The 57,671-nt window shown below is 50.4% G+C and carries 44 protein-coding genes, 2 tRNA genes and 6 pseudogenes (1 of these 52 running past the window's edge); 43 read left to right on the top strand and 9 right to left on the bottom strand.

The genetic code is table 11. The annotated features are described in order from the left end of the window. The 5 genes and pseudogenes from DWX76_RS08855 to DWX76_RS08840 form a co-directional block, all read left to right on the top strand. A protein-coding gene (locus DWX76_RS08855) for a hypothetical protein (RefSeq protein ID WP_118493670.1) crosses the window boundary here: on the top strand, positions 1 to 163 show its end. It extends 203 nt beyond the left edge of the window; the window shows 163 of its 366 coding nt (coding positions 204-366); its start codon lies beyond the left edge, outside the window; its stop codon occupies positions 161 to 163. A 21-nt stretch (positions 164 to 184) separates the two neighbouring features. Further along, positions 185 to 1,605: pseudogene (locus DWX76_RS08850) on the top strand (undecaprenyl-phosphate glucose phosphotransferase). Positions 1,606 to 1,618: 13 nt separating this feature from the next. Further along, positions 1,619 to 2,461: an LCP family protein gene (locus tag DWX76_RS15075; protein ID WP_412694030.1), complete on the top strand. Its 843-nt coding sequence runs from the start codon at positions 1,619 to 1,621 to the stop codon at positions 2,459 to 2,461. Then, positions 2,458 to 3,318 (top strand): LCP family protein, encoded by an 861-nt coding sequence (locus DWX76_RS08845; RefSeq protein WP_412694029.1) that lies wholly within the window; start codon positions 2,458 to 2,460, stop codon positions 3,316 to 3,318. The genes DWX76_RS15075 and DWX76_RS08845 overlap by 4 nt, the downstream gene beginning before the upstream one ends. A 28-nt stretch (positions 3,319 to 3,346) precedes the next feature. After that, positions 3,347 to 4,261 carry an AEC family transporter gene (locus DWX76_RS08840; protein WP_182429762.1) on the top strand — a complete coding sequence of 305 codons (915 nt, stop codon included), beginning with the start codon at positions 3,347 to 3,349 and terminating at the stop codon, positions 4,259 to 4,261. A 291-nt stretch (positions 4,262 to 4,552) separates the two neighbouring features. On the opposite strand, the gene DWX76_RS08835 is transcribed toward DWX76_RS08840, so the two are convergent. Beyond that, complete coding sequence (locus tag DWX76_RS08835) at positions 4,553 to 5,761, bottom strand: class I SAM-dependent rRNA methyltransferase (protein ID WP_118522682.1); 1,209 nt, start codon at positions 5,759 to 5,761, stop codon at positions 4,553 to 4,555. Positions 5,762 to 6,051: 290 nt separating this feature from the next. On the opposite strand from DWX76_RS08835, the gene DWX76_RS08830 reads away from it, so the two are divergent. Continuing rightward, entirely contained in the window at positions 6,052 to 7,581 is a 1,530-nt protein-coding gene (locus DWX76_RS08830; protein WP_118522673.1) for a S1C family serine protease, read from the top strand. Between the two features lie 291 nt (positions 7,582 to 7,872). Then, a complete protein-coding gene (gene clpX, locus DWX76_RS08825) occupies positions 7,873 to 9,360 on the top strand; it encodes an ATP-dependent Clp protease ATP-binding subunit ClpX (RefSeq protein ID WP_118522674.1) in 1,488 nt (495 codons plus the stop codon). Between the two features lie 211 nt (positions 9,361 to 9,571). On the opposite strand, the gene DWX76_RS08820 is transcribed toward clpX, so the two are convergent. Continuing rightward, complete coding sequence (locus tag DWX76_RS08820) at positions 9,572 to 11,161, bottom strand: S8 family peptidase (RefSeq protein WP_243021988.1); 1,590 nt, start codon at positions 11,159 to 11,161, stop codon at positions 9,572 to 9,574. Positions 11,162 to 11,298: 137 nt separating this feature from the next. Here DWX76_RS08820 and DWX76_RS08815 point away from each other — a divergent pair, with 137 nt between their 5' ends. Continuing rightward, positions 11,299 to 11,838 (top strand): signal peptidase II, encoded by a 540-nt coding sequence (locus tag DWX76_RS08815; RefSeq protein ID WP_107001463.1) that lies wholly within the window; start codon positions 11,299 to 11,301, stop codon positions 11,836 to 11,838. Beyond that, positions 11,825 to 12,067 (top strand): hypothetical protein, encoded by a 243-nt coding sequence (locus DWX76_RS14440; protein WP_243022508.1) that lies wholly within the window; start codon positions 11,825 to 11,827, stop codon positions 12,065 to 12,067. Before DWX76_RS08815 ends, DWX76_RS14440 begins: the two co-directional genes overlap by 14 nt. On the opposite strand, the gene DWX76_RS14435 is transcribed toward DWX76_RS14440, so the two are convergent. Then, the gene (locus DWX76_RS14435; RefSeq protein WP_243022507.1) at positions 12,064 to 12,609 is read right to left on the bottom strand and encodes a BadF/BadG/BcrA/BcrD ATPase family protein; all 546 of its coding nucleotides are present in this window, start codon (positions 12,607 to 12,609) and stop codon (positions 12,064 to 12,066) included. The genes DWX76_RS14440 and DWX76_RS14435 overlap by 4 nt on opposite strands. Before the next feature lie 644 nt (positions 12,610 to 13,253). Here DWX76_RS14435 and DWX76_RS08800 point away from each other — a divergent pair. Beyond that, positions 13,254 to 14,582 carry an HlyC/CorC family transporter gene (locus tag DWX76_RS08800; protein WP_107001466.1) on the top strand — a complete coding sequence of 443 codons (1,329 nt, stop codon included), beginning with the start codon at positions 13,254 to 13,256 and terminating at the stop codon, positions 14,580 to 14,582. Here the strand turns inward: DWX76_RS08800 and DWX76_RS08795 are convergent. Further along, positions 14,517 to 14,876: a TIGR04086 family membrane protein gene (locus tag DWX76_RS08795; RefSeq protein WP_107001467.1), complete on the bottom strand. Its 360-nt coding sequence runs from the start codon at positions 14,874 to 14,876 to the stop codon at positions 14,517 to 14,519. The two genes, DWX76_RS08800 and DWX76_RS08795, sit on opposite strands and share 66 nt — an antisense overlap. Positions 14,877 to 15,211: 335 nt before the next feature. Between DWX76_RS08795 and scfA the strand changes: the two genes are divergently transcribed. The 10 genes and pseudogenes from scfA to DWX76_RS08745 all read left to right on the top strand — a co-directional run bounded on the left by scfA (position 15,212) and on the right by DWX76_RS08745 (position 28,151). Then, positions 15,212 to 15,358 carry a six-cysteine ranthipeptide SCIFF gene (scfA, locus tag DWX76_RS08790; protein ID WP_022359867.1) on the top strand — a complete coding sequence of 49 codons (147 nt, stop codon included), beginning with the start codon at positions 15,212 to 15,214 and terminating at the stop codon, positions 15,356 to 15,358. Positions 15,359 to 15,543: 185 nt separating this feature from the next. Next, positions 15,544 to 16,947, top strand: a complete 1,404-nt coding sequence (gene scfB, locus DWX76_RS08785) for a thioether cross-link-forming SCIFF peptide maturase (RefSeq protein ID WP_107001519.1) — start codon at positions 15,544 to 15,546, stop codon at positions 16,945 to 16,947. A gap of 19 nt (positions 16,948 to 16,966) precedes the next feature. After that, positions 16,967 to 19,127 (top strand): annotated as a pseudogene (gene secD, locus DWX76_RS08780) (protein translocase subunit SecD). 17 nt (positions 19,128 to 19,144) lie between these two features. Next, a complete protein-coding gene (tgt, locus tag DWX76_RS08775; protein WP_022359869.1) occupies positions 19,145 to 20,281 on the top strand; it encodes a tRNA guanosine(34) transglycosylase Tgt in 1,137 nt (378 codons plus the stop codon). A 17-nt stretch (positions 20,282 to 20,298) separates the two neighbouring features. After that, positions 20,299 to 20,574, top strand: a complete 276-nt coding sequence (gene yajC, locus DWX76_RS08770) for a preprotein translocase subunit YajC (protein WP_022359870.1) — start codon at positions 20,299 to 20,301, stop codon at positions 20,572 to 20,574. Positions 20,575 to 20,916: 342 nt separating this feature from the next. Further along, a complete protein-coding gene (leuB, locus tag DWX76_RS08765; RefSeq protein WP_117796026.1) occupies positions 20,917 to 22,002 on the top strand; it encodes a 3-isopropylmalate dehydrogenase in 1,086 nt (361 codons plus the stop codon). A gap of 107 nt (positions 22,003 to 22,109) precedes the next feature. Further along, the gene (gene ilvD / locus DWX76_RS08760) at positions 22,110 to 23,786 is read left to right on the top strand and encodes a dihydroxy-acid dehydratase (RefSeq protein WP_107001470.1); all 1,677 of its coding nucleotides are present in this window, start codon (positions 22,110 to 22,112) and stop codon (positions 23,784 to 23,786) included. A 239-nt stretch (positions 23,787 to 24,025) separates the two neighbouring features. Further along, positions 24,026 to 25,708, top strand: coding sequence for a biosynthetic-type acetolactate synthase large subunit (gene ilvB / locus DWX76_RS08755; protein WP_118482351.1), 1,683 nt, complete (start codon positions 24,026 to 24,028; stop codon positions 25,706 to 25,708). A 54-nt stretch (positions 25,709 to 25,762) separates the two neighbouring features. Next, a complete protein-coding gene (gene serC / locus DWX76_RS08750) occupies positions 25,763 to 26,848 on the top strand; it encodes a 3-phosphoserine/phosphohydroxythreonine transaminase (protein WP_107001472.1) in 1,086 nt (361 codons plus the stop codon). 140 nt (positions 26,849 to 26,988) lie between these two features. Beyond that, positions 26,989 to 28,151 (top strand): annotated as a pseudogene (locus DWX76_RS08745) (phosphoglycerate dehydrogenase). A 199-nt stretch (positions 28,152 to 28,350) separates the two neighbouring features. Here DWX76_RS08745 and DWX76_RS14430 read toward each other — a convergent pair. Beyond that, positions 28,351 to 29,691 (bottom strand): M23 family metallopeptidase, encoded by a 1,341-nt coding sequence (locus DWX76_RS14430; protein ID WP_412694028.1) that lies wholly within the window; start codon positions 29,689 to 29,691, stop codon positions 28,351 to 28,353. A 277-nt stretch (positions 29,692 to 29,968) separates the two neighbouring features. Here DWX76_RS14430 and DWX76_RS08730 point away from each other — a divergent pair, with 277 nt between their 5' ends. Beyond that, on the top strand, positions 29,969 to 30,418 hold the full coding sequence (locus DWX76_RS08730; protein WP_182427328.1) for a PaaI family thioesterase: 450 nt from the start codon (positions 29,969 to 29,971) through the stop codon (positions 30,416 to 30,418). A 15-nt stretch (positions 30,419 to 30,433) separates the two neighbouring features. Here the strand turns inward: DWX76_RS08730 and DWX76_RS08725 are convergent. Continuing rightward, positions 30,434 to 31,245 (bottom strand): annotated as a pseudogene (locus DWX76_RS08725) (MBL fold metallo-hydrolase). Between the two features lie 369 nt (positions 31,246 to 31,614). On the opposite strand from DWX76_RS08725, the gene DWX76_RS08720 reads away from it, so the two are divergent. After that, positions 31,615 to 33,552 (top strand): fructose-bisphosphatase class III, encoded by a 1,938-nt coding sequence (locus DWX76_RS08720; RefSeq protein ID WP_022359879.1) that lies wholly within the window; start codon positions 31,615 to 31,617, stop codon positions 33,550 to 33,552. A 90-nt stretch (positions 33,553 to 33,642) separates the two neighbouring features. Next, positions 33,643 to 34,143 (top strand): HAAS signaling domain-containing protein, encoded by a 501-nt coding sequence (locus tag DWX76_RS08715; RefSeq protein ID WP_118522678.1) that lies wholly within the window; start codon positions 33,643 to 33,645, stop codon positions 34,141 to 34,143. 182 nt (positions 34,144 to 34,325) lie between these two features. Here DWX76_RS08715 and DWX76_RS08710 read toward each other — a convergent pair. Beyond that, a tRNA-Gln gene (locus DWX76_RS08710) sits at positions 34,326 to 34,398 on the bottom strand. Positions 34,399 to 34,679: 281 nt separating this feature from the next. On the opposite strand from DWX76_RS08710, the gene DWX76_RS08705 reads away from it, so the two are divergent. From DWX76_RS08705 to DWX76_RS08625, 18 genes and pseudogenes are all read left to right on the top strand, one after another. Next, entirely contained in the window at positions 34,680 to 35,396 is a 717-nt protein-coding gene (locus DWX76_RS08705) for an acyl-[acyl-carrier-protein] thioesterase (RefSeq protein ID WP_117796136.1), read from the top strand. Positions 35,397 to 35,530: 134 nt separating this feature from the next. Then, complete coding sequence (locus DWX76_RS08700) at positions 35,531 to 36,364, top strand: S1 RNA-binding domain-containing protein (protein WP_022359882.1); 834 nt, start codon at positions 35,531 to 35,533, stop codon at positions 36,362 to 36,364. A gap of 21 nt (positions 36,365 to 36,385) precedes the next feature. Continuing rightward, positions 36,386 to 36,760, top strand: a complete 375-nt coding sequence (locus DWX76_RS08695) for a RidA family protein (RefSeq protein ID WP_118293414.1) — start codon at positions 36,386 to 36,388, stop codon at positions 36,758 to 36,760. 295 nt (positions 36,761 to 37,055) lie between these two features. Next, positions 37,056 to 38,144, top strand: a complete 1,089-nt coding sequence (locus DWX76_RS08690; protein ID WP_107001479.1) for a PucR family transcriptional regulator — start codon at positions 37,056 to 37,058, stop codon at positions 38,142 to 38,144. Positions 38,145 to 38,223: 79 nt separating this feature from the next. After that, entirely contained in the window at positions 38,224 to 38,907 is a 684-nt protein-coding gene (gene ftsE, locus DWX76_RS08685; RefSeq protein ID WP_118469420.1) for a cell division ATP-binding protein FtsE, read from the top strand. Continuing rightward, on the top strand, positions 38,897 to 39,805 hold the full coding sequence (ftsX, locus tag DWX76_RS08680; RefSeq protein ID WP_022359886.1) for a permease-like cell division protein FtsX: 909 nt from the start codon (positions 38,897 to 38,899) through the stop codon (positions 39,803 to 39,805). The genes ftsE and ftsX overlap by 11 nt, the downstream gene beginning before the upstream one ends. Before the next feature lie 57 nt (positions 39,806 to 39,862). Next, a complete protein-coding gene (locus DWX76_RS15070; RefSeq protein WP_412694027.1) occupies positions 39,863 to 40,309 on the top strand; it encodes a hypothetical protein in 447 nt (148 codons plus the stop codon). A 44-nt stretch (positions 40,310 to 40,353) separates the two neighbouring features. Next, on the top strand, positions 40,354 to 41,139 hold the full coding sequence (locus DWX76_RS15065; protein WP_412694026.1) for a peptidoglycan DD-metalloendopeptidase family protein: 786 nt from the start codon (positions 40,354 to 40,356) through the stop codon (positions 41,137 to 41,139). Between the two features lie 212 nt (positions 41,140 to 41,351). After that, the gene (locus tag DWX76_RS08670) at positions 41,352 to 42,620 is read left to right on the top strand and encodes a S41 family peptidase (protein WP_022359888.1); all 1,269 of its coding nucleotides are present in this window, start codon (positions 41,352 to 41,354) and stop codon (positions 42,618 to 42,620) included. A 238-nt stretch (positions 42,621 to 42,858) separates the two neighbouring features. Then, the gene (gene pth / locus DWX76_RS08665; RefSeq protein ID WP_022359889.1) at positions 42,859 to 43,488 is read left to right on the top strand and encodes an aminoacyl-tRNA hydrolase; all 630 of its coding nucleotides are present in this window, start codon (positions 42,859 to 42,861) and stop codon (positions 43,486 to 43,488) included. Next, positions 43,485 to 47,015, top strand: coding sequence for a transcription-repair coupling factor (mfd, locus tag DWX76_RS08660; protein ID WP_118523807.1), 3,531 nt, complete (start codon positions 43,485 to 43,487; stop codon positions 47,013 to 47,015). The genes pth and mfd overlap by 4 nt, the downstream gene beginning before the upstream one ends. A 408-nt stretch (positions 47,016 to 47,423) precedes the next feature. Continuing rightward, positions 47,424 to 48,646 (top strand): annotated as a pseudogene (gene tyrS / locus DWX76_RS08655) (tyrosine--tRNA ligase). A gap of 323 nt (positions 48,647 to 48,969) precedes the next feature. Then, on the top strand, positions 48,970 to 49,887 hold the full coding sequence (locus tag DWX76_RS08650; RefSeq protein ID WP_118523810.1) for a phosphate ABC transporter substrate-binding protein: 918 nt from the start codon (positions 48,970 to 48,972) through the stop codon (positions 49,885 to 49,887). 197 nt (positions 49,888 to 50,084) lie between these two features. Beyond that, positions 50,085 to 51,023 carry a phosphate ABC transporter permease subunit PstC gene (gene pstC / locus DWX76_RS08645; RefSeq protein WP_118523821.1) on the top strand — a complete coding sequence of 313 codons (939 nt, stop codon included), beginning with the start codon at positions 50,085 to 50,087 and terminating at the stop codon, positions 51,021 to 51,023. Beyond that, a complete protein-coding gene (gene pstA / locus DWX76_RS08640; protein WP_118523811.1) occupies positions 51,013 to 51,888 on the top strand; it encodes a phosphate ABC transporter permease PstA in 876 nt (291 codons plus the stop codon). The genes pstC and pstA overlap by 11 nt, the downstream gene beginning before the upstream one ends. Positions 51,889 to 51,909: 21 nt before the next feature. Further along, the gene (pstB, locus tag DWX76_RS08635) at positions 51,910 to 52,665 is read left to right on the top strand and encodes a phosphate ABC transporter ATP-binding protein PstB (RefSeq protein WP_118570505.1); all 756 of its coding nucleotides are present in this window, start codon (positions 51,910 to 51,912) and stop codon (positions 52,663 to 52,665) included. Positions 52,666 to 52,769: 104 nt separating this feature from the next. After that, positions 52,770 to 53,432: a phosphate signaling complex protein PhoU gene (gene phoU / locus DWX76_RS08630; protein WP_118523813.1), complete on the top strand. Its 663-nt coding sequence runs from the start codon at positions 52,770 to 52,772 to the stop codon at positions 53,430 to 53,432. Positions 53,433 to 53,539: 107 nt separating this feature from the next. Further along, positions 53,540 to 54,142, top strand: a complete 603-nt coding sequence (locus tag DWX76_RS08625) for a DedA family protein (protein ID WP_022359897.1) — start codon at positions 53,540 to 53,542, stop codon at positions 54,140 to 54,142. Between the two features lie 76 nt (positions 54,143 to 54,218). On the opposite strand, the gene DWX76_RS08620 is transcribed toward DWX76_RS08625, so the two are convergent. Both DWX76_RS08620 and DWX76_RS08615 read right to left on the bottom strand, forming a co-directional pair. After that, positions 54,219 to 55,118, bottom strand: a complete 900-nt coding sequence (locus DWX76_RS08620) for an MBL fold metallo-hydrolase (RefSeq protein WP_182429132.1) — start codon at positions 55,116 to 55,118, stop codon at positions 54,219 to 54,221. 75 nt (positions 55,119 to 55,193) lie between these two features. Further along, positions 55,194 to 55,265, bottom strand: a tRNA-Arg gene (locus DWX76_RS08615). Positions 55,266 to 55,385: 120 nt separating this feature from the next. On the opposite strand from DWX76_RS08615, the gene DWX76_RS08610 reads away from it, so the two are divergent. Together DWX76_RS08610 and queA are read left to right on the top strand one after the other, a co-directional pair. Further along, a complete protein-coding gene (locus tag DWX76_RS08610) occupies positions 55,386 to 56,171 on the top strand; it encodes a hypothetical protein (RefSeq protein ID WP_118523815.1) in 786 nt (261 codons plus the stop codon). A gap of 170 nt (positions 56,172 to 56,341) precedes the next feature. Next, a pseudogene (queA, locus tag DWX76_RS08605) lies at positions 56,342 to 57,366 on the top strand (tRNA preQ1(34) S-adenosylmethionine ribosyltransferase-isomerase QueA). Positions 57,367 to 57,671 lie beyond the last annotated feature (305 nt).

Here is a 57,671-nt window from a genome sequence, read left to right as displayed (position 1 = left end):
AACCACGACAGCGGCAGAGACATCGGCATCCAGTGAAAAGACTTCTCCGGGTGCGTCGGATAATTCCGGTGTGAAAAGTCCGGTCACAGAGATTCAGGAACCGGGGGATTCCGGAAACAGCGATGCAGCAGGCCCCGGCGGTCCGGCAGGTCCGGGAGCTTAATCTGAATTCAGGTGATATACTATGATAAAAGATAACCAGAAACGGCTGAACCATTTCCACGTAGTGCTGGACGCATGTGTCATTGCATGCGCCTACGCACTTGCGTGGTTTATCGTCAATGGAACGTCGTGGTTTAATGTAACAGGGCATAATAAGAGCGCAATGGCAGTCGTCTATCTGGCGGCTGGCGTTCTTATTGTACCGTTTTATTTGATTTTATACGCATTTTTTCATCTTTACACGCCCAAACGGGTTCAGGGAAGACGGGTGGAGTTAGCCAATATTTTTAAGGCGAACATCATCGGTCTTTTGGTGATCTCACTGATGCTTTACCTGGGCGGTAAAAATGAGTATTTCCACAACTTCTCCCGTCCGATGGTATTTTTGTTTTTTGGCATCAATCTCTTTGCTGAGATTCTGATGCGGAATATCCTGCGGATAGCGCTCCGGTCGATGCGGTCGAAGGGATATAACCAGAAGCATCTGCTTCTGGTCGGTTACAGCCGGGCAGCGGAAGGATTTATTGACCGTGTGAATGTCAACCCGGAGTGGGGCTATAAAATCCGCGGTATTCTGGATGACCATGAGGAGTGGGGCAAAGAATATAAGGGAGTGCGCGTGATCGGCAAAATTGACGATCTGGATATGATTCTGGCGCTCAATACGCTGGATGAGATCGCGATCACCCTGAGCATCCAGGAGTATGGAAAACTGGAAAAAATCGTGGCAGGCTGTGAAAAATCGGGTGTGCATACGAAATTTATTCCGGATTATTATAACTTTATCCCGACCCGTCCGTTTATGGAGGATCTGCAGGGACTTCCGGTGATCCACATCCGCCATGTGCCGCTCACGAATCTGCTCAACGCAACGATGAAGCGGACGATGGATCTGGTCGGCGGCATGATGGCGCTCATCCTGTTTTCACCGGTGATGCTGGTGACGGCGATTCTTATAAAGGCGACTTCGCCGGGACCGGTCATTTTCTGTCAGGAGCGGGTGGGACTTCACAATAAGCCGTTTAAGATGTATAAGTTCCGCTCGATGGCGGTACAGTCGGCGGCAAAGGAGAAAAGCCAGTGGACGACGCCGGGAGACCCGCGTGTGACTCCGATTGGAAGATTTATCCGGAAGACGAGCATTGACGAGCTTCCGCAGCTGTTTAATGTTCTGAAGGGCGATATGAGCCTGGTTGGACCGCGCCCGGAACGCCCGTTTTTCGTTGAAAAATTCAAGGAAGAGATTCCGCGTTATATGATCAAACACCAGGTGCGTCCGGGAATGACCGGATGGGCACAGGTCAATGGTTACCGGGGCGATACCTCGATCACGAAGCGGATTGAGCATGATCTGTATTACATCGAGAACTGGACGCTGGGATTTGATTTTAAAATCATGTTTTGACGGTTTTTAAGGGCTTTATAAATAAAAACGCGTATTGATGAGGAAAACCACATGGGATATGAAGAAGAAAGAGATAGGTCAGGACACCGCCGGAGCCGACGGGCAAAACCGTCGGAGATGGAAGACGATGGTCTGACACTGATCACGGATTCATTTACGGAACGCCGGGAGGACGGATCCCACCGGAGCGGAGATAGAAGCCGAAGTGGTCAGAAAGCGGCAAAGAGGGGACAGACGCAGCCTGGCAGCAGCCGGGAGAGCCGGAATCAGGAGAAAACCCGGACCATGAACCGGTCGGATATTTACGCCGACCCGGTTAAATTGAAAGCGCGCCGGAAAAAGAAGCGGAAGATATGGTTTATTCTTCTGGAGAGCGTGATGCTGATCGGGATTCTCTGCTTTGCGGGATATTCGTATATCAGCAGCCGTCTGGATCTGATGCAGCGGCTTCCGTGGAACCCGGATGAGATCAAAAACGTCGAGATTTCGGAGGAGAAGCAGGAGCAGATGAGCGGTTACTGGACGATCGCGGTTTTCGGCGTGGATAGCCGTAACTTATCGGTCGGAAAGGGCAATAACTCGGATGTCAATATTCTCTGCAACATCGATCAGGGAACCGGTGAGATACGTCTGGTTTCGGTGTACCGGGATTCATATTTAAATATCAGCGACAAGAATACCTACAACAAAATCAACGCCGCTTATATGCAGGGCGGACCGGAGCAGGTTGTCAAGGCGCTCAATAGGAACCTGGATATCGATATTGACGATTATGCGACCTTTAACTGGAAAGCCGTTGCAGATGCGATCAACATTCTGGGCGGCATTGACGTGGAGATCACGAAATCAGAGTTTTATTATATCAATGCGTTCATTTCTGAGACGGTCAAGTGACCGGCGTCGCTTCGACCCAGCTTAAATCAGCGGGCATGAACCATCTGGACGGTGTGCAGGCGGTTGCATATGGGCGTCTCCGTCTGATGGATACGGACTATGCCCGTACCGAACGGCAGAGAAAGGTTATTTCCCTCGCGTTTGAGAAGATGAAAAAAGCAGATTGGGCGACGATCAACAATATTGTGCAGACGGTATTTCCACAGGTGGCGACCAGCATCGAGATCAATGATCTGTTGAAGATAGGACGAAATATTACGCGTTACCATCTGACCGAGACGACCGGTTTCCCGTCGGAGCTGAGGGAAAAGAAGATGGGACGCAAGGGCGCCTGCGTCATCCCGCAGACGCTGGAGAGCAATGTCATCGAGCTGCATCATTTCTTGTTTGGCGATGAGGAATACACGCCGACTGAGACGGTCCGGACGATCAGTCAGAAAATTGTATCAGATACAGGCGTTCATGGCACGAAACAGGCAGAAACGAAGGAATTGCCGAAGACGACCGAGGCGACGACAATTTCCATCCTGGATCCGACGCAGGAGAGCGGCGCGGACGAAAGCCAGGAAGCCGGGAGCGGCATCGATGAGTCGGAGAAAGAGAACGGTAATGCTTCGGAAACACAGGAGAATGGCGTTTCTGAGCAGGAAAGCCGTCCGGACGGTACGCATGCATCAAAGGAAAATGCGCGGGAGAGCAGTGAGGCAGAGTCTGGCGGTTCTTCGTCGGCATTTCCGGGCGGAAATTCTGGCACCGGCGAGACGGAGAATGGCAGAGAAAAACCTTCCGGCAGCGGTTCCCCGAATGGAAGCAGTGCACCGGGAAGTAAGACGGATGTGGGAATCATCATTGAGTGATGAGAGAGTGTGAAACGGAGGAAATGCTTTGAATTTAGATGGTTTGTACCGGATGCAGGGAATGTTATTTTCCCTGATGATTCTGGGTGCATTCTTAAAGAAGAAGGGAATTATTACGGATGAGGGAAAAAGGGTCATTGCGGATCTGGTCATCTTTGTGACACTTCCCTGCAGTATCATCGAGTCATTTGAAGTAGAACTGAGCATGGATATCTTAAAGAGCAGCGCACAGGCGCTGCTCGTCTCATGTATGGTTCAGGTGGCTTGTTATATCTTAAATATGGTACTGTACCCGGGTGTGGGAGAGGAAAAGAAGAAGGTCCTCAAATACGCGACGATGGCGTCCAATGCCGGGATTCTGGGAAATCCGGTGGCGGAGGGCATCTTCGGCTCGATGGGGCTTTTCTACGCCTCTTTTTACCTGATTCCGCAGAGAACTGCGATGTGGTCTCTGGGAATGACGTATTTTACGAAGGCGCCGGATCGGAAGACGCTGATTAAAAAGATATGCACGCATCCGTGTATTGTCTCCGTATTCATCGGCTTTGTGCTGATGCTTTTACAGATGCAGATTCCGGGATTCCTGGGAGATACGGTACATAGCTTAAACAAGGCAAACACGGCAGTCTCCATGATTTTCGTCGGAACCGTTCTGGCAGAGGCAGATATGAAGACGATGATCACGCCGCTCAGCTGCTACTATGCCGCCGTGCGCCTGATCCTGATCCCGGCGCTTGTGTGGGCCGGCTGTCTGCTGTTCCATATCGACACGCTGGTGATGGGGATTTCCGTGGTGCTGGCAGCGATGCCGGCAGCAAGCACGACGGCGATTCTTGCTGCGAAATATGGCGGGGATGAAGTCTTTGCGACGAAGTGCGTGGTATTTACGACGCTGCTTTCGATGGTGTCGGCACCGGTTTGGTGTATGGTGCTGCAGCGGTAATCCCTTATGAGTTCGTATTTCTATAAAGGGGGTTTCGCTTGCATTGGATGAAAAGATATGTTATATTAGGGATAGAAAAAAGGAAAAGCCAGAGGAGCGGTTTACCTGAATAAATTAAACAACTGTTTTATTAACAGCCGTCATTATTGCAGTAATGGCGGCTATTTTCGTTTTCCCTTGAAAATTGTATAACACAAATCCCCTCAGATTGCTCTGAGAGGATTTGCAGATTCATGATTTATAATAGCAGTTCATATTGCTTGGTTATAGTCCTACAAACATTCTGTAATTTTACTTTTCATCCACCACCTGGAAAATGTAGAACTTCAGATAATAGGACGTCTCATCCCCCGCCCACAGAATCGGATGGTCGGCTGCCTGGGTGCGGTATTCGATCTGGCGCAGGCGGCGGTGGGCGCTGCGGGCTGCCTCCTGAATCGCCTTTGTGAAGAGCTCCGGCGTCATGAAATGGGAGCAGGAGCAGGTAGCGAAGTAGCCGCCGTCCTTTACCAGACGCAGACCGCGAATATTGATCTCGCGGTAGCCCTTGATGGCATTTTTGACCGAGCTGCGGGATTTTGTGAAGGCAGGCGGATCGAGGATCACAACGTCAAATTGCTCACCTTTTGCCTCTAATTCCGGAAGCAGGTCAAAGACATCCGCGCACTGAAAGGTGGTAGTGCCGGAAACACCGTTTAACTCTGCATTTTCACGCGCCTGTGCGACGGCAAGTTCGGACGCATCCACGCCGATGACCTCTTTGGCGCCGGAGACGGCTGCATTTAAGGCAAAGGAGCCGGTGTGGGTAAAACAGTCCAGAATGCGTTTGCCCGGGCAGAGACGCTGGATTGCCAGACGGTTGTATTTCTGGTCGAGGAAAAAGCCAGTTTTCTGCCCGTCCTTGACATCTACCAGATAGCGGACACCATTTTCAACGATCTCTACTTTTGTATCAAATGGTTCCCCGATAAAGCCCTTATAGCGCTCCATGCCCTCCTGTAAGCGGACCTTAGCGTCGCTGCGCTCGTAAATACCGCGGATATGAATGCCGTCTTCCTCAAGCACCTTGACGAGCTTTTCCAGAATCAGCGGTTTCAGACGGTCGATACCGAGCGCCAGGGATTCAACGACCAGCACATCGGAAAATTTGTCGATCACGATGCCCGGAAGGAAATCTGCTTCGCCGAAAATCAGGCGGCAGCTGCTGGTATCAACTGTCTGACGGCGGTATTCCCAGGCATTGCGGACGCGCATTTCGATAAAAGCATCGTCGATGACAGTATCCTTTTTGCGGGAAAGCATCCGCACGGTAAGCTTGGAGCGGGTGTTGATAAAACCACATCCGAGCGGATAACCGTCAAAATCTTCGACACGAAGGATATCGCCATTTTCAAAGTCGCCCTCAATTCGTTCAATTTCATTATCATAGATCCACATACCGCCGGCTTTCAGGGAACGAGCCTCGCCTTTGCGGATATGGACAACTGCCTGTGTATTCATCATGGATGTAACAGTCCTTTCATATAAAATGTAAAATTCGTTTCTTTCATTAAGTATACAAGAGGAGAGAAGGACTGACAAGTGAAAACCGAGAGATGTTTTTAAGCTTCACAGATTTATGATTTTATTTTCACAATTACATCACAAATAACTGATAGACTATCTCATGTAAACAGAGAGAGGGCAGAAAGCCTGAGATAGAATATAAGAGTATGAACAATCCGCTGCGGGAAGGTTCGCAAAATGGACAGTACGCAGCTGTGATTCCTGAGAACAGGAGGTATGAATATATGTATGACGAGAATGAAAGAAATGAGAGACACGATCAGGATGTAGATTATACGGAGGGCGCTTATTCGGACAGCGCTTATGAGGAAAAGAATAACGATACTGCTAAAAAAGAAGAAACTTCCGATTATGGCGGTTATCATGATTCCCGTTACCGGGGCAGTCTCGATGGAGAACCGGAGGCAGCAGCCGGAGCAGATCCGAAAGAGAATGCAGAGAAGCAGCCAGAACGCAGCTATATTCCGGAAGAACGGAGTGGCCGGGGACATGGCTCTAAGAATACTGGTAAGAAAATTGCGGCACTTGTGATGTCGGGCATTTTGTTTGGCTGTGTGGCAGGCGGAACCATGGTCGGCGTGAATGCACTTTCAAACCGGCTTCTTCCGGGTGAGACCGCACAGGAAACGATCGGTCAGGTTTCCCAGGAGACACAGGCAGATGCGGGCACTAAAACGCAGGCCTCCATTGGCAACGATGTTTCTTCGATTGTAGAGAAAGCGATGCCGTCCGTTGTAGCGATCAACAACAAGATGATTTATACACAGGACAACTGGCTGTTTGGTCAGCAGCAGTACGAGGTGCCGAGCAGCGGTTCCGGAATCATTGCCGGACAGAATGACACGGAACTTCTGATTATTACCAATAACCATGTCGTTGAAGATTCCGAGGAACTTTCGGTTACCTTTATTGATAACCAGAGCGTTAAGGCAGCGGTCAAAGGTACTGATTCCGATTCGGATCTGGCAGTCATTGCCGTACAGCTTTCGGATATACCGGAAGAAACGAGAAAACAGATTAAGGCAGCCGATCTGGGCGATTCTGATTCCCTGAAGCTGGGACAGGGGGTTGTGGCAATCGGTAACGCACTGGGACAGGGGCAGTCGGTTACCGTCGGTTATGTCAGCGCTTTAAATAAAAAGCTAACCATCAACGACGTAGAGCGGACACTTCTGCAGGTCGATGCGGCGATCAACCCAGGCAACAGCGGCGGCGCACTTTTAAATATGAACGGTGAAGTTATCGGCATCAATGCGGCGAAGTATTCGGACACCAGTGTTGAGGGCATCGGCTATGCGATCCCGATTTCACAGGCAAAGGATATTATCAGCGACCTGATGACGAAGACGACGAAGGTAGCTGTCGATGAGAATGAGCAGGGATATCTGGGAATCCAGCTTCAGAATATCGACAGCCAGATGGCGCAGGCGTATGGCATGCCGGAAGGTATCTATGTATACAAGATTGTTGCGGGCGGCGCGGCATCCAAGTCGGATCTGCGGGAGCGTGATATTATCACCAAGTTTGACGGTGAAAAGGTAAAGAATGGTGATGATCTCAAGAAACTGCTGACTTACTATAAGGCAGGTTCCACCGTTACCATGACGGTACAGAGTCTGGAAAATGGCAAATATGTCGAGAGAAACGTACAGATTACACTGGGCTCCAAGAGCGATATGCCGCAGAGCCAGGATAGCCAGAACGAGAGTCGGAGTGAATCACAGGCAAGTCCGCAGAGAAAACTGGGAAGATAGAAAATATCCCATCAGCGAAGTGGGCTGGAATGGATATTTGCCCGTAACGGTGAAGATACGGAACTGTTGCGAAGCGGAAATGAATAAAATCAGGAAGATATAGAAAAGAAGGCAGGTGAACCGCCGGTAGATCCTCTTGTAATCAGAGAGGGCGGTGATTCATCTGTCTTTTTGTTTCATAGGAAATTTTTTTATTTTTAAAACGAAATGACGGCTGCTGTTATGATTTACGTTTTTCACAAGCTATGATAAAATGAAAAGGTGCTTTCAGATTGGAGGAGATATAAAAATATGAGTGATAACCAGAATATAGATACGACAACCAATATAAACGAAACAGATACAAATAAAACCAGTACAGATCATTCGGATGATTACGAGAAAATCTGCTACGTCTGCCGCCGCCCGGAGAGCAAGGCGGGAGAGATGATCACGATGCCGGGTGGGATGAATTTCTGCCATGAGTGTATGCAGAAAGCATTTGACTCGATTTCCAAGTCGGGCATGGACTTTTCCAAGCTTCAAAATATGCCGTTTATGAACATGAATCTCAATGATTTTGCGGGCATGCAGATGCCGAATACAGAGATTCCAGAGAAAAATAAGATCAAGAAAAAGAGCAAGGCAAAAGACGCGGAGAAATTTCTGACGATGAAGGATGTTCCGGCACCGCACCAGATCAAGGCGCAGCTGGATGCGTATGTGATCGGGCAGGAGCGGGCGAAACGGGCAGTTTCAGTGGCAGTCTACAACCATTATAAGCGCGTGATTCTCCGGCAGCAGGACGAGCTTCGGGCAAATGAAAATACGGAAGAAAAGGCGGAAAACGCGGCGGCACAGGGAATGCAGATGCAGGGCGGCGAGCCGGAGATTGAGAAATCCAACATCCTGATGCTGGGACCGACCGGAAGCGGAAAAACGTACCTGGTCAAGACACTGGCGAAGCTTTTGGATGTGCCGCTGGCGATCGCGGATGCGACGGCGCTCACGGAAGCTGGATATATCGGAGATGATATAGAAAGCGTAGTCTCCAAGCTTCTGGCAGCGGCTGGAAATGATGTGGAGAAAGCTGAGCACGGCATCATTTTCATCGATGAGATCGATAAAATTGCGAAAAAGAAAAATACGATGAGCCGCGATGTCAGCGGTGAGTCGGTACAGCAGGAGCTTTTAAAACTTCTGGAAGGCAGCCAGGTAGAGGTGCCGGTCGGCTCAAACCAGAAGAATGCGCTCACGCCGATGGCGACTGTGGATACGAACAACATCCTGTTTATCTGTGGCGGCGCGTTTCCAGGATTGGATGATATCATCAAGGAGCGCCTGAAAAAGCGTTCCACGATGGGTTTCAACTCCCATTTGAAGGATGAATTTGACAATGATCCGGATATTTTGAGCCAGGTGACAACGGAAGATCTGCGGAATTTTGGCATGATTCCAGAGTTTCTCGGACGTCTGCCGGTGCTTGTGAGCCTGCAGGGGCTGACAAAGGAATTACTGATGCGGATTCTGAAAGAACCGAAAAATGCGATCCTCAAGCAGTATGAGCGCCTGCTGGCGCTGGATGAGGTCAAACTTGTGTTTGAGGACGATGCACTGGAGTGGATCGCTGAGCGGGCGCTGGAAAAAGATACGGGTGCCCGTGCGCTGCGTGCAATTTTAGAGGATTTTATGATGGATATCATGTATGAGATCCCGAAAGATCCGAATATCGGATCCGTTGTGATCACGCGCCCGTATCTGGAGAAGAAGGGCGGTCCGCGGATAGAGATGCGGGGGTAATAGCTTTTCAGGAACATGATCGGTGAACGGTGTCATGGATGTGGTGAAAGTTAGCGATGTAAGGATCCGGAAAAGCAATTTGTGTGTGAAGAGAAAACAGCAGAAGTTAATTAACTTCTCATGGATAAAAAAGAGTTATATAGGTTTAACGTCCCATACCCCCACTCCCGGCTGGGATATTCGATGGAATTTCGGCGGTCAGCCCCGCGGATCAGAAACGCTTGGCAATCGAGGTGTTGATCCGCGGGGCTGATGGCGTATAGGCAGACCAGGAGAGCAGGATCGCGGCGGCTCCGGCGGTCATGGCGGCGGCAAATGAGGTTCCGGTTACCTCCTGATAATCGGGAAGCGGGAGCCGGACGCCGGGGGCGGCAAGGTCGGGCTTGATAGCTCCGGTGCGGGTAAAACCGCGGCTGGAATGCAGATAGATCCCGCCCGTCTGGTGGCTGTAGGCGGCGGTGGTGATGATGGCTGCTGTATTGCCCGGATCGGTGATGATTGTGTCCGGATCCGGGCGCAGAAAGAAGGTTTCATCCGAGATAAAGCCGTGCACCGGCAGCCACATATGGTATTCACCCTGAATCGAGAGCGTGTGGTAGACGCGGATTTTCCAGATTCCGGCGGCGGGGGCATCAAAGCGCATCAGGATCAGTTCGCTTCCGGTCGCCAGCTCGGAGCTGGTATAGTTGAGGTGAATGGTCGTTCCTTCCAGAAGAAAGGGAATCCGGCGTTCTTCGTCGCCGGAGAGCCGGATGCGTCCCGTTTCGTCGCCGGAGGGGGATAAAAATCCGACACTGTAAAGCTCCGATTCACGCGCCCACAGTTCCAGCGTAAATCCCCGTTCGCTGGGACCGACCCGCAGTTCCACATCCTCATAGGAGGTGGAAGCAGGAAATACACTGCGAAAATGGTGCCCGCGCCCGGTTTCATTGCCTCCGGCGGCGACCAGAATCTGCCCGCTGGCGCGCGACAGGCTGTTCAGATATAGACCAAGCGGCGAAGTGCCGCTGTGGCTTCCGGTATTGGTGCCAAGACCCAGCAGGATCACAAGGGGCTTTTTCTCCTGCCTGGCAATATAAAGAAGGAACTTGATTCCGAGCATGATGTCGTCCTCCTGAAAGGCGATGGCATCCTCGCGGATCAGAAAAAAATCGCGAAGATAGGTTCTGGCTGGTTTCAAGCGGACAACGACCAGTTCCGATTCCGGCGCCGCCCCGGAGAAAAAAGCATCGGCATCTTCGGAACCGGCGGCGATCAGCGCCATCTGCGTGCCGTGGCGGAGAGGATCCGAGGTGGGGACGATGGAATGCGGATCTTCCGAGCGCAGCGCCTCGTTGATGTGGGAACGCTGGTAGACACTTCCGTAGTGCAGCGCATCGATCGGATCCGGCGTGCTAAGCCCCGCGCCCGGAACCGTCTGATCCCAGATGGCGGCGATGCGCGTGCTTCCATCCGGATCGCGTAACAAGGGATTTGTATAATCGATCCCCGTATCCACAATCCCAATCAGCGTCCCGCGCCCCTTGTTTCCCAGGAATGGCTGTTCTGCGGTCCGGGAAATTCCTGCGCTGTCCAGGCTGGATGTATCTAATATGGTATAAAGATTCGGGATCGAGTCATAGCCATACTGCTGGACTGAGAGCGGCAGCGCCTCCGCCAGAGACCGGTGCCAGATCACATACTCATGATTGACAAAATCATAGCAGCCGGAATCATTTTCCAAAATCTGGTTATAGGTAAAAGGAAAAAAACGTTCGATAAAATCGGCGGTTTGGTTGTCTGGAAGAGAAGAGCAATTCATAGCGTTTTCCATAGAGATTTTTTAGAATTTAAGATAAGATATGCGGTAAAATACGAAAGCTTCCCTATACTCTGTCGGAAAAACTTGTTATAATAAATATAAGTTAGATAATGACATTTATATGAGGAGGTGCCCTTATGAAAAAATACCTGTATATGATAGCTGCCCTGTTCGGCATCGATTATTTCTGCAAGGAAAACATAGAAGCCCAGAAACCGGAAGATTTTCCGCGCGACATGGAAAAAAGCCATGGAAAGATCCGCCTGTACCGCAATCACAACGACGGTTTCTGTTTTGGAGTAAAAAAAGAAAAGAAAGAACTGGTCCGCATGGTGCCGGTTGTCTTTACCTCGGCGGCAGCGGGCATTCTGACATGGTTATTGTGCCGGGACGAAGGCAGAAAAGCCGATCGGATCGGTTTTGCCCTCATCACGGCGGGTGGTTTAAGTAACCTGTATGACCGCCTCAAACGCGGTTATGTGGTAGATTATTTCAGCATCCGGTGTAAATACCTGGAAAAGGTCGTCTTTAATCTGGGAGACTTTTTTATCTTCGCAGGAAGCGCCCTGATCGCAGCCTCCGATCTGCTGGGAGCCGTCCGTGATCTTAGTTCTCCGGCAGAGGCTCACATAAAAGCGCTCCGACTGCCGTGGCGAAAGACGGATGAGGCGGAATGATATAGTCGATTCCAAAGACATCGTGCATCTGATTGAAAATGTCAAAGGTCTTTGCAGCAGGTGCAAGGCTGGCGAGAGAACCGGTCAGGACGACATTCCGGGTGGTGTCCTGGCTGAGCGCCAGGGACGCCATCACACCCACATTTTCATAAATCATATTGAAAAGAGCGGCAGCCAGGTCAGCATCCGAGGCGCCGCTTTTGATTCGCCCAAAATTGGCAGCGGTTAAGTCGGCGGCAAGTCCCGGGACATCTTCCTCCTGCACGTCGGCGATGCGGAGATCTGCCATGGCCTTATTGCCGCGCAGCGCCATCTCTGAGAGGCAAAAATGTCGGTGACGCCGAGAAAGCGCTCCGCCATGCCGGCAAGTGTCCCACCGCCGACACCGCTTCCGCCCAGATGACGGAAGCCGTTTGTCTTGGAAGCGCGGATAAAGGCAGAGCCGGTTCCAAGGCTGACCACCAGCGCTTCATCAAGCCCGGACAGGTATAAGCCGCCGCGTCCGATGGCATCCAGCTCCAGGGCATGGATGGTCGGGATGCCGAAGATATTTTCATGGAAATACGTCGAACCGAGCCCGGTCAGGACGATTTTTTCAACATCGTCAAACGAAGCGCCCTGCTGATCCAGGAAACGCCCGAGAACACCGTAAGCCGAGGTGCGCGGGTCATCCGCGTGAACCTGAAGCGTACCAAGCAGAGTGCCATGCTCATCCAGCGCCGCCGCCTTGGTGCTGGAACTGCCGATGTCGATTCCGAGGGATAAATTCATTTGCTTATCTCCTTTATGATATTCCTGCTGCCACCGCGTTTCCTTACGGCACTTTCGGTTCCAAAAGTGCCTATCCGTGAACAGTAACGCTGGTTTGTATCTTTTATGACTGTAAGAATTGGATTGTTTTTATAAACATTATAGGGTAAAGTAAAATAAAGTGCAATGGAAGAATGTGGTCCGAATGTTCTTAAAATGATATTTCAAATGGATAACATAAAGATTTATATGTCACGCCCAAGCTTTGTTGAGATTCCGGTAGAGACTGAAATATGCTTTAATGATAAGGAAATAGTGACCGAAAATACGGGATATCAGGCATGGTGGAGCAGAGAGTATGAGGTCCATGTTTAATAAGGAGTTCTTTAAGTGTTCCCAGTTTACGCACATTAACAGATGTACTTTTTCCCTCGTTATTAATATAGCTTTTTGCAATATAAAAAGACTCCGAATTTTTTTGACACAAAAAAAAGCAGGTTCTATGCGGCCTGCAAGGTATTTTTCTATTATTCAACGGTCAAACTCCCGGAGACGGCAGAAGTATGGAAATGCAAGCCTGTATTTATTGACAGAACCTATGAAATACGGTAGAATCAACCTTAAAAAAGAGTAATCCCCTACATGGGAGATAGGAGTTGAGTTTTTTGAGTTCTGGTGATGGGATACAGCTATTGATTTTGATACTTCTGCTTTTGATGTCGGCTTTCTTTTCTTCGACGGAGACGGCGCTGACGACGGTCAACAAGATCCGGGTGCGGACGCTGGCTGAGAATGGCGATAAGCAGGCAGAGTATGTATTGAAGATCATAGAGGATCCGAGCAAAATGCTGAGTGCGATTCTGATCGGCAACAATGTGGTAAACCTGTATGCGTCTTCTCTTGCGACGGTTCTTGCCACCCACATCTGGGGTAACAAGATCGTAGGGATTGCGACGGGCATTCTGACGCTTTTAATCCTGATTTTCGGCGAGATCACGCCGAAGACGGTTGCGACTATACAGGCTGAGCGGATTGCATTTCGGTTCGCTAAAATCATTTATTATATCATGACGGTGCTGACACCGGTCATTTTTGTGGTCAACCAGCTCTCGTTTTTAGTGTTGAAGCTGCTTCGCGTGGATGTGAAGGCAAAGGGCGAGTCCATCACGGAGGATGAGCTGCGGACGATCGTGGAGGTCAGCCACGAAGAGGGCGTCATCGAGTCCGAAGAGAAGAAGATGATCAACAATGTGTTTGATTTTGGGGACGCCGTGGCGCGCGATGTCATGCTTCCGAAGGTCAACATGACGTTTGTGGACGTGGATGCGACGTATGACGAGCTGATGGAGGTATTCCGCAGTGAGAAATACACGCGTTACCCGGTCTATGAGGAGACGACGGACAATGTCATCGGTGTTCTGAACATCAAGGATATTTTCTTAAAAGGCGGGGAAGAGGGCTTTTCTGTCCGGAAATATCTGCGGAAACCTCTCTATACATATGAGTTTAAGAAGGTTGCTGAGCTGATGCGCGAGATGCGGAAAGCAGCGATCAGCATCGTGATCGTGCTCGACGAGTACGGTTCGACGGTCGGTCTTATCACGCTGGAAGATATGCTGGAGGAGATTGTCGGAGATATCCGGGACGAGTACGATGGAGACGAGGAAAAGTCCATACAGCGCATCGCCCCGCGGGAATACATGGTAGACGGTTCGGTCAAACTTGACGATCTGGATGAACGCCTGAATCTGGAACTCCAGTCAGACGAATATGATTCCATTGGCGGACTGGTGATCGGACTTTTGAACCATCTTCCACAGGAAAAAGAAGAGGTTGTGGTGGAAAACGTCCGCCTCGTCGTCGAATGTGTGGATAAGAACCGGATCGATAAGATTCATCTGTACCTGTTAAGCCCGTCGGAGGCGGCGTTAGCTAAACATACCGCCGATGGTGCCGCTTCCGGCGCAGAGGGCGAAGGAAAGCAGCAGGGATGAGGCAGTCTCCTTGAGGGACTGTCGGATCGCAAAAGACAGGGCTAGAAAAATAAGAAAATAAAGGGCGCCGGCACAGAATCCCCAGAGGAACCGGCGCCTTTTTGCTTTCTTTCCGGCGACGAGTCCTGCCAGAAAGCAGGCGAGAATGTAGATGCCGCGCACTCCTAGCGTGATTTCCTTTTCACCCCACTGAAACCGGTACATCCCAAACGCGAGCAGAAGCAGAAAGACAGCGGTTGCCGCGTAGGAGAAGAGGGAAGAACGGAGCAGAATCTGGATAGCTGATTTTTCCATGATAAAATACCTGTGTGCATTCTTTTTCTATTCGTATGAACAAAGAAGGACAAATATGCCTGCAGAATGAAACATTGTTACAAACAAGCGTTACTGTTCACGCATACGTGCCCAGTAACGGAATTTGCCGTGGCTTCGCATCTCAATACGGCAAATTCCTGCTGCCACCACGTTTTCTACGGCACTTTCGGTTCCAAAAGTGCCTACCCGTGAACAGTTCCAAAAAAGCCGGAATCTGTGAGAAACACGGTAAATTGAAATGCTTGCACAAGCGGGCAACATATGATATAATCTGTAGGACTTTATATACTAAAAAAATGAAGGAGGACATAGAGATGAAACACGTAAAGACACTGAGCGCAAGCACACTGAAGAACAGCATGAAGAAAGGCGGCTGCGGCGAGTGCCAGACATCCTGCCAGTCTGCATGTAAGACATCCTGTACTGTAGGTAACCAGAGCTGCGAGAACCAGAACCGCTAATTGGCAGTACAAAACAAATGAGGCGTTTTCTGATAAATCAGAGCTTTTCATGAGTGGGAGAGCTGGAGTCTGAGAAAACGCAGAGTTGACACAGGGAGGCAGACAAGACGGAGCGCGGTCCGAGGAGAGGACTGCATATGTTCCGGGTTGTCTGCCTGCCTATGTCTTATAGAAGGAGAAAGACAGTGATTCATCAGTATATAAATAATGGATATTATATCGTACTGGATGTCAACAGTGGCTCCGTCCATTCGGTCGATCCGCTTCTGTACGATGTGATTTCCTTTTTATCGGAGCGGATTCCGGATAGCGAGAAGCCGTTTCAGATTGCCCAGTCCCTGAAAGACGAGACGGCGGCAGCATTAAAAGAGAAATACAGCCAGGAAGAGATCAGAGAGGCGTTTGAGGACATTCAGGAGCTCATCGATCAGGAAGAACTCTTTACCGCTGACATTTACAAAAACTTCGTTATGGATTTCAAGAAGCGCCAGACGGTTGTCAAGGCACTCTGCCTGCATATCGCGCATGACTGCAACCTTGCCTGTCAGTACTGCTTTGCAGAAGAGGGCGAGTATCATGGACGCAGAGCGCTGATGACATTTGAGGTCGGCAAGAAAGCGCTGGATTTCCTGATTGCCAATTCTGGAAACCGCCGGAACCTGGAAGTCGATTTCTTCGGCGGCGAGCCGCTGATGAACTGGCAGGTGGTTAAACAGTTAGTCGAGTACGGACGTTCCCAGGAAGAGGCGCACAACAAGAAATTCCGTTTCACACTGACCACCAACGGCGTTCTGTTAAACGATGAAATTATGGAATTCTGCAACCGCGAGATGTCAAACGTCGTGCTCAGTCTGGATGGACGAAAAGAGGTCAACGACAAGATGCGCCCATTCCGCAACGGAACCGGAAGCTACGACCTGATCGTGCCGAAGTTCCAGAAATTTGCAGAGAAGCGCGGAGACCGCGATTATTTCGTGCGTGGTACCTTCACACACAACAACCTGGATTTTGGCAAAGATGTTCTGCATTTTGCCGATCTTGGATTCAAGAAAATGTCGGTTGAGCCGGTCGTAGCACCGGATGAAGAGCCTTACGCGATCAAAGAGGCGGATCTTCCGCAGATTCTCGAGGAATATGACCGTCTGGCAGCAGAGTATGTCAAGAGACACAAAGAGGGACGCGGCTTCACGTTCTTCCACTTTATGCTTGATCTGACACAGGGACCGTGCGTGGCAAAACGTCTGTCCGGATGCGGTTCAGGAACTGAGTATCTGGCAGTTACCCCGTGGGGCGACCTCTATCCGTGCCATCAGTTTGTAGGAAACGAAGATTTCCTGCTCGGCAACGTGGATACGGGCGTGACCAACACGGCAGTCCGCGACGAGTTCAAGCTCTGCAATGTCTATGCGAAAGACAAATGTCGGGATTGCTTTGCCAGATTTTACTGCAGTGGCGGCTGTGCGGCCAATTCCTACAACTTCCACGGTTCCATCACGGATGCGTATGATATCGGGTGCGAGATGCAGAAAAAACGTATCGAGTGCGCGATCATGATAAAAGCTGCTCTTGCAGACGGCTCTGACGAGTAGAGAACAAGGAGAGAGAGGAATGAAGAACAAAAAAGGAAAAAGCTTCCTGGGGATGCTGCTCCTTCTGATTGCCATCGGCGTATTCGGCTATTTCGGCTATTCGACGATGAATCAGATCAAGCTGGGTCTTGACCTGGCTGGCGGTGTCAGCATTACCTATCAGGCGAAAGAAGAAAATCCGTCTTCCGAGGATATGGCGGATACGATCTACAAGCTCCAGCAGCGTGTACAGAATTACAGTACCGAGGCGGAGGTTTACCAGGAGGGTAATAACCGTATCAACGTAGATATTCCGGGTGTATCGGATGCCAACGCGATTCTGGAAGAGTTAGGAAAACCGGGTTCCCTGATTTTCGTGGACTCTGAAGGAAATCAGATCCTTGATGGTAAACAGGTTGCCAGCGCGAAAGCCGGCATGACCGAGGATAAGGCGACCGGTTCCAAGGCGTATGTCGTTTCTCTGACCTTTACCGAGGAAGGTAAACAGGCATTTGCTGAGGCGACCACGAATGGCGTCGGAAAACCAATTTATATCATTTATGATAACCAGATTATTCTGCTCCGACCGTCCGTGAGGCGATCACAGGCGGACAGTGCCAGATCGACGGCATGGCGGATTATGAAGAGGCAAATAATCTTGCGTCCACGATCCGTATCGGTTCCCTGTCCCTGGAGCTGGAAGAGCTGCGTTCCAACGTAGTTGGCGCGAAGCTGGGCCAGGAGGCGATCTCCACCAGCTTAAAGGCAGGTCTGATCGGATTTGCCATTGTCATTGTATTTATGATTGCCGTATATCTGCTTCCGGGTCTGGCTGCATCTCTGGCTCTGTGCCTGTATGTCGGTCTGATCCTGATCCTGTTAGTTGCATTTGAGGTGACTCTGACGCTTCCGGGCGTGGCTGGTATCATCCTGTCGATTGGTATGGCGGTGGATGCGAACGTTATCATTTTCACCCGTATCAAAGAGGAGATCGGTCTGGGAACATCCGTCAAGAATGCGATCAAGGCAGGTTTCGCCAAGGCACTTTCCGCGATCATCGACGGAAACGTAACCACCCTGATTGCGGCAGCGGTTCTGTTCTGGAGAGGTTCCGGTACCGTCAAGGGCTTTGCGGCGACGCTGGCAATCGGTATCGTGCTTTCTATGTTCACGGCGCTGTTTGTAACCAAATTTGCCTGAACTGCTTCTATGAGATGGGCTTTGAGGATGCGAAATTCTACGGATGCCGCAAGGATATGAAGACGCGTCCGTTCCTGAAATTCCGCAAGCTTTACTTTGCTCTGTCGCTCGTGATCATTCTGGCAGGCGTCGGTAGCATGGTTCACAATCAGTCTTCGATGGGTGTGCCGCTCAACTACAGCATGGAGTTCAGAGGCGGTACTTCTACAAACGTTACCTTTAACGAGGATATGTCTCTGGAAGATATTTCCTCCCAGGTGGTTCCGGTGGTAGAAAAGATTACCGGCGAAGCTGGCACACAGACCCAGAAGGTAGCCGGAAGCAACGAGGTTATCATCAAGACACGTACCCTGAACATGGACGAGCGCGAAGAGTTAAACCAGGCGCTGGCGGATCAGTTTGGTGTGGATAAAGAGAAGATCACAGCCGATAGTATCTCCGGTGCAGTCAGCCAGGAGATGAAGCGCGATGCGATTGTGGCGGTTACGATTGCGACGATCTGCATGTTGATCTACATCTGGTTCCGTTTCAGCAATATCACGTTCGCGGCGGGCGCGGTTCTTGCCCTGATGCACGATGTACTGGTTGTCCTGACCTGCTATGCGATGCTGCGCTGGTCGGTTGGTTCGACGTTCATCGCCTGCATGCTGACGATTGTCGGTTACTCAATCAACGCGACGATCGTTATCTTCGACCGTATCCGTGAGAATATGAAGCTTCTGGGCAATAAAGAGTCCGCTGAGACGATCGTCAACACCAGTATCAGCCAGACCCTGACGCGAAGCATCAACACGACGCTGACGACCTTCGTCATGGTCCTGATTCTTTACATCCTGGGTGTATCTTCCATCCGTGAGTTTGCTCTTCCGCTGATGGTAGGTCTGATCTGCGGTACGTATTCGTCCGTATGCCTGTCCGGCTCTGTCTGGTATGTGCTGAATAAAAAGCGCATGGAGAAGAATGCCAAACCGGCTGGCAAGAAGGCAAAGGCAGAGAAGTAAAAAGTATAGGAAAAAAGATGGAATACAAGATTTTATACAAAGATGGCCGCGCAAAACGCGCGGAAATGAAAACGGTCCACGGAACCATCCAGACGCCTGTTTTCATGAATGTCGGCACGGTGGCGGCGATCAAGGGCGCGGTTTCGACCGATGATCTCCGCACGATCGGCACGCAGGTGGAACTTTCCAATACCTACCACCTCCATGTCCGTACCGGCGACAAGCTGATCCGACAGTTTGGCGGTCTGCACAAATTTATGAACTGGGATCGCCCGATCCTCACGGATTCCGGCGGATTTCAGGTGTTTTCCCTGGCGGGACTGCGGAAGATTAAAGAAGAGGGCGTTTATTTTAACTCCCACATCGATGGTCACAAGATTTTCATGGGACCGGAGGAAAGTATGCAGATTCAGTCCAACTTAGGTTCGACGATCGCGATGGCATTTGATGAGTGCCCGCCGAGTCTTGCCGATCGGGACTATGTACAGAAATCAGTGGAGCGCACGACGCGCTGGCTGGCGCGCTGCAAGGATGAGATGGCACGCCTCAATGCACTGCCGGATACGGTCAACCGGGAACAGCTCCTGTTTGGTATCAATCAGGGTGCGATTTACGAGGATATCCGTATCGAACACGCGAAGGAAATCAGCAAAATGAACCTCGATGGCTATGCGGTCGGAGGTCTGGCAGTTGGCGAGAGCCATGAGGAAATGTATCGGATTCTGGATGCAGTCGTTCCGCACCTGCCGGAGGACAAGCCGACTTATCTTATGGGCGTTGGAACACCGGCAAACATCCTGGAAGCGGTAGACCGGGGCGTCGATTTCTTTGACTGTGTGTACCCGTCCCGGAATGGACGCCACAGCCATGTATACACGAACCATGGCAAATTAAATCTCCTGAACAGCAAATATGAGCTGGATCCGCGCCCAATCGAGGAAGGCTGCGGCTGCCCGGCATGCCGTTCTTACTCCCGCGCATATATCCGCCACCTGTTTAAGGCGAAGGAAATGCTGGGGATGAGATTATGCGTCTTGCATAATTTGTATTTTTATAATAAAATGATGGAAGAGATTCGCGACGCGATCGAACATCACTGTTATGCTGAGTATAAAGCAAAGAAACTTGCAGGCATGATGGGTGAATCGAACTAAAGGAGGAAATATACCACATGAGCAGCACAAGCGGAATGATCGTTTACCTTGTATTTATCATTGCCATCTTCTATTTTATGGCAATCCGTCCACAGTCCAAGGAAAAGAAAAAACAGGCAGAACTGATGGCAACCGTAGCAGTAGGCGACAGCGTTCTGACATCCAGCGGCTTCTACGGCGTGATTATCGATATGACCGATGATACTGTAATCGTAGAGTTCGGAAGCAACAAGAACTGCCGCATCCCGATGCGTAAGGATGCAATCGTTCAGGTTGAGAAACCGGAAGTCTAAGAAGAACGGTAAGAAAGTGAGAGGATCGCAGCTCCCGATGGGGGCGGCGGTCCTTTTTTTGTGTAACAGGAAATTCCTTGGAATTCCCTATTACACAAAAAGGCACTAACGTGCCAATGATGCGCACTCGCGCGAAGCAGAAACATGTCGCAAGCGACCGCGCTCGGCGCGAGAATGTGCCAAGGCACATTCTTTTTTATTTTACAGATAACCCCAGGTTATAGAATAAATTCCAAATTACTATATGGGGAATACCGGTTTTCCTTCGTCAGAAGATTGCAAAATAGGACGGAATCCGATATGATAAAAAGTAACCGTTTGAAACAAGGGAGGTATTTTATTATGAATTGCAATATTACTGTGATTCCGGGTGACGGAATCGGACCGGAGATTGTGAGAGAGGCATGCGGCGTGCTGGACAAGGTGGGCGCTGTCTACGGTCATACATTTAATTATACAAAAATCCTGATGGGCGGCTGTTCCATCGACGAGTACGGCGTACCGCTGACCGATGAGGCACTGGAGACCGCGAAAAAGAGTGATTCCGTCCTGCTCGGTGCAGTCGGCGGCAACGTGGGAAATTCCCGCTGGTACGATGTAGCTCCGAACCTGCGTCCGGAGGCCGGTCTTCTTGCCATCCGTAAAGGTCTGGGACTGTTCGCGAATATCCGCCCGGCATACCTCTACAAAGAGCTGGCAGATGCCTGCCCGTTAAAGAAAGAGATCATCGGCGACGGCTTCGATATGGTTATCATGCGTGAGCTGACCGGCGGTCTGTACTTCGGCGACCGTTACACGAAGGAGATTGATGGCGTGACGACCGCGGTAGATACCCTGACCTACAATGAAAATGAGATCCGCCGGATCGCAATCAAGGCATTCGATATCGCGATGAAGCGCCGCAAGAGCGTTATTAGCGTCGATAAGGCAAACGTACTGGATTCCTCCCGCCTGTGGAGAAAGGTAGTCGAGGAAGTTGCTAAAGATTATCCGGAAGTTACCCTGACCCATATGCTGGTTGATAACTGCGCGATGCAGCTTGTCATGAATCCGGGACAGTTCGACGTGATCCTGACTGAGAACATGTTTGGCGATATCCTTTCTGACGAGGCAAGCATGATTACCGGCTCCATCGGTATGCTGTCTTCGGCCAGCTTAAACGAGGGCAAATTTGGTCTCTACGAGCCGAGCCACGGTTCCGCACCGGACATCGCGGGCAAGGACATCGCAAACCCGATCGCAACTATTCTTTCCGCAGCGATGATGCTCCGCTATTCCTTCGATCTGGATAAGGAAGCAAAAGCCATCGAGGATGCCGTACAGCAGGTACTGACCGAGGGCTACCGTACCGTGGATATCATGGCGGATGGCTGCAAGCAGGTTGGAACCGTTGAGATGGGCAGGCTGATCTGTGAGAGAATTAAATAGAAAGATTGCAAAAATTTCATAAATGCGATAAAATCAAAGATAAACGTAAAAACCGCCCCTGTCACCAGGGGCGGAGGTCGTCGAAAGAGATAGAAGGAGACGAAAAGATGAAAAGTGATGCAGTAAGAAAAGGGATGCAGCAGGCACCTCACCGTTCTTTGTTTAATGCACTCGGTATGACGGAAGAGGAGATGAACAAACCTCTTGTCGGTATCGTAAGTTCTTATAATGAGATTGTTCCGGGACACATGAACCTGGACAAGATTGTAAATGCCGTGAAGCTGGGAGTAGCGATGGCTGGCGGCACACCGGTTGTATTTCCGGCGATCGCAGTCTGTGATGGTATCGCTATGGGACATGTCGGCATGAAATATTCCCTGGTTACCCGTGATCTGATCGCAGATTCCACCGAATGTATGGCGCTGGCACATCAGTTCGATGCGCTGGTTATGGTTCCAAACTGTGATAAAAACGTACCGGGACTTCTGATGGCAGCAGCCCGCGTCAATGTACCGACTGTATTTGTCAGCGGCGGTCCGATGTTAGCCGGTCATGTAAAGGGACAGAAGAGAAGTCTTTCCAGCATGTTCGAGGCAGTTGGTTCCTACGCAGCAGGCACCATGACGGAAGAAGATGTGAAAGAATTCGAATGTAAGGTCTGCCCGACCTGCGGTTCCTGTTCCGGTATGTACACCGCCAACAGCATGAACTGCTTAACAGAGGTACTCGGCATGGGCCTTCAGGGCAACGGTACGATCCCGGCAGTTTACTCCGAGCGAATCAAACTGGCAAAACACGCTGGTATGAAGGTTATGGAGATGTATGAGAAAAACATCCGTCCGAGAGATATTATGACAGAAAAGGCATTTTTAAATGCACTGACCGTGGATATGGCACTCGGATGTTCTACCAACAGTATGCTGCATCTTCCGGCGATTGCACATGAGGCAGGCGTAGACCTGAACATGGAGCTGGTCAATGAGATGAGCAAGCGCACCCCGAACCTGTGCCATCTGGCACCGGCAGGTCCGACCTATATGGAGGATCTGAACGAGGCAGGCGGCGTGTATGCGGTTATGAATGAGCTGTCCAAGAAGAACCTTCTGAATCTGGACTGCATGACCGTAACCGGCAAGACCGTTGGCGAGAATATCAAGGGCTGTGTCAACAAGAATCCGGAGGTTATCCGACCGATCGACAATCCGTACAGCCAGACTGGCGGTATTGCGATCCTGAAAGGAAACCTGGCACCGGATACAGGCGTTGTAAAACGTTCTGCCGTTGCACCGGAGATGCTGGTACATCAGGGACCAGCGCGTGTATTTGACTGTGAGGAAGACGCGATTGCAGCGATCAAGGGCGGCAAGATCGTGGCTGGCGATGTTGTTGTCATCCGTTACGAGGGACCGAAGGGTGGTCCGGGCATGCGTGAGATGCTGAACCCGACTTCTGCCATCGCAGGTATGGGACTTGGTTCCAGCGTAGCTCTGATCACAGACGGACGTTTCTCCGGCGCATCCAGAGGTGCATCCATCGGACACGTTTCTCCGGAGGCGGCAGTCGGCGGACCGATCGCGCTGGTTGAGGAAGGCGATATTATTTCCATCGATATCAACAATAACTCCCTGAACGTACTCGTATCCGACGAGGAGCTGGCAGAGAGAAGAAAGAAATGGCAGCCGAGAGAACCGAAGGTTACGACCGGATACCTGGCACGTTACGCAGCGCTTGTAACGAGCGGAAACCGGGGCGCAATCCTGGAGGTTCCGAAGACACAGAAGTAATCATTGCGGGCTTCAGACAGGTGCTTTTGAGACGGAAAGTACTGCTTGATGCCAAAAGGCAGTGGATGGGACGATTTATCAGGCTGCCCCTACGGAGAACTTGACAGCGCGACAGACGCTTTCGGAAGCTTTGCGGGGATATGTACTCTCGGAGTTTTTCAGCCCCGCTTTTGCGGTTGATGAAAGCCCGGGAGTATATGCATTTAAAATGGTTTAAGGAAGGAAAGCAGGTTAGACAGATGAAGACATTGACAGGAGCAGAGATTGTCATTGAATGCTTGAAAGAGCAGGGGGTAGACACGGTGTTCGGTTATCCGGGCGGCGCGATCCTCAACATTTATGATGCACTTTATAAACACAAGGATGAAATCACCCATATTTTGACCTCTCATGAACAGGGAGCGTCCCACGCGGCAGACGGCTACGCGAGAGCAACCGGTAAGGTCGGTGTGTGTATGGCGACATCCGGTCCGGGAGCTACAAACCTGGTTACGGGTATTGCAACAGCTAACCTGGATTCCATTCCGATGGTAGCCATCACCTGTAATGTAACGACAGGGCTTCTTGGAAAAGACAGCTTCCAGGAGATCGACATTTTGGGTGTTACCATGCCGATCACGAAATATAATTTTATCGTAAAGGATGTCACGAAGCTGGCAGATGTGATCCGTCGTGCGTTCGTGATTGCTAAGAGTGGCCGTCCGGGTCCGGTTTTGGTGGATATCACCAAGGATGTGACGGCAGCGGCCTGCGAGTACGAGCCGAAGGAACCGCAGCCGATCGAGCGCGAGACAGAGCTGATCCGTGAGGAAGACATGGAAAAGGCGATCGAGATGATCAAGGCAGCGAGAAAACCGTTTATTTTCGTCGGCGGCGGTGCAGTGGCATCGGATGCTGCCAATGAATTAAGTGCATTTGCACATAAAATTCAGGCGCCGGTGGGTGACAGTCTGATGGGTAAAGGTGCATTTGACGGAACCGATGTCCTTTATACCGGTATGATCGGTATGCACGGAACCAAGACATCCAACCTCGGTGTGGCAGAGTGCGATCTGCTGATCGTTGTAGGCGCGCGTTTCAGTGACCGTGTTGTGGGAGATCCGAACCATTTCGCAGCCAATGCAAAGATTTTACACATAGATATCGATCCGGCGGAGATTAACAAAAACATCCAGACCGATGCGAGTATTATTGGCGATGTCAAGATTATCCTGCGTAAGTTAAACGCACGTCTGGATCCGATGAACCATGACGAGTGGCTGAGCCACATTGAGCGCCTGAAAGATATGTACCCGCTCCGCTACAACAAGGAAGTTCTGACCGGTCCGTATATCATGGAAGAGATCTACAAGGTAACCGGCGGCGATGCGATCATCTGTACCGATGTCGGACAGCATCAGATGTGGGCGGCACAGTATTATAAATACAAACGTCCGAGACAGCTTCTGACCTCCGGCGGTCTGGGCACGATGGGTTACGGTCTGGGTGCAGCGATTGGTGCGAAGATGGGCTGCAAGGATAAGACGGTTATCAATATTGCCGGAGACGGCTGTTTCCGTATGAACATGAACGAGATTGCGACGGCAACTCGCTACAATATTCCGGTTATCGAGGTTGTATTTAACAACCATGTTCTGGGTATGGTGCGCCAGTGGCAGACCCTGTTCTATGGAAAACGCTATTCCCAGACGGAGCTTTACGATCAGATGGATTTCGTCAAGGTGGCAGAGGGCATGGGCGCGAAAGCATACCGTATCACGAAGAAAGAGGATGTGGAGCCGGTGCTGCGCGAGGCGATCAGCTTAAATATCCCGGTTATGATCGAGTGCCAGATCGGCAGCGATGACAAGGTATTCCCGATGGTTCCGGCTGGAAAACCGATCGAGGAAGCGTTTGATGAGATTGACTTACGCATCGAATAGTTGTAAAATGGGGGCTATTATCACATTTTTGTGTAAGACAGGAGGAGATTTATTATGAGCAGAGTCTATAACTTTTCGGCAGGTCCGGCAGTGCTTCCGGAGGAGGTACTGAGAGAGGCAGCGGCAGAGATGCTGGATTACCAGGGCAGCGGTATGTCCGTCATGGAGATGAGCCACCGCTCCAAGGATTTCCAGGCCATCATTGATGATGCAGAGAAGGATCTGCGCGAACTGATGCAGATTCCGGACAATTACAAAGTATTATTCGTACAGGGCGGCGGCAATATGCAGTTCGCCATGGTTCCGATGAACCTGTTCAAAAATAAGGTGGGGGATTACATCATCACCGGACAGTGGGCAAAGAAAGCATATCAGGAGGCAAAGATGTTTGGTACTGCCAACGCGATTGCATCCAGCGCTGACAAGACCTTTTCCTACATCCCGGATTGTTCGGACCTTCCAGTGGATGAGGACGCAGATTACGTGTATATCTGCTTAAATAACACTATTTACGGAACCGTATACCATGAGCTTCCGAACACCAAGGGCAAGACACTGGTAGCAGACATCTCCTCCTGTTTCCTGTCAGAGCCGCTCGATGTGAGTAAGTTTGGTATTCTCTGGGGTGGTGTCCAGAAGAACGTAGGTCCGGCTGGTATGGCGATCGTCATCATCCGCGAGGATCTGATCACCGAGGATGTTCTTCCGGGAACACCAACCATGCTGCGCTACAAAACATACGCAGACAATGACTCTCTGTACAACACACCGCCTACATACACCATCTATATGTGCGGCAAGGTATTTAAATGGCTCAAGAAAATGGGCGGTTTAAGTGCCATGAAGGAGCGCAACGAGAAGAAGGCGAAGATCCTTTACGATTTCCTCGATGAGAGCAAGCTCTTCAAGGGTACCGTTGAGAAAAAGGACCGTTCCCTGATGAACGTACCGTTCGTCACCGGCGATGCAGATCTGGATGCCCTGTTTGTCAAGGAAGCCAAAGAGGCAGGTTTTGTGAACTTAAAAGGTCACCGTACCGTCGGCGGTATGCGTGCCAGCATCTACAACGCAATGCCGATCGAGGGCGTTGAGAAATTAGTTGCTTTCATGCGTGAATTTGAGAAAAAACATACAAATTAGTTAATTTTAAAATTTATGCCATTGCTGCGGCGAAAGGGAGGGGGAATCCGTTCCTTTCTGCTGCAGCAGTGGACTTTTTAAAACAAAAACAGCCCGCGTATGGGAAGATTTGAAATTTTGAAAGAAAAGAGAGTTAAAAAATGAGAAAAATCCATTGCCTGAACCCGATTTCCAAGCTGGGAACCGGTTTACTGACCGAAAATTATGAGATGACTGACAACCTGGCGGAGGCAGAGGGCATTCTGGTCCGCAGTGCTGCCATGCATGATCTGGAACTTCCGAAGGGACTGCGTGCTGTTGCACGTGCCGGAGCGGGCGTCAACAACATTCCGCTTGACAAGTGTGCGGAGCTGGTGTTGTCGTATTCAATACACCGGGCGCCAATGCAAACGGTGTCAAAGAGCTGGTGCTGGCTGGCATGCTGCTGGGAGCCAGAGACGTAGTCGGCGGCATCGACTGGTGCAAGGAGCAGAAGGACAATGAAAATATCTCCAAAGATATGGAGAAGGCGAAAAAGAAATTTGCCGGTCATGAGATCCGCGGCAAAAAGCTTGGTGTTATCGGACTGGGCGCCATCGGCGCAGAGGTTGCAAACGCAGCTGCAGCGCTCGGCATGGAAGTATACGGCTATGATCCGTTTATTTCTGTCAAGGCAGCGTGGATGCTTTCCAGAGACGTAAAGCACATCACATCGGTTGATACGATCTATCAGGAATGCGATTACATCACCGTTCATGTACCGCTGCTTGACAGCACCCGCCAGATGATCAACAAAGACAGCCTGGGACAGATGAAGGACGGCGTGGTTATCTTAAACTTTGCGCGTGACCTTCTGGTAAATGACGACGATATGGCAGAGGCGCTGGCTTCCGGTCGTGTAAAACGCTATATCACCGATTTCCCGAATGCAAAAGTAATGCAGATGCTGAACGTCATCGCAACCCCACATCTGGGCGCATCCACAGAAGAATCCGAGGATAATTGTGCCGTGATGGCAGTCAAAGAGCTGATGGATTACCTGGACAATGGTAATATCAAGAATTCCGTCAACTTCCCGAATTGCGATATGGGCGTGTGCACAACCGTAGGTCGTCTTGCACTTCTTCATAAGAATGTGCCGAACATGATCGGACAGATTTCCTCGATCCTGGCATCGACTGACATGAACATCGCAAACATGACGAACAAGAGCCGTGATAAATACGCTTATACGCTGGTTGATCTGGAGACCAAGGCAGACGCGGCGACGATTGAGAAGCTGAAAGCTATTCAGGGTATGATGCGCGTGCGCGTGATCAAATAATAAGTTTTATTGAAAACAGCCGGAGAAAGTGCGGTTTTGGGTGCACCTTTTCCGGCTGTATTTTTATGGATTGCAGAATGTTTTTATTGAAGAATCTCTGCATGGCTTTTTAACGTGATAATTATATGTATATATTGGTGAGAAACTGTCAGTGGCGGGTTATATTAAGCGACAGGATTGACTTGGTAAGAAAACTTTGTCATGGGGTGAAAAATTGATCGATACTAGGATCTTTCATTTCATAAACACGCGTCCACTCCTTAGTGCCATCTTTTTTGACAGTTTCGGAGCGGTTTATCGCCAGAAAACGGATCAGTTCATAGCAGTCAATCCAGATTTCGTTGTTTCCTTCTTTCTGGGATTCGTCAAAAATGAGCTGCAATCCGAAATGCAGGTGCGGTTCAGCGATGTTGTTGGTGTTTTCAGTGCTGCTGTAGCCGGTGTGCCCGAGATAACCGATCACGTCCCCGGCGGTGACGAGACTGCCCTCTTTCAGGTTTGACTGGTAGGGGTAGTCTTTGCGTAAATGTGCATAATAGTAGTATCGTTTCCCGTCAAAGCTGCGGATGCCGATGCGCCAGCCGCCGTACTGGTTCCAGCCGAGCGCCTCGACGCGCCCGGATTCCACAGCAATCACAGGCGTTCCCGTCTGCCCCATCATATCATGCCCGAGATGCCGTCTCCGGTAACCGTAGCTGCGGGAGACACCGAAATCGTCATAGTGGCTGTAGGGAAAGTTTTTCGCCAGTGGGAGAAACGCTTTCAGACCATATTTGGTAACCCAGACTTTTTCCTCACCGGAGGGAGTCAGGGGGACAGCGTCGGGATCGGAGAGAGTGGGGGCTGGGGTTTCGAGAGAAGTTTGTGTGTTGGATGAGGCTGAAGTTTCTGGTGAAGCTTGACTGGCTGAGTCGATTGTGTCTGTACCAGTTGTGGTTGCTGTTGTGGTTGCTGTTGTGGTTGCTGTTGTTGTTGTTGTTGTTGTTGGTGTCGTTGCGTAGGAAGTATTGGCAGCCGGATCCCCTTCCTGTATCTGCGCGTCCGCCAGTGCAAAAGCCGGTGCTTCCGATTTCGGAATCTCAATTTCATACAGTCCGACCATTCCATCCAGAACCGCGCCGTAAGCCTCACGATAATAGGCAAAAGAGGTCATATTTTTCGTCAATTCTTCCACTGTAACGCCATTTTGGAGCTGTTCGGCAGCTTCCGTCATATCGGACGCCTGATAATGTGAAAAATCGCCCCCGTAGCGCGCCCCCAGGTAGGCGAGCAGATCGACCCAGTTCAGGTGGAGATCCTGCTGGCAGGTATCAACATCATAGCGGAACGCCTGTGTCATGGCGTCGGCGGTTACATCGAAATCCACCCAGCGGATAAAATGTTCCGACGCATTCCCGACCGTGACCTGACGGCTGTTCGGACGCTGGAAGGACCAGCTGACAAAGAGCGCCGCAATGGCGCAGATTTCCAGTGCAATGATAACAGAACTTCGTTTCAAGACAGATCCCTCCTGTGCGATAGTATTTAAATGCGAAGCCACGGCAAATTCCGTTACTGGGCACGTATGCGTGAACAATAACATTTTTGCAATCTGATAAGATTGTATGAGAGGATGGGAGAAAGTATGAGTCCATCTTTGGAAAAATATGAGAAAAAGCGTTTGAGGCGAGGAAAAAGGATGGGCTGATTCAGGCAAACAGATTATACAAACAGATTATATCAGAGAGAAAAGTGATAGAAAAAATAGAAGAAAATAATAGATGACCTGCAGAGAAATAAAAAAGAGAGTAAATCATATATACAAGGAGGTACATGAAATGGAAAAGAAGGAAGAAAAGAAAAAGCCGTCCGGCTCATTCTCAGAAGTCTGGGACAAGCGCGGACAGGAGACGGATGCAGCCAATGATTTCCGGAAGAAAATCGAGATGGAGATCACCGAGGCACGCCCGGGCTATGCAGTTGGAGAGATTGTATTGAAACCGTGGCATATGAATATCTTAGGTATCGTGCACGGCGGCGTCCTGTATTCACTGGCGGATACCGTGGGCGGCACCGCAGCGATGACCGGGCGCGACTACGCAGTCCCGACCGTGGATGGCACGATCCATTATCTGAAAGCTGGAAAAAACACATCCAAAATCATCGCCCGGGCGCAGGAAATACAGAATGGTTATGCATTTTCGGTGTGCGAATGCAAGATTTATGATGATAAGGAGACGCTGCTGGCATCGGCGACGATGACGTATTATCATTTGAGGAGGAGGTAGAGCTGCAAGATACAATCACAGCTCTATCACACTCCCATCCTCCGGTACCAGCAAATCCCCGTGATAATAGGCTTCCCCTTCAGCGCGGTACAAAGCAGCGCGTTCCGGATAAGTCTTATCTTCAGTGTGCCACAGAATCAAATGCCGCGCATCGAGGCGTTCGGCGAGTTCGCAGGCATCTTTGACGGTGCTGTGGTGTTTTTCATAAGGGGAGAAGATTTCCCGGTCACGGTAGAGGCAGAAGGCTTCGTGGAAGAGCCAGTCGGCGCCTTTGGCAAATTCTTCGCAGAGCGGGTTCAGCGGTTCGTCGCCCGGGCAGCAGACGATCTTGCCGTCCGGCAGCACAGCGCGGAAGCCGAACTGGCGCGCCTTGGTCGAATGAATGTCAAAGAAGGTGACCTCCATATCGAGAATCTGCCGAGTTTCGCGGTCAGAAACCGGGATGAGCTGGATCGGATCGCCGATCAGGTCGCAGAATTTCTTCTGGAGTGTCAGGCGGCAGAAGGTCTGAATCGTGTCGATCAGCCGTCGTGGCAGTAAATATGAAAAATTCCCTCATAATTTCCCTTTTTGATGGCAGTGCCAATCATCCGGATCATCCAGATTACGCCGAGAATGTGGTCGGTGTGTTCGTGTGTCACGAAGAGATGATGGATGCGGTTTAATGGAACCTGCATTTCTTCCAGAATCCGCAGGATGCCATTGCCGCCGCCGGCGTCTGTCATGAAATATTCCTCGCCGGAGCGGATGGCGAAGCAGGTATTATAATAACGTGTCATCGTGGCGTTGCCGGTGCCAAACACGTAGAGAGTGTGTGGTTCTGTCATGAATGTCCCTCCTGTATTTATGTAAAAATATGTTTCTGTTCCCGGGTAGGCACTTTTGGAACCGAAAGTGCCGTAAGAAAACGTGGTGGCAGCAGGAATTTGCCGTATTGAAATGCGAAGCCACGGCAAATTCTGTTACTGGGCACGTATGCGTGAACAGTAACAAAAATATGTTTCTGTTCACGAGTAGGCACTTTTGGAACCGAAAGTGCCGAAAATATATTTTGACCCTGATCTGAATCTATGCTACTATAAATCTATCCAAAAGGCAAATGTAATATAGATAATGTGCTGTTTACCCAAAGCGAGCGCGACGATAACGAGTCACGACAATATCCGGGCAGACAGCGCAGTTTGGGAGCTGATAACATGAGGGATTTAGCATATTTGAAGCTGCTTTCGCGGGAGTATCCGAATATCCGGGCGGCGGCGAGTGATATTATTAATTTACAGGCAATCTGTGGACTTCCGAAGGGCACGGAATATTTTTTCAGTGACCTGCACGGTGAGCATGAGGCGTTTATTTATCTGCTCCGCAGTTCGTCGGGTATCATCCGGGAGAAGATCCGCGAGACATTTGGACATATTATTTCGGAGGAGGACGAGGTGCGGCTGGCGAACCTTATCTATTATCCGGAAAAAATGATCAATCAGATTAAACAGGCGAACGAATACACGGAGGACTGGCAGAAGACGGCGGTGTACCGTCTGGTGCAGATCTGCCGGGAGGTTTCGTCGAAATACACCCGTTCCAAGGTGAGAAAAAAGATGCCGAAGGAATTTTCGGGTGTGATCGATGAGCTTTTATATGTCGATAATACCGATGACAATAAGACGGAGTATTACAGCGAACTCATCAATACCCTGATTGACGTCCGGGTGGCGGACAGCTTTATTGTCGTGATCTGCAGCCTGATCCGGAGTCTGACGATCGATAATCTTCATATCTTGGGCGATATATTTGACCGTGGTCCGAGACCAGATATCATTCTGGAGGAACTGATGCATTTCCATGATGTGGATATCCAGTGGGGCAATCATGATATTTCGTGGATGGGCGCGGCGACGGGCAACCGGGCGTGTATCTGCAATGTTTTGCGTATGGCGCTCGGTTACAATGGATTTGATGTATTGGAGGACGGCTACGGAATTAACCTGCGCCCGCTGTCGATGTTTGCGGAGCGCGTGTACCGGGACGATCCGTGTACCTGTTTTCTGCCGCAGATTCTTGACAAAAATATTTACGATGCAGTGGATCCGAAGCTGGCGGCGAAGATGCACAAGGCGATCGCGGTGTTACAGTATAAGGAAGAGGGGCAGATCATCAAGCGCCATCCGGAGTACGGGATGGAAGAGCGGATACTTCTGTCAGCGATTCGTTATGACCGCGGCACGGTCACGATCGATGGAAAAGAGTATCCGATGCGCGACATGAATTTCCCGACGGTGGATCCGGCGGATCCGCTGCGGCTGACGGACGAAGAGGAAGAGCTGCTTCACACGCTGGAGCTGTCGTTCCGCCACAATGCGCGGCTGCATGAGCATGTCCGTTTCCTATATTCCAACGGAAGCATGTATAAATGCTGCAATTCCAACCTGCTCTATCACGGCTGTATCCCGATGACGGAGAATCGGGAATTTGACGGTCTGATGGTGGGCGGCAAGATGTACCGCGGCAAGGAATTGATGGATTTTATTGACACACAGGTTAAAAATGCCTATTTTCTTCCAGAGGACGCGCCGGAGAAGGAGGCGTGCCGCGATTTTATGTGGTATCTGTGGAATGGTGCGAAATCGCCGGTATTTGGAAAGGACAAAAACCGCAGCTTTGAGCATTATTTCATCGAGGATCCGGAAGTGATGAGAGAGACGATGAACCCGTATTACCAGCTCAGTGAGGAAGAAGAGACCTGCGATATGATTTTGAAGGAATTTGGACTTCCGACGAAGGGCTCGCATATCATCAACGGGCATATGCCGGTGAAGATTAAGAGTGGAGAGACACCGATCCGGGCTGGCGGCAAGCTCTTCATCATTGACGGCGGGCTGTCGAAAGCCTACCAGGAGCGGACGGGAATCGCCGGATATACGTTGATTTTCAATTCGCACCATCTCGCGCTTGCGGAACACAAGCCATTTGACCCGGAGCGCGAGCGGACGCCGAAGGTATATATTGTGGAGAAAATGCAGAAGCGCATCACAGTGGCGGATACCGATGAGGGCAAGGAGCTGGCGGGCCGCATCGAGGATCTGAAAGAGCTCTTGAAAGCGTACCGGAGCGGACTTTTGAAAGAGCGCGTACGCTGAGGCAGTTGAAAGGGACGGGAACTGGAAGCTTGTTTCTTTCGGCTGGGTGAAACGGAAGAAACGGGACGGTTTGAGGAATAAGGAGACAAGATGAGAAAGACAGAGTTTTTACAGGAGCTTCGGGAGGCGCTGGACGGCGAGGTTTCGGCTTCAGTCATCCAGAGCAACATAAGCTATTACGATCAGTATATCAGCCAGGAGGCGGCGAAAGGGCGCCGGGAGGAAGAAGTGATCGAGGAGATCGGCAGCCCACGCCTGATTGCGAAAACCATTATCGACAGCAGCGAGGGCGCCGGGGAGACCGGCCAGGGCGGTTCGTACACTTCGGGAGACGCTGCCGGGAGCGGGCGCACAGCGTCCTCCTACAACGGCGGTTTTTCGGAGCGGGACGACAGCGGTCTGCCGCCGAACTTCCATTACATCGATTTGAACAAATGGTACTGGAAGGTGATTCTCAGCGTGGTGGTTATCGCGATCTTATTTGTGCTGTTTGCACTGGTCGGAGGTATTTTCACCATCCTGATTCATCTGGCGGGACCGATTCTTCTGATTTGGCTGATCTATACATTTATTAAGAATATTTGGAAATAGAAAAGAACCCCTGTCGCCGGCTGTGAGGGATGACCGGAGCGGGGGTTCTTTTCTTGTTTTCTCGCAAACATATGGAGGTTTATTGAGTTGAAAAATGTTGTATTATGGAACATTTCAGAGGGAGTTTCCATAATACAAAAAAGCACTTGTCATGCCGTCTTTGGCAAACAAATGCTTTTTAGCTGGGCTACAAGGATTCGAACCTTGAAAATGACGGAGTCAGAGTCCGTTGCCTTACCATTTGGCGATAGCCAATGAATTGAACGATTTATATTATACTGTAAGGAAACAGATTCGTCAACTACTTTTTTCGCTTTTTTGATAATTTTTTTGTTTGGGCGGCTGCTGTGGCAGAAACCGCGCCATGCGTCCGGCAAATTCTGCAATATTCTGGGTCTGTAAGTAGACAACGTGGTTCGAATCGGATATAATGAGTTTCATGACAGAATGTTAAGGCAATATAGGACGAAACGGCAGATGGCGGATGCGCGGAGATGGTGCGGGGAGCCGGAAGCCGGAAAGGAAAAGAGAGCGATATGTATACATTTGACAGCCGGGTCCGGTACAGTGAGACGGATGAAGAGGGAAATCTTTCTGTGGTGGGAATCATGAATTATCTTCAGGATTGTTCGACGTTCCAGTCGGAGGATCTGAAACTCGGGATTTCCTATCTGAATGAGGAAAAACGGGCGTGGTGGCTGAGCGGATGGCAGATAGAGATTCTCAGACAGCCGCATTTTGGCGAGCGGATCCGTATTTCGACCTGGCCGTATGGGTTTAAGGGAATCTATGGCTACCGGAATTTCACGATCGAGGATGAGATGGGAAACCCGCTGGTGCGGGCGGATTCGACCTGGTTTTACTACGATCTGGAAAAAGGATGCCCGGTGCGGGTGCCGGAAAGCCAGTTGGAGGGCTACCAGATTGAAGATAAACCGCTTGCAATGCCGCCAGCGCCGAAGAAAATCCGCCTGCCTGAGACGTATGAGACGGAGGCGCCGGTCACGGTGGAACGCCATCATCTCGATACGAACCGGCACGTGAACAATGCACAGTATGTGGCGATTGCGCGTGAATTGCTGCCTGTGGACTTTGCACTCGGAGAACTGCGGGTGGAGTACCGGAAGGCGGCAGTGCTTGGGGATGTGATGTACCCGAAGCTGGCGCAGGTGCCGGAAGGATACGTGGTATCGCTGCAGGATGCGGAAGGTCAGGTGTATGCGAATTTGTGGCTGGCAAAGACTGGTTTGTAAAGAGTTTGTATGTAGCAGTGAAGAAACTGAATCATTGTAGCCGAAGAAAGATTCGGCGTGGATTGTCTGCCAGTGAATGAAAAATGCAACCGTTAAATAAAAAAGAGATCGGCAGAAAAGAGAGGACGAATGACATGATTGAACTGGGAAGAGTACAGGAACTGATGGTAGTGCGGGAGAAAAACTTCGGCGTGTATCTGGGACAGAAGAAAGATGACGCGGCGGCGGTCCTGCTTCCGAAGAAACAGGTGCCGGAGGGCACAAAAGTGGGCGATAAGCTCAAGGTATTTATTTATAAAGATTCCGAGGATCGCCTGATTGCGACGACCTCGATGCCGAAGCTGGAACTGGGCGGGACGGCGGTTTTGAAGGTCAAGGATGTATCGAAGATCGGCGCCTTTCTCGATATGGGGCTGGAAAAAGATCTGCTGCTCCCGTTTAAAGAGCAGGTATATCCGGTTCGCGCCGGGGAAGAGTGCCTGGTAGCGCTGTATATCGATAAGAGCGGTCGTCTGGCGGCGACGATGAAGGTATATTCGTATCTTTGCAGTGATGCGCCGTACAAGAAGGACGAGTGGACCGAGGGACGCGTCTATGAGATCAATGAAAATCTGGGCGTGTTCGTGGCAGTGGCAGACCGCTATTTCGGTCTGATTCCGAACCGTGAGCTGTATGGAAAATGCCGTCTGGGCGAGGTTTTAAAGGTACGCGTGACGAAGGTGCGCGAGGATGGAAAAATGGATTTGAGCCTGCGCGAGGTGGCGTACCGTCAGATGAATGCGGATGCCGAGGCGGTGCTGGCACGTCTGAAAGAAAAAAACGGCGTTCTGCCGTTCAATGACCGCGTGGAGCCGGAGATTATCCGCCGCGAATTTAATCTAAGCAAAAACGCGTTCAAGCGTGCGGTTGGACACCTTTTAAAAGAAGGAAAAGTAGAGGTAAACGAAGATTCTATCCGTTTAAAATAAAAGACAAAGGAGAGATTTGACATGAAGAAAGTAATCAGCACAACCAATGCACCGGCAGCGATCGGCCCGTATTCCCAGGCAATCGAGGTAAATGGAATGGTATTTGCATCCGGTCAGATTCCGGTCAATCCGGCAACCGGCGAGATCCCGGAGGGAATCGAGGCTCAGGCAGAGCAGGTTTTAACCAATGTAAAGAATCTTCTGGCGGCAGCAGGTGCTTCCATGGAGCAGGTTGTAAAGACCACCGTATTTATCCAGAACATGGATGATTTCGGAAAAGTAAATGAAATCTATGCGAAATATTTCGAGGGCGCATGCCCGGCACGTTCCTGCGTCGAGGTATCTAAACTTCCGAAGGGCGTCCTGATGGAGATGGAAGCGATCGCAGCAAAATAAGAATGAATCGCATATTTGGAAAATTTCGCCGGAAAAACAAGTCCCAGTCTGTGAAAATCCCGGCGTGTGAGGGCAAAATGACGAAAAAATTCACTTTTTTTTCGTCCGCCCTCTTTTTTTTTTTCGTCACTTTGCTTTAAAATAAAGGGAAAGATCCGTCCAAGATTCAGATGGGGAACGGTTATGGTCCACAGGCATAGATTGCCGGAGGGGTAACAAACGGGTTTGGGGAATGACAGGTTGAAAGACCCGGAAACACAGCTGGACGGAGGATAAAAGAAAAGGAGAGAGGAATATGATTTCGAACCAGATACTCCAGACAAACATTGAGGGGTTAAAAGGAATTACGCGTGTCGATCTCTGTATCTGTGATACGGAAGGCAAGGTGCTGGCATCCACATTTACTGGCGCTGAGGAATATGAGAGTGCAATTCTGGCTTTCGTAGACTCTCCGGCGGACAGCCAGGTGATACAGGGATATCAGTTTTTTAAGGTGTTTGACGATCACCAGTTAGAATATATACTTCTTGCCAAGGGCGGAAGCGACGACGTATACATGGTCGGCAAGATGGCGGCATTTCAGGTTCAGAACCTGCTGGTAGCTTATAAGGAGCGCTTTGACAAGGACAATTTTATCAAGAACCTGCTGCTTGACAACCTGCTTCTGGTTGACATTTATAACCGTGCGAAGAAGCTGCACATCGAGACGAACGTCAAGCGGATCGTATTTATCATTGAGACGCAGCATGAGAAGGATGTGAATGCACTTGAGACCGTCCGCAGTCTGTTCTCGACCAAGACGAAGGATTTCATCACGGCAGTGGATGAGAAGAACATTATTTTAGTCAAGGAAGTGAAGCCGGGCGAGACTTACGACGATCTGGAAAAGACAGCCACATCGATCGTAGATATGCTCAATACCGAGTCACTGACACGTGTCAGCGTGGCATTCGGTACGATCGTCAACGAGATCAAGGACGTATCGCGTTCTTATAAAGAGGCGAAGATGGCGCTGGATGTAGGAAAGATTTTCTACAGCAGCAAAAATGTGGTCGCATACAGCAAGCTGGGAATCGGACGTCTGATCTATCAGCTGCCGCTGCCGCTGTGCCGGATGTTTATCAAGGAAATTTTTGATGGCAAATCGCCGGATGAGTTTGATGAGGAGACTCTTACGACAATCAACAAGTTCTTCGAGAACAGCCTGAACGTATCAGAGACTTCCCGACAGCTTTACATCCACCGCAACACCCTGGTATACCGTCTGGATAAGCTCCAGAAGAGCACGGGATTGGATCTGCGGGTGTTTGAGGATGCGATCACATTTAAGATTGCCCTGATGGTTGTAAAATATATGAAATACATGGAAAACCTGGATTATTAATCCAAATTGCTGTGGCGGGGAGGAAGATTGCCTTTGCCGCAGCAATTTCATTTGGAGAATTGAAAAAGAGGATTTACGCATGATAGAGGTTAAAAATCTCACCAAGACGTACAAGACGGGGAATAAAGCCTTAAAGGAAATCAATATTCAGATTCAGGACGGCGAGTTTGTTTTCATTATGGGACGAAGCGGTTCCGGCAAATCGACGCTTTTAAAGCTTCTTTTGAAGGAGCTGGAGCCGACTTCCGGCCAGATTATCGTCAACGATATGGATCTGGAAAAGATGCCGAGGCGCTACATCCCGAAGTACCGCAGACGGCTGGGAATGGTGTTTCAGGATTTCCGTCTGTTGAAGGATAAAACAGTATATGAAAATGTCGCGTTTGCACAGCGGGTCATCGGCGTATCGCCCCGTGAGATTAAGAAAAATGTGCCGGAAATGCTCCGCCTGGTAGGGCTTTCTTCAAAATATAAAGCATACCCGAACCAGCTCTCGGGCGGCGAGCAGCAGCGTGTTGCGATTGCCCGTGCGCTGATTAACTCGCCGGAGATACTTCTGGCGGACGAGCCGACGGGAAACCTGGATGTACATAATTCCATGGAGATCATGGAGCTTCTGGAGGAGATAAACCGGCGCGGGACGACGGTGCTTGTGGTAACGCACAGCCGGGAGATCGTAGCAGAGATGGGAAAACGTGTGATCACGCTGACGCGCGGCGTGCTGACGGGAGATCAAAAAGGCGGTATCTGGCATGAAAATTAGTACATTGATTTACTGCACCAAAGAGGGCATGCGCAATATCATCCGGAATATCTGGTTTTCACTGGCGTCGGTGGCGATTATTTCGGCATGTATTTTCCTGTTCTGTATGTTTTTTGGCTTGATTGCCAACGTACAGTATATGGTGCGGAATGCAGAATCTACAGTAGGAATCACGGTTTTCTTCAATGAAGATATGAGTGAGGACGATATACAGAAAATCGGGGATGAGATACGCGCCCGCGATGAGGTCAAGGAAGTAAAGTATGTTTCTGCCGAGGAGGCATGGGAGAATTTTAAGAAAGAATATTTTAAGGGAGTCGAGGATCTGGCAGAAGGATTTGCGGATGACAACCCGTTAGCCGGTTCGGCGTCCTACGAGATCTATCTGAAAGACATTGACATGCAGGATGACATGGTTGCATGGCTTGGCACGGTGCAGGGAATCCGGAAGATCAATTATTCGAGCGATACGGCGTCCGGGCTTTCGAGCTTCAACAAGATGCTGGGACTTTTATCGGCGGTGATCATCGCTATTCTGCTGGCAGTTGCTATCTTCCTTATCAGCAATACGATCACGACGGCAGCTGCATTTAGACGGGAGGAAAACCGGATCATGCGCCTGATCGGTGCGACGAATTTCATGATCCGTGCGCCGTTCGTTGTACAGGGTGTGATGATCGGTCTGGTTGGCGCACTGATTCCGCTGGCGATCACGTATTTTCTGTACCGCCAGGCGGTTGTATATATGATGGAACGGTTTGATATCTTGTCGAACCTGATTGAATTTATCCCGATTCAGACCATTTTCCCGAGCATGGTAGCCGTAGCGATGGCGCTGGGCGTGGGAATCGGTTTTGTCGGAAGTTTCTTTACGATCCGCAGACATTTAAAGGTGTAAGAAACATTGGCGGCTGCTGCGGCGGCAGCGGAAATTTGCGGTAAAAAGGATGAGAACATGAAAAAACAGGGATTGAAAATACGTGCGGCTCTGTTCCTTGTGACGGCGGCGCTGGCATCTTCCCCAGTGCTGATCTCGGTAGCGGCAGCAACGAAAAAGGATGTAAGCAGCGCCAAGGATAAGAAAAGCGCCCTGGAACAGGAGAAAAAGAAGACCGAGGAGGCGATCAAAAGCCTTCAGGGGCTGAAAAGTAACACCGAGAGCTATGTCAAGGAGCTGGACACGAAGATGAATGATCTGCAGTCGCAGGTCACGAAGCTGGAAAATAATATTTCCAGCAAGCAGAAAAGCATCGATGAGACGGCGGTAAAGCTGGAAGAAGCGCAGAAAACCGAAAAAAAACAGTATGCTTCGATGAAAATGCGTATCAAATATATGTATGAGAAGGGCGACAGCAGCTACCTAAATCTGCTTCTGGAAGCCGTTCGCTCTCAGAGCTTTTAAACCGGGCAGAGTATGTTTCAAAGATTTCGGAGTATGACCGGAAGATGCTCGACCAGTATGTGGCGACGAAAGAGTCCATCGCGGACAGCAAGAAAAAGCTGGAGACGGAGAAGGCGGAGCTGCAGGAGATGAAGACGCAGACGGAGGCAAAGCAGGATTCAGTTCAGCTTCTCCTGAATGAGAAAAATAAAGAACTCCAGAACGTCAACGCGCAGATCGGCGAGAAATCAGCGCAGGCGAAAGCGTATGAGGACGATATCAAGGCGCAGGAAGCCAAGATCGTGCAGATGGAGGCGGAGATTAAGAAGAAGGAAGCGGAAGAGGCGGCGAAAAAAGCGGCAGAGGAAGCTGCCAGAAAAGCCGCCGCAGCGGGAAAGACGAATAATTCGACCGCGAAAGGGAATACTGGCAGTACGACTACCACTTCGACGGGAAGTTCTTCGCTGCGCTGGCCGTGCCCTGCAAGCGGACGCATTACATCTGGATTCGGAAAACGTAAATCACCGACGGCGGGCGCGTCCTCGAACCATAAGGGCATTGATATCAGCGCTTCGACCGGCAGCAGCATCGTGGCAGCCGCCGGAGGAACGGTTTCGATTGCAACCTACAGTTATTCGGCTGGAAATTATGTTGTGGTCAACCATGGAAATGGACTTTCAACCGTGTATATGCACTGTTCCCAGCTTCTGGTATCGGCAGGGGATACGGTAAAAGCCGGACAGACGATCGCGAAGGTAGGTTCGACCGGATATTCGACAGGTTCTCATCTGCATTTTGCAGTCCGCAAGAACGGAAGTTATGTAAACCCTTCGAGCTATGTAAGTCCGTAGTGCGGAAAGTATCAGGTGGCTGCAAAAGATGAAATCCGGGTAACTGTTCAGTAGGTCTGCGCATTTACTGCGCTGACCGTACGAAAACATGGACCAGCAGGCAAAAATCCCATTGCCGTAGGCAATTTTTGATGGATTTTTGCGCGTGACTGTGAAGGTACTGAACAGTTACAAATCCGGAAGGAATAGACAGGAATCAGGAGGCATAAGAGATGGACAGTAAAAATAAATTCTGGCGCGGTGTGATGGTCGGTGTGCTGGTGACAGCACTGGTGTGTCTGATCACGGTCGGTGCTTCGGCGGGTATTTACATGTTTGGACGCCGTGTGATCGATAACCAGACACAGGTACAGGTACAGACTGAGGGAACACCGTCGCAGGCACAGGAGCCGGTCAATTTTGAGAATGTCACGAAAAAGCTGGAGCAGATACAGGATATTATCGATAAAAAGTACCTGTTTGAGGAAAAAATTGATACATCCGAGGAGGAAGCCGGCATTTATCAGGGCTTTTTGAGTGGTTTAAATGATCCGTATGCGGTTTACTATACGCCGGACGAGCTGACAAGCTTCCTGGATGAGACAAATGGTTCTTACTGCGGCATCGGCGCTCTGGTATCCCAGAATGTCCAGACCGGCGTCAGCACGATCGTGCGCGTCTTTGAGGGCAGCCCGGCCGAGGAGGCAGGCATCCTTCCGGGTGATGCGCTTTATAAGGTAGACGGCACCGAGGTGATTGGCATGGATCTGTCGCTTCTGGTCAATAATTACGTCAAGGGCGAGGAAGGCAGTCAGCTGACGATCACGGTTTATCGTGAAAATAGCGACGAGTACAAGGATATTACCCTGACCCGCCGACCGATCGATGTGCAGACGGTGTCAGGCAAGATGCTGGATGAAGAGATCGGATATATTTCCGTTGCAGAGTTTGACCGTGTGACTGCCGATCAGTTTAAATCCAAGATCGAGGAACTGCAGGGCGAGGGCATGAAGCGCCTGATCATCGATCTGCGGAACAACCCGGGCGGCGAGGTGACGACGGTTGTCTCGATGGCGGATTATATCCTGAAAGATGGCGGACGGATCCTGACCGTGGCAAATAAGAAGGGCACGGAGGAGACATACGACGCTGAGGATGGACACAGCCTGGAGATCCCGATGGTTGTGCTGGTAAATGGCAATTCCGCCAGCGCGTCGGAGGTATTTACCGGTGCGATGAAGGATTACGGCGTGGCGACGATCGTCGGAACGAAGACTTTCGGTAAAGGTATCGTGCAGACGCTGATGCCGCTTTCGGATGGAAGCGCGATCAAGCTGACGACCGACCATTATTATACGCCGAATGGAAATGATATCCATGGAAAAGGCATCGAGCCGGATCTCGAGGTGGAGCTGGATGAAGAGGCGGCGCAGGAAGTCGTGATTCCAGAGGAGAAGGATAATCAGCTGCAGAAGGCGGTTGAGGTTGTGAAGGGAAAGTAACTTCTTATTTACATGACCCCAAAACTTACGGCACTTTCGATTCCAAAAGTGCCTATCCGTGAACAGTAACTTTAAAAGTATCCAGAAAAATAAGTGCGTTAGATCCTGAAACAGCTTGAAAAGTGGCAGTTTCAGGATTTAACGCTTAAAGTCGTGTCTGTTTTGGCTTTTTGAGAAAGACGATGAGTGAAGAATCTGGTATTTTTGATACTATAGAAAAAGAGGGAGAAATAGAATTATGTATGTAATTGCAGGACTTGGAAATCCGGGAAGAGAATATGAGGGAACCCGCCACAATGTGGGATTTATGACGCTGGATGCGCTGGCGGACAAGTATAACATTGATGTCCGGGAGAAAGCATTTAAGGGACTGATCGGAAAAGGCGTGATCGAGGGAAATAAGGTCATTCTGGTAAAGCCGCAGACGTATATGAACCTGAGCGGCGAGTGCATCCGTCAGGTGATGGATTATTATAAGGTAGATCCATCGGAGTTTATCGTGATTTATGACGATATCAGCCTGGTTCCGGGCGGCATCCGGATCCGCAAAAAAGGCAGCGCGGGCGGCCACAATGGAATCAAAAATATCATCGCCCATCTGGGAACGCAGGAATTTCCACGCGTGCGGATCGGTGTGGGAGAGAAGCCGGCGCGCATGGATCTGGCAGACTATGTGCTGGGACATTTTCCGAAAGAGGAAGCCGAAACGATGACGACGGCGTTTAAGGACGGTGCGGCGGCAGTCGTGGATATGATGACAGAGGGCGTTGAGGCGGCGATGAACCATTTTAACGGCGCGGCGCGCGGGGAGAAGGAGAAGCTAGAGAAGCAGAAGGCGGAGAGGAAGGAGGAAGTCAAGACACAATGAGCGATTTATTTGCAAATCCGTTAGAGGAGATGATCGAGTTTCAGGATCTCAAGACGGATTTACAGCGCGGACAGGGACCGCTTCTTGTCACGGGATGCCTGGATTCGCAGAAGGTGCATCTGCTGTCCGAGCTTTCGGATCTGACGCCCTGGAAGCTGATTGTCACCTACGATGATTCGAGGGCGCGGGAGATCTGTGAGGATTACCGGTGCTTTGATACGGATATTTCGCTGTACCCGGCGAGGGATCTGCTGTTTTATACGTCGGATATCCACGGAAACCTGCTGACGAAACAGCGGATTCAGGTCATGCGGCGGGTTCTGGAGAGTTCCGGCGGCGTGGTGGTCACGACGATCGACGGGCTGATGGAACATCTGCTGCCGCTTGCGTGGATGAAAGAGCGGAGTCTCACGATCGGGGCAGAAGATGTGGTCGAGGTCGGGAAGCTCGTGCACGCCCTGGCAGAAATGGGATATGAGAAGGTCGCGCAGGTTGAGGGATCAGGGCAGTTTTCGGTGCGCGGCGGTATCATTGACATTTTCCCGCTGACGGAGGAGGTGCCGTACCGGATCGAGCTGTGGGGCGATGAGGTCGATTCGATCCGTACCTTCGACCCGGAAAGCCAGCGATCGATCGAGCAGGTGGACGAGGCAGTGATCTATCCGGCGACGGAGATGGCGCTGACGCCGGAGCAGATTCAGGATGGAACCGAGGCGATCGAGAAAGACCGCAGGAAATACGTGAAAAAGCTCCGGGATGCCATGAAGACGGAAGAGGCGTACCGGATGGATTCGGCTGTCTCGGAGGTCTTAGAGGGGCTTCGCGAGGGCTTCCGGGTGCATGGGCTGGGAAGCTATATCCGGTATTTCTGCAAGGAAACGGTATCGTTTTTAAACTATTTTCCAGTCGATGAGCTGACGATTTTCCTGGATGAGCCGCTGCGCTTGAAGGAAAAAGCAGAGACGACCGAGACGGAGTTCCGGGAGAGCATGTCGCACCGTCTCGAGGGTGGCTATCTGCTTCCGGGGCAGACTTCCTTCCTCTATTCGGCGAAGGAGACGCTGGCGATGGCAATGCGTCCGCACACTCTTTTACTGCTGGGGCTGGATCAGAAGCTCTCCGGCATGACGGTTAAGAAAAAATACAGTCTGAGCGTTAAAAATGTCAATTCCTACCAGAATGGATTTGAGCTTTTAATCAGCGATCTGGCGCGCTGGAAGAAGGAAAAATACCGGGTGGTATTGCTGGCTGGTTCGCGGACGCGCGCGAGCCGTCTGGCGGGCGATCTGCGGGAGTATGATTTAAGGGCCTTCTGCCCGGATGAGGGCGAAAACACCGTGAAACCGGGTGAAATCCTGGTGACTTACGGAAAGCTGCATCGGGGATTTGAATATCCGCTGATTAAGTTCGTCGTGATCACCGAGGGAGACATGTTCGGCGGCGGACGGGGGCGGAAAAAGAAGAAAAAGACCTCCTACCAGGGTAAGAAAATCCAGAACTTTTCCGAGCTTTCGATCGGCGATTATGTGGTGCATGAGAGCCACGGACTCGGCATTTACCGGGGCATTGAGAAGATCGAGCAGGACAAGGTCGTCAAGGATTACATCAAGATTGAGTACCGCGACGGCGGAAATCTCTACCTTCCGGCGACACGCCTGGAGGGAATCCAGAAATATGCCGGTTCGGATGCCAGGACGCCGAAGCTCAATAAACTGGGCGGAATGGAATGGAATAAGACGAAGAGCAAGGTGCGCGGTGCGGTCCGTGATATTGCAAAGGATCTCGTCGAGCTTTATGCAGCGCGTCAGCGGAGCGAGGGCTACCAGTATGGACCGGATACGGTCTGGCAGAGGGAATTTGAGGAAATGTTCCCGTTTGAGGAGACGGAGGATCAGCTGGAGGCGATCGAGGCGACCAAAAAAGACATGGAAAGCCGCCGCATCATGGACCGCCTGATCTGCGGCGACGTTGGATACGGCAAGACGGAGATCGCGCTCCGGGCGGCATTTAAGGCGATTCAGGAGGGTAAGCAGGTTGTGTATCTGGTGCCGACCACAATTTTGGCGCAGCAGCATTACAATACCTTTGTGCAGAGGATGAAGGATTTCCCAGTGCGGGTCGATATGCTGTCGCGTTTCCGCACGGCGGGCGAGCAGAAAAAAACGCTGGAAGATTTGAAAAAAGGGCAGGTGGACGTCGTGATCGGAACGCACCGCGTCCTTTCTAAGGATGTTGTCTTTAAAAATCTGGGGCTTCTGATCATCGATGAGGAACAGCGCTTCGGCGTGGCACATAAGGAAAAGATCAAGAAACTAAAGGAAAATGTAGACGTTCTGACGCTGACGGCGACGCCGATTCCGCGTACCCTGCATATGAGTCTCATTGGCATCCGGGATATGAGCGTCCTGGAGGAACCGCCGGTGGATCGCCTGCCGATTCAGACCTACGTCATGGAGTACAACGACGAGATGGTGCGTGAGGCGATTCACAGGGAGCTGGCGCGGGGCGGACAGGTATATTATGTCTACAACCGTGTCAATAACATCGACGAGGTGGCAAACCATGTGGCGGCTCTGGTGCCGGAGGCAAACGTCGTGTTCGCCCACGGGCAGATGCACGAACATGAACTGGAAAAAATTATGCTGGATTTCGTCGAGGGCAATATCGACGTTCTGGTGTCTACGACCATCATTGAGACGGGACTGGACATTCCGAATGCGAACACGATCATCATCCACGACGCCGACCGGCTGGGGCTGTCGCAGCTCTACCAGATCCGCGGTCGCGTCGGACGTTCCGGGCGGACTTCGTATGCGTTTCTCATGTACCGGCGCGACAAGCTGCTGCGTGAGGAGGCGGAAAAACGTCTGCAGGCGATCCGTGAATTTACGGAGCTGGGAAGCGGTATCAAGATTGCGATGCGCGATCTGGAGCTGCGCGGCGCCGGAAATCTTCTGGGCGCGGAACAGCATGGCCACATGCAGGCGGTCGGTTATGACCTGTACTGCAAGCTCTTAAACGAGGCGGTGCTGGCACTTCGCGGTGAGAACGAAGCCGAGGACTTCGAGACGGTGGTGGACTGCGACATCGACGCGTATATTCCGCCGTCCTACATCCGCAATGAATACCAGAAACTCGACGTTTACAAGCGGATTTCCGGTATTGAGAACCAGGAAGAGTACATGGATATGCAGGATGAGCTGATCGACCGCTTTGGCGAGATTCCACGTTCGGTGGAGAACCTGTTAAAGATCGCCGATCTAAAAGCGCTTGCTCATCAGGCGGGTGTCGTGGAGGTCGATGTAAAGAAGCAGGATATCACGATTCAGATGTACCAGAAAGCCGATCTGGACGTCTCCGGCATTCCGGCGCTGATGGAGAAATATAAGGGCACGCTGACCTTCAGGACGGGTGATGTGCCGTCGTTCTATTACCGCGACGTGCGGCAGAAACATACGGACTGCGAGACGATGCTTGTGAAGGCGCGGGAGATTCTTTCCGGGCTGGCGGCGCTGGCGAAGAAATAAAAGGTCTCTTGACAAATAATAAATTTCGCTTATAATACAGAATATACTCAATAACCTTATAAAGGCGATGAAGGGAACAAGTAGAGATCCGCAGGGGAGCGCACAGAAAGCAGCCGGATGATGAGAGGCACGCGTAAACTGGATATTCGAATACATCCCGGAGCTTCGCACCGAAGAATCTGAAATCCGATCCGATGGAGGAGCTGCATGAAAATGTGCGGCGGTTGATTTGGTAGGCTGCGACGTGAGAGACACACGTTATCCGGTCGCGGTATCAGAAGGTACCGGCAGAGGCAGATAGGCGCGAGCTATCTGTGAATAAAGGTGGTAACACGGGAATTTTGCCCCGTCCTTTTTGGAGGACGGGGCTTTTTGTACCCCAAATTTTAATAAAGGAGTAGAGAGAAGATGCAGATTTACGAAGAATTAGTAGCCAGAGGCTGATCGCCCAGGTTACAAACGAAGAAGAGATCAAAAAACTGGTCAATGAAGGAAAAGCCATTTTCTATATCGGTTTTGACCCGACCGCAGACAGCCTTCATGTAGGTCATTTCATGGCACTGTGCCTGATGAAACGTCTGCAGATGGCAGGCAACAAGCCGATCGCATTACTGGGCGGCGGCACCGGCATGATCGGCGATCCGTCCGGACGTACGGATATGCGCCAGATGCTGACACCGGAGACGATCCAGCACAACTGCGACTGCTTCAAAAAGCAGATGAGCCGTTTCATCGATTTCTCCGATGACAAGGCGCTCTTAGTCAACAACGCAGAGTGGCTGATGAATCTGAATTATGTAAACTTACTGCGCGAGGTTGGACCGCATTTCAGTGTCAACCGCATGCTGACTGCTGAGTGCTACAAGCAGAGAATGGAGAGAGGTTTAAGCTTCTTAGAGTTCAACTACATGATCATGCAGAGCTACGATTTCTACATGCTGTACCAGAAATACGGCTGCAACATGCAGTTCGGCGGCGACGATCAGTGGAGCAATATGTTAGGCGGTACCGAGCTGATCCGCAGAAAGCTTGGCAAGGACGCACACGCGATGACCATCACCCTGCTGTTAAACTCCGAGGGCAAGAAGATGGGCAAGACCCAGTCAGGCGCTGTATGGCTGGATCCGAACAAGACCTCCCCGTTCGAGTTCTACCAGTACTGGAGAAACGTCGCTGACGCGGACGTATTAAAATGCCTGCGTATGCTGACCTTCCTGCCGCTTGAGCAGATCGATGAGATGGATAAATGGGAAGGCAGCCAGTTAAATACTGCAAAAGAGATCCTGGCTTACGAGCTGACCAAGCTGGTACACGGCGAGGAAGAGGCTGAGAAGGCACAGGCAGCAGCGAAAGCACTGTTTTCCAGCGGAAATGCAGCGAATATGCCGACCTACGAGCTGACGGAGGATGATTTCAACGGTGATGAGATCGATATTCTCTCCATCCTGCAGAAATCCGGTCTGGCTCCGTCCCGTTCCGAGGCAAGAAGAAATGTCGAGCAGGGCGGCGTATCTGTAGACGGAAACCAGGTAAAGGATATTAAGACAGTCTTTACGAAGGATCAGCTTTCCGGCGAAGGAATGGTTGTCAAGAGAGGTAAGAAAAACTTTAAGAAGGTTGTTCTGAAGTAGGATGTCTGGGGAAATTCACCTGCCTTGTTTGAGAGCAGAATGAAACTCAGTATAAAAATCAGAATCATGCCGCCGGCGATCTCTGCCCGGACTTTCAAGCAAAGCCCGAAGAGATGTCCGGCGGCGTTTCGGATCATGGAGAGAAACAGAGCAAATCCGAAACCATATCTTACATTCACTCCCACAAAAATTACCCAAATTTTACATAAACGATACCAAAACATGATTTCTGTAAATCGAGGAATCTTTTATACTGCGTACTGTAAGAAATCAAGGATAAAAAACTCTGAGAGAAAAAAGAGAGAGGAAAGAGGAATTTTATTATGAAGAAAAATATTCAGAAAACAATCGCAGTATTAGGAGCAGCCGTTCTGGCAACTGGAATGGTAGGATGTGGTTCCAGCAATACAAATACAAGTACAGCAGACACAAGCGCAGATAGCAGCGCAGCTGAAAGTGGTGCAGCAGCAGATACAACCGAGAACAGCGCAGATACAAAAGATTTAAGTGGTTCTATCACCCTGGCAGGTTCCACTTCGATGGAAAAATTTGCAAATGCACTGGCAGAAACGTTCATGGAGAAATATCCGAATGTGACCGTACAGGCTGAATTTACCGGTTCTTCCGCAGGTATCGAGTCCGTACTGGCAGGTCAGTGTGATGTCGGTGATTCTTCCAGAGCGTTAAAGGACGATGAGAAGGCAAAAGGTGCCGTTGAAAATATCGTAGCCATCGATGGTATCGCCGTTGTCGTTGACCCGTCCAACGCTGTAGATGGTCTGAGCAAGGATGACCTGACCGGCATTTACGACGGAAGCATCACAAACTGGAAGGATGTAGGCGGCAGCGATATGCCGATTGTCGTAGTCGGACGGGAAGCAGGTTCCGGTACAAGAGGCGCATTTGAGGAGCTTCTGGGTCTGGAAGATGTCTGCAAATATGCAAACGAGCTGGATTCTACCGGTGCTGTTATGGCAAAGGTTGCATCCACACCGGGTTCCATCGGATACGTTTCATTGGATGTAGTTGACGATACCGTTAAGGCAGTTAAACTGGATGATGTAGAGCCGACGGAGGAGAACATCAAGGCAGGCAGCTATTTCTTAAGCCGTCCATTCGTTATGGCAACCAAGGGAGAAATTTCTGAGCAGAACGAGCTGGTACAGGCGCTGTTTGACTATGTATACTCTGCAGAAGGCGATGACCTGATTAAATCTGTAGGCCTGATTACTACGAAGTAAGAAACTGCATCGGAATTTGTGAATGTGGATAAAATTACCGGTGGAAACCGGTAAGGATAGAAAAATCAGTAATTCACGAATACACATAATATTGAATAGATTCAAATAATATCGAGTCGCTTGCAGTCAAGCCGCAGAAAGGAAACTCTGCTTTGACCGAAAGCGGCTCGCTGTTCAATCCGGGACAGGAGAGACATATGCACGAAAAGAAATTTACCATTTTTGGAAGCCATGCCACGAAATCAGCGGTAGAGAGGGCAGCGGAAATTATTTTTACTGCCTGCGGCCTGCTGGCGGTGGTGGCAGTTTTTTCAATTACCTTATACATGATTATCAGCGGTACCCCGGCACTTTTTAAGGTGGGTGTTCCGGAAATCTTATTTGGAACCGTCTGGAAGCCGACTGGAAATCCGGCGTCTTTCGGAATTCTCTACGTTATTTTAACTTCCATCGTCGGAACCTTTCTGGCGATCCTGATCGGTGTTCCGATTGGGCTGTTTACCGCCATCTTTCTGGCAGAGGTTGCGCCGCCGAAGGTAGCGGCAGTGGTCCGCCCGGCAGTTGAGCTTCTGGCAGGTATTCCGTCGGTTATCTACGGACTCTTAGGAATTTTGATTTTAAATCCCCTGATGTATAAGCTGGAAATGAAAATCTTTGCCGGTTCCACGACGCATCAGTTTACCGGCGGTGCGAACCTGATATCGGCGGTTCTGGTTCTGGCAATCATGATTCTTCCGACCGTCATCAATATCAGCGAGGCGTCGCTTAGGGCAGTCCCGAAACATTTAAAAAGCGCATCGCTGGCGCTCGGTGCAACGCATATCCAGACGATTTTCAAAGTAATCGTTCCGGCGGCGCACTCCGGCATCATCACGGCGGTGGTTTTAGGTTGCGGACGTGCGATCGGGGAGGCAATGGCGATCAGCCTGGTATCTGGAAGTTCAGTCAATCTGCCGCTTCCATTTAACTCCGTCCGTTTCCTGACAACCGCGATCGTGGCGGAAATGTCTTATTCAGAGGGACTTCACCGGGAAGTGCTCTTTACCATCGGTCTGGTGCTGTTCGTATTTATCATGTTTATCAACACGGTGCTCAGCCGGATGTTTGTGAAGGAGGGCGGCGCAGATGACCGATAATAGAATGAAAAGTATTTACCAGAAGCGCACCCGCATCGGGGACAATATCTTAAAAGCGCTGATTTATCTGGCAGCTGGCGTGGCGATCGCGCTGTTAGTTGGCATCATGGGGTATGTGTTTGTGCGCGGCCTGCCGCAGGTTTCCTGGCAGCTTCTGTCCACGGTGCAGAGCTCTTTAAAGGGCACCTTTGGTATTCTGGGAAATATCATCAACACGATTTACATCATTGTAATTACCCTTATCATTGCAGCGCCGATCGGAATCGGCTCCGCCATTTATCTGAACGAATACGCAAAGCCGGGAAAACTGGTGCGGACGATTGAATTTACAACCGAGATCCTGTCCGGTATTCCGTCGATTATTTTTGGCTTGTTCGGTATGGTCTTTTTCGGAATGACGCTGAAGCTGGGCTATTCGGTTCTGACCGGATCCTTCACGCTGACCCTGATGGTGCTTCCGCTGATTACGCGGAACACACAGGAAGCACTCAAAACCGTTCCGGACAGCTACCGCAGCGGCGCACTGGGAATCGGTGCAACGAAATGGTATATGATCCGGACGATCCTGCTGCCGAGCGCGGCACCGGGTATTCTGACCGGCGTCATCCTTTCGATTGGCCGTATCGTGGGCGAGTCGGCGGCGCTTCTGTTTACTGCCGGAAGCGGCTTCCAGCTTCCGAAAAACCTGTTTGGAAAACTGTTTGAGTCGAGCGGCACGCTGACCATCCAGCTCTACCTGTCGATGCAGAAAGCAAAATACGATCAGGCGTTTGGAATCGCGGTCGTGCTTCTGATTATCGTGCTGGGAATCAACCTGCTGACGAGATTTTTGACCAACCGGTTTGATGTGACAAAATTAAAATAAAGTAAAAAATGAGGAAATGATATGGAGACAAAAATTTCTACGTCGGATTTGAATCTGTACTATGGAAATAATCATGCATTAAAAAATATCAATCTGGATATATATGAAAATCAGATCACAGCTTTCATCGGACCGTCCGGCTGCGGTAAGTCTAGCTATTTAAAGACATTGAACCGCATGAACGATCTGGTGCCGAATGTGACAATCAATGGAAAGGTGTTGATCGACGGCGAGGATATCTACGATCCGAAGGTGGATACGACGCTTCTTCGCAAGAAGGTCGGCATGGTATTTCAGCAGCCGAACCCATTTCCGATGAGTATTTATGACAATATCGCGTATGGACCGCGGATTCACGGTATCAAGGGAAAGGCAGAGCTGGATGCGATCGTAGAGAAGAGTCTGCGCGGCGCGGCTCTGTGGGATGAGGTCAAGGACCGCCTGAAATGTTCTGCACTGGGACTTTCCGGTGGACAGCAGCAGCGTCTCTGCATCGCACGTGCGCTGGCGGTTGAGCCGGAGATTCTTCTTATGGATGAGCCGACCTCGGCACTGGACCCGATTTCCACGCTGAAAATCGAGGATCTGATGGGCGAACTCAAGAAGAATTATACCGTTGTCATCGTTACCCATAATATGCAGCAGGCGACCCGTATTGCGGACTATACGGCATTTTTCCTGGTAGGAGAGGTGGTCGAGTATGCACCGACGACGGATCTGTTCTCGCATCCGCGGGAGAAGAAGACGGAAGACTATATTACCGGACGGTTTGGATGATAGGCGTAAGATTGAGGATTTAAAAATAAGTAGAAAATCAGTTTACTGTTCAGAAGTGGAAAATTTCTGGGCAGAAAACATGGGAGATGGAGAGGAGATACGGGATGGCGACTAGAGAGGCATTTATACAGGAGTTAGAAGGGCTGAATCAGGAATTGAACGCGATGAGCCAGATGGTGCAGGATGCGATTGACAGTAGTTTTCAAGCGCTTACCGAGCATAATGAAAAGCTGGCACAGAAGGTCATCAAAGGAGACCGGGATGTGGACAATATAGAGCGAAAGATCGAGACACACTGCCTGATGCTGATGTTAAAGCAGCAGCCGGTTGCCAGTGATCTGCGCCATATCTCGACGGCGCTGAAGGTTGTGACTGATCTGGAGCGGATGGGCGATCAGGCGGCGGACATTGCCGATCTGTCCCTGCGTTTGGAGGATGCAGATATTAGTCTTGTAAGCAAACATCTTCCGGCCATGGTGGCAAATGTGAAAACGATGGTAAAGGATGCGATTCACGCGTTTATTGAGCGTGACACCGAGACGGCGGAGACATTTGAACAGAGGGATGACCTGATCGATGCCTTCTTTGAGCGGGTAAAACGAGAAGTGATTGAGTTTCTGAAAAAAGACGGGGATAAATCCGATGTGGCAGTCGATCTTTTGATGGTTGCTAAGTATCTGGAGCGAATCGCGGATCACGCGGTCAATGTATGCGAGTGGACAGAGTTTTCGGACACAGGGGCAGTGGGGGATGTGATGATTCTCTAGGTTTAATTAAAATCCGGGCATGAAAAATGAAAATTAGATGCCTGGATTTTTTCCGTTCCGCATAAAATAAATAGAATATGTGGAAATAACGTGGAGTGCGATATATCATGCGTGATATAGTGCTGGAACTTTTAAGTTCATACGGATATGCGGGAATGTTTGCCCTGATTCTAATTGAGAATTTGTTTCCGCCGATCCCGTCGGAAGTGATTTTAACCTTTGGTGGATTTATGACAACATATACACGGATGAACATAGCCGGGGCAGTTCTGGCAGCGACGGCGGGCTCGGTGCTGGGGGCGCTGATTCTGTATGAGCTGGGGCGGCACATTCCCGTGCAGAAGTTTTATGCATTTTTGGGCGGGGCATGGGGAAAACGGCTGGGAGTAGAAGTGGAAGATGTGAAAGATGCAGACGGATGGCTGGAGAGAACGGGACGGTCAGCCGTCTTTTTTTGCCGGTTCGTTCCGATCATCCGAAGCCTGATCTCGATTCCGGCGGGGATGGCAAAGATGGAACTGCTGCCGTTTCTCCTTCTGACAACAGCGGGCAGTCTTATCTGGAATACGGTGCTCATCGGAGCCGGCGCGGTGGCGGGGGCATCGTGGGAACGTATTCTGGTGCTGTTAAAAACATATTCCCGCTTCGCCGTGATGGGAGCGGGAATCTTGGGATTTGCGGTGGCGAGTGTGTATTTTCGGAAACGATAACAACAAGAGGGGGAAAATGTGCAAAAATTCCCCAAAATCGTTGTTTATAAAGAGTGATAATTCATGCAGAAAGAGTTTATTCATTCAAGTAAAAATATATGGTGTCATTCTTTACTTCCAGCCGTGCCGTCCCATCGATCACCAGCTGTTCCAGATATGGGCGCAGGTGGCGTTCCTGACGGATGAGCTGGTCGTAGGTACCGATATGCATTCCGATCAGGCGTCGGCTTTCCTGATAAAATTCATCACGCGTCATCGGTCTCTGCAAAAGCTTTGCCAGCTCTGCGAGACGCAGACGGACAAGATCCATATTTTTGTCCGCCAGTTCCCGGATATTGCCATCAAATGGACCTTTGTGCGATAAAATCCAGTGCTGGTAAGGCAGTTTTGTGATTGCTTCCTTGCTTTCCAGATCCAGACCGACGTGGTCGCAGTATGGAAGCTTGACGTGACGCAGGACATTTTCGGTTAAAAGCGCGTCTCCGGCAAAGCAGACGCCGTCCGGTGTGCCGATGACGATGTGGTCGAGGGAATGCCCCGGCAGATGGTGAACCGGGAAGGTTACGCCGCAGAGTGTCACGGAAGTATCCTCCGGCTGGATGATACAGTCAACCGGGCAGCGCTGCTCGGTGTCGATGGAAACCTTTTCCTCCTCGGAGCGCCCGAAATAATTGGTATACCGTTCCAGCGCCGCCTGGGAGGCGATCAGCCCGGCTTCGCCAAGCGACATAGCCAGTGGAATCTGAAAGGCTTCGCGCAGGCGTTTGCTGTTTCCATGATGGTCGATGTGCGCGTGGGAAACGATCAGCCCCGCCGGGGTCAGCCCGGCGTCTTTCAGAGAGCCGACCAGCTCGTCATATTCCTTTGAGTAACCATTGTCAAACAGGATGCAGCGGGTGTCGTCGATGCGGTAAACGCCGATGGCTGTTTTGCCAAGCAGACAGTCTGTATTTCCAGAAACGTGTATGAGTTCCACGGGAAGAGTCCTCCTTTTATCATGAATAACGCAAAAAGCGACGGCTGAGATATCTCCGCTGTCGCTTTTTAAGAATGCGTCTGATAGGAATCGAACCTACGCCTCAGGCTCCGGAGGCCGGCGCTCTATCCACTGAGCTACAGACGCATTACTTGTATGATACTATAATATTTAGAAAATTGCAAGTTTTTTTTCGGAAATACCGCTTGCCGAGTAACCAAATCACCGCTATAATATTAACAATCGAATAAGTCAGGAGGCGGTCGGGTGGGAGAACCGAAAAAGAAACCGGGACGCAGCCGGAAGAACGGAACGGACTGGGAACTGCGCCGCTATGTGATGCTGCTTGCGGCGGTGATTGTATTGATTCTGATTGGCGCGGTGGCGATGTTTTCCGGGAAAATAACAAACATTCTGGGGAAAAAGGATGGCTTACCGGCAGAAATGGTGGATACAGGCGGATCTGGAATGGTGATTGAGCCGGACACGAAAGAATATATTCAGGACTTTGGCGGATGTATTCTGACAGAGAATGGCGAGCCGGGGATCACAGAGCTGATGAATACTTATTTTCAGGCGGTTTCCGACTGTGATATGGATACGTTTGTGAAGTTGTTTACCTCACAGGATACGAGTGAGGAAGAACACTACCGTCAGGAATTTGAAGAACAGAAGCAGTACATTTCCGGGTACCAGAATGTGAAATGTTATACGACGCCGGGGCTTAGGGACGGCGAGATGGCAGCGTATGTGTATTATGAGATTTTGTATACGGGCGTGGAGACACCGGCACCGAGTCTGGTGCGGATCTATGCGGTCCGGGCGGAGGACGGAAGCTGGCAGATCGATGACGGGAAAATGTCCGAAGAGCTGACGCAGTATTTTGAAGAGCTGTCGGTCAATGAGGATGTGCGCCTTCTCAGCAAGCAGACGGATGAAGCAATGGATGCGGCGATGGAGCAGGATGAAGCGCTGAAAGAGCGCGTGGAATTTATGAAACAGGGCGCATCTTATATGCAGGAGGAGTCAGAACCGGCTGCGTCAAATCCTTAAAATGCTTTATTGAATTCGTCTGGCTGGAAAAATAAAGTTTTTAAGGTATGGAAAGCTGAAAAGCGGATATGCCGGAGTATGGAGAAATGGTTGATAGCATATAAGATATAAAACTGATTGATTTATAAAAAGTGAAAGTACAGATATAGAAAGACAAAGAGGCACAAAGAATGGATGTAAAAGATTTTTATTATGATTTACCACAGGAGCTGATCGCGCAGGATCCGCTGGAAGATCGTTCTTCTTCCCGGCTTTTAGTGCTGGATAAAAAGACGGGCGAGATGCAGCACAAGGTGTTTAAGGATATTGTCAATTATCTTCATCCGGGCGATTGTCTGGTGATCAATGATACGAAGGTTATCCCGGCGCGTCTGATCGGAAGCAAGGAGGGAACGGATGCACATATCGAGATTCTTCTTCTGAAACGTCGTGAGAACGATATCTGGGAGACACTGGTAAAGCCGGGTAAAAAGGCAAAACCGGGAACCGTAATTAATTTTGGCGATGGTTTGTTAAAAGGAACCGTCATTGATGTGGTAGAAGAGGGAAATCGTCTGATTCAGTTCTCCTATGAGGGTATTTTCGAGGAGATTCTCGACCAGCTCGGCCAGATGCCGCTGCCGCCGTATATCACACACCGCCTGCAGGACAAGAACCGCTATCAGACGGTTTATGCGGAACACGAAGGATCGGCGGCTGCACCGACGGCAGGTCTGCATTTCACGAAAGAGCTGCTGGCACAGATTCAGGAAATGGGCGTCAAGATCGCGCACGTCACACTTCATGTGGGTCTGGGAACCTTCCGGCCGGTCAAGGTATCGAATGTACTGGATCATCATATGCACTCGGAGTTCTATCGTATCGAGGAAGATGCCGCCAACATGATCAATGAGACGAAGAAAAATGGCGGACGCATCATCTGTGTCGGTACGACAAGCTGCCGGACGATTGAATCCGCAGCGGCTGAGGACGGCACGATCCGCGCATGCAGCGGCTGGACGGACATTTTCATTTATCCAGCTACCAGTTCAAGATTCTGGACTGCCTGATCACAAACTTCCACCTGCCGGAGTCCACGCTCGTCATGCTGGTATCCGCACTGGCAGGCAGAGAACATGTGCTCACGGCGTATGAAGAGGCGATCCGGCAGAGATATCGGTTCTTTAGTTTTGGGGATGCTATGTTTATCCAGTAGAGAAAAGGGATGTATGAAAAAGACTCATAGTGAAAGGCTATGGGTCTTTTTATTTCGAAAAATGTTTGAAAAACGGCACACCGCGTTCTCGTTACTTTAGCCTGCAAATAAAAAGTCAAGACTTAATGGGGAAAAAAATATAAAATTTTACATGGTTAAAATTAGGCACTAAAATAAGACCACCACAAGCAGTGCGGGTCTGCAAATAAAAGTTTTGAATTAGCTTGACTCAGAAAGAATACAGAGATATTCCTTCACTCGTCCATAATAAATTCTGAGAAATTTATTAGCGCCTGCAGTCATGT

It is taken from the genome of Clostridium sp. AF21-20LB, from assembly GCF_003478795.1.
Classification (GTDB): Bacteria; Bacillota; Clostridia; order Lachnospirales; family Lachnospiraceae; genus Otoolea; species Otoolea fessa.
Note: the sequence above shows the minus strand (reverse complement) of the source record. Positions and strands in the feature narration are given on the sequence as shown.

What these genes read in the sequence shown, in the direction of transcription:
- DWX76_RS15075 (WP_412694030.1), top strand. Translation starts at nt 1,619, where the DNA reads ATGGGATATGAAGAAGAAAGAGATAGGTCAGGACACCGCCGGAGCCGA.
- DWX76_RS08835 (WP_118522682.1), bottom strand. Translation starts at nt 5,761, where the DNA reads ATGAATACACAGGCAGTTGTCCATATCCGCAAAGGCGAGGCTCGTTCC.
- DWX76_RS08830 (WP_118522673.1), top strand. Translation starts at nt 6,052, where the DNA reads ATGTATGACGAGAATGAAAGAAATGAGAGACACGATCAGGATGTAGAT.
- clpX (WP_118522674.1), top strand. Translation starts at nt 7,873, where the DNA reads ATGAGTGATAACCAGAATATAGATACGACAACCAATATAAACGAAACA.
- DWX76_RS08820 (WP_243021988.1), bottom strand. Translation starts at nt 11,161, where the DNA reads ATGAATTGCTCTTCTCTTCCAGACAACCAAACCGCCGATTTTATCGAA.
- DWX76_RS08815 (WP_107001463.1), top strand. Translation starts at nt 11,299, where the DNA reads ATGAAAAAATACCTGTATATGATAGCTGCCCTGTTCGGCATCGATTAT.
- DWX76_RS14440 (WP_243022508.1), top strand. Translation starts at nt 11,825, where the DNA reads ATGAGGCGGAATGATATAGTCGATTCCAAAGACATCGTGCATCTGATT.
- DWX76_RS14435 (WP_243022507.1), bottom strand. Translation starts at nt 12,609, where the DNA reads ATGAATTTATCCCTCGGAATCGACATCGGCAGTTCCAGCACCAAGGCG.
- DWX76_RS08795 (WP_107001467.1), bottom strand. Translation starts at nt 14,876, where the DNA reads ATGGAAAAATCAGCTATCCAGATTCTGCTCCGTTCTTCCCTCTTCTCC.
- scfA (WP_022359867.1), top strand. Translation starts at nt 15,212, where the DNA reads ATGAAACACGTAAAGACACTGAGCGCAAGCACACTGAAGAACAGCATG.
- tgt (WP_022359869.1), top strand. Translation starts at nt 19,145, where the DNA reads ATGGAATACAAGATTTTATACAAAGATGGCCGCGCAAAACGCGCGGAA.
- yajC (WP_022359870.1), top strand. Translation starts at nt 20,299, where the DNA reads ATGAGCAGCACAAGCGGAATGATCGTTTACCTTGTATTTATCATTGCC.
- leuB (WP_117796026.1), top strand. Translation starts at nt 20,917, where the DNA reads ATGAATTGCAATATTACTGTGATTCCGGGTGACGGAATCGGACCGGAG.
- ilvD (WP_107001470.1), top strand. Translation starts at nt 22,110, where the DNA reads ATGAAAAGTGATGCAGTAAGAAAAGGGATGCAGCAGGCACCTCACCGT.
- ilvB (WP_118482351.1), top strand. Translation starts at nt 24,026, where the DNA reads ATGAAGACATTGACAGGAGCAGAGATTGTCATTGAATGCTTGAAAGAG.
- serC (WP_107001472.1), top strand. Translation starts at nt 25,763, where the DNA reads ATGAGCAGAGTCTATAACTTTTCGGCAGGTCCGGCAGTGCTTCCGGAG.
- DWX76_RS08730 (WP_182427328.1), top strand. Translation starts at nt 29,969, where the DNA reads ATGGAAAAGAAGGAAGAAAAGAAAAAGCCGTCCGGCTCATTCTCAGAA.
- DWX76_RS08720 (WP_022359879.1), top strand. Translation starts at nt 31,615, where the DNA reads ATGAGGGATTTAGCATATTTGAAGCTGCTTTCGCGGGAGTATCCGAAT.
- DWX76_RS08715 (WP_118522678.1), top strand. Translation starts at nt 33,643, where the DNA reads ATGAGAAAGACAGAGTTTTTACAGGAGCTTCGGGAGGCGCTGGACGGC.
- DWX76_RS08705 (WP_117796136.1), top strand. Translation starts at nt 34,680, where the DNA reads ATGTATACATTTGACAGCCGGGTCCGGTACAGTGAGACGGATGAAGAG.
- DWX76_RS08700 (WP_022359882.1), top strand. Translation starts at nt 35,531, where the DNA reads ATGATTGAACTGGGAAGAGTACAGGAACTGATGGTAGTGCGGGAGAAA.
- DWX76_RS08695 (WP_118293414.1), top strand. Translation starts at nt 36,386, where the DNA reads ATGAAGAAAGTAATCAGCACAACCAATGCACCGGCAGCGATCGGCCCG.
- DWX76_RS08690 (WP_107001479.1), top strand. Translation starts at nt 37,056, where the DNA reads ATGATTTCGAACCAGATACTCCAGACAAACATTGAGGGGTTAAAAGGA.
- ftsE (WP_118469420.1), top strand. Translation starts at nt 38,224, where the DNA reads ATGATAGAGGTTAAAAATCTCACCAAGACGTACAAGACGGGGAATAAA.
- ftsX (WP_022359886.1), top strand. Translation starts at nt 38,897, where the DNA reads ATGAAAATTAGTACATTGATTTACTGCACCAAAGAGGGCATGCGCAAT.
- DWX76_RS15070 (WP_412694027.1), top strand. Translation starts at nt 39,863, where the DNA reads ATGAAAAAACAGGGATTGAAAATACGTGCGGCTCTGTTCCTTGTGACG.
- DWX76_RS15065 (WP_412694026.1), top strand. Translation starts at nt 40,354, where the DNA reads ATGCTCGACCAGTATGTGGCGACGAAAGAGTCCATCGCGGACAGCAAG.
- DWX76_RS08670 (WP_022359888.1), top strand. Translation starts at nt 41,352, where the DNA reads ATGGACAGTAAAAATAAATTCTGGCGCGGTGTGATGGTCGGTGTGCTG.
- pth (WP_022359889.1), top strand. Translation starts at nt 42,859, where the DNA reads ATGTATGTAATTGCAGGACTTGGAAATCCGGGAAGAGAATATGAGGGA.
- mfd (WP_118523807.1), top strand. Translation starts at nt 43,485, where the DNA reads ATGAGCGATTTATTTGCAAATCCGTTAGAGGAGATGATCGAGTTTCAG.
- DWX76_RS08650 (WP_118523810.1), top strand. Translation starts at nt 48,970, where the DNA reads ATGAAGAAAAATATTCAGAAAACAATCGCAGTATTAGGAGCAGCCGTT.
- pstC (WP_118523821.1), top strand. Translation starts at nt 50,085, where the DNA reads ATGCACGAAAAGAAATTTACCATTTTTGGAAGCCATGCCACGAAATCA.
- pstA (WP_118523811.1), top strand. Translation starts at nt 51,013, where the DNA reads ATGACCGATAATAGAATGAAAAGTATTTACCAGAAGCGCACCCGCATC.
- pstB (WP_118570505.1), top strand. Translation starts at nt 51,910, where the DNA reads ATGGAGACAAAAATTTCTACGTCGGATTTGAATCTGTACTATGGAAAT.
- phoU (WP_118523813.1), top strand. Translation starts at nt 52,770, where the DNA reads ATGGCGACTAGAGAGGCATTTATACAGGAGTTAGAAGGGCTGAATCAG.
- DWX76_RS08625 (WP_022359897.1), top strand. Translation starts at nt 53,540, where the DNA reads ATGCGTGATATAGTGCTGGAACTTTTAAGTTCATACGGATATGCGGGA.